The organism is Streptomyces sp. NPDC006385 (assembly GCF_040612485.1).
Classification (GTDB): domain Bacteria; phylum Actinomycetota; class Actinomycetes; order Streptomycetales; family Streptomycetaceae; genus Streptomyces.
In genome coordinates this window covers 1-57,333 of the sequence record NZ_JBEXQG010000043.1, presented here as the reverse complement: position 1 = coordinate 57,333, position 57,333 = coordinate 1, and the positions used below count along the sequence as shown (strand labels likewise).

The following is a 57,333-nucleotide window of genomic DNA, read 5'->3' as shown; positions in this document are numbered from 1 at the left end:
TCCTTCCGGGCCGCCCTGCTCGACCGCCTCGCCTCACCGGCCTACCCGGCCCTGAACGGCCTCACCGTGCGCACCCCGGACGACCCGGCGATCGGCCTGCTCGACGCCACCGCCGTCCTCGGCGACCTGCTCACCTTCCACTCCGAGCGGATCGCCGACGAGGCCTACATCCGCACGGCCAACGAGCACCGCTCCCTGGTCCTGCTGGGCCGCCTCGTCGGTCACCGCCCGCGCCCCGGCGTCGCCGCCGCGACCCACCTGGCGTACACGCTGGAACGCGACCCGCGCGCCGAGGCACTGCCGGTGACCATCCCGCGCGGCGCCCGCAGCCACAGCGTGCCCGCCTCCGCCGACGAGCAGTCCCTCACCTTCGAGACGAGCCGCGACCTGACGGCCCGCTGGGACTGGAACGAGCTGAAGGTACGCCGCCGGCGCCCCTCCCTCGTCACGCCCGAGGACCTGGAGCGCCGCTCGGAGATCTTCGTCGAGGGCACGGCGAACTCGCTGCAGACCGGCGACCAGTTGCTCTTTGTCTTCGGTGAACAGGCGGGCGGGCAACGCAAGTTGCTGCCCGTCGCCAAGGCGCGCGTCGACCGGGACGACGAGATCACGGCGATCTCCCTGCCGAAGTCGGCCCCGCCGACCCTGAAGGAGCTCGTCGACGAGGTACGACGGTGGACCGCCGCCCCCGAGGCCCCGGGGGAGCCCGGCGACGAGCCTCCCACGCCCGAGGTCCCCAACCCGCGGCCGGTCAGCCGACTGATCGAGGACTTCGAGGACCAGGTCCTCGCGCCGCTGCGGGACGACTTGGACGGCATCAAGACGCCCGAGCGGCTCGCGGCCCGCCTCGCGGAACCCGTCGCCCGGCTCGGTGAGGCACAGGTGCTGGCCCTGTCGTACCCGGACGTGGCGGCGTGGTTCGAGCGGCTGGAGGCCGTGCTCGCGGAACTCGCCGAGCGAGCCCTGGAGTCGGCGCCCGCGCAGAACGCCGAGGCCGAGCCGGCCCTGCGGTCCGCCGAGGGCACCGGGAGAGCCGACCCCCGCGCCGCCGCCCTCCAGACCCTGGGCGCCGTCCTGCCCGCCCTGCGCGGAGCGGCCCCCGCCCCGCACGGCGACACCGGTCCCCAGCGCCCGGGCAGCGACACCGCGCGCCTGCTCTCCGCCCTGAACCCCGGCCTCGGCAGCCTCTACCCGGCCTGGCGCACAGCGGCGTCCGCCGCCCCCGGCACCCCCCAGCTCCTGCGCGAACTGCTCGCCATGCGGGTCACGGCCGCCCCCTTCGGCGCCACGGCCCCGCTCAAGCCGGTCCAGGACGACCGCGGCCGGGTCATCCGCACCGCCGACTGGCCGCTCACGGGTGCCGTGCTGGCGAGCATGCGGGTCGTGTACGACACGTCGGGCCGGACGCCGGTCCGGGCCGAGTTCCAGTACGTCGAGGGCAGCAGCTCCGACCAGCGCGCCGAGAACCTGCCGGTCACCCAACCGGTCAGGTTCCCCCTCGGCACGGGCCAGGTCGAGCTGTCGGTGCGCTCCGGCCAGGACCGCGACCTGAGCTGGCTCAACCGCCGCCCCACCGACTCCCAGGAACCCGGCGTCACGGCCCGCCTGCACTCGGGCCTGCCCGAGCGCACCCTGTTCGTGTCCCGCCCGGACGACGAGGGCCTGGTCCACGTCGGCGTCCACAACGGCACCTCCGAGCAGATCGCGCTGCGGCCGAACGCGAGCGAGCAGTTCACGCACGGCGAGTACGAGGTCAGCCTCAAGTACACGGTGGGCACCACCGAGCCCAACGTCGAGGTCGTCATCGCCAGCAAGCCCGAGCCCCTCAACCGCCGCGTCCTCCAACTCGACACGGTCCACACCGGCATCACGGTCGGCAGCTGGGTCGCGATCCAGCGCCCGGCCAAGGGAGCCCAGGACGGCGTCCCCGGCGACGCCGGGCTCGCGTTCGTCACCACCCAGGTCGTCTCGGCGCGTACGGCGGCGTACACCAACTACGGCATCACCGGCCGAGGCACCGAACTCACCCTCGCCGACCCGTGGCTGGACGAGTTCGACGTCCTGCTCTCGCACATCCGCGACACCACCGTGCACGCGGCGGGCGAACCGCTCCGCCTCGCCGACGAACCGCTCGGCGAGGACGTCCACGGCAACGAGATCGAACTCGCCCAGCTGTACGACGGGTTGCGCCCCGGCCGCACCCTCGTCGTCACCGGTGAGCGCAGCGACATCCCGGGAACCGCGGGCGTACCGGCCACCGAGGTCGTCACGATCGCGGCCGCCGAGCCGGCCGTCGACCTCGGGCTGCCCGGCGACCACGTGCACACCCGGCTGACCCTGACCGCCGACCTCGCCCACCGCTACCGCCGCGAGACGGTGAAGATCCTCGGCAACGTCGTCGAGGCCACCCACGGCGAGAGCCGCGAGGAGGCCATCGGCAGCGGTGACTCCGACCGCGTGAACCAGACGTTCGCGCTCTGGCAGTCCCCGCTCACCTGGCTCGCCGACGACAACCCGCTCGGCGCCACCCCGGTGCTGGAGATCCGGGTCGACGGCGTCCTCTGGCACGAGGTCGACAGCCTCGCCGGACGCGGCCCCGGCGAGCGCGTCTACATCACCGGCTCCACCGCCGACGGCCGCACGACGGTGACCTTCGGCGACGGCGTCAACGGCGCCCGGCTGCCGTCCGGCCACGAGAACGTCCGCGCCCGCTACCGCTTCGGCACCGGCAAGGCCGCCAACGTCGCCGCCGACCGCGTCACCCAGCCCCTCACCCGCCCGCTCGGCGTCACCCAGGTCACCAACCCGCGCCCGGCCAGGGGCGGCGCCGACGCGGACGGCCCCGGCCTGACCCGCCGTACGATCCCGCTCGCCGTCTCGGCGCTGGACCGCCTGGTCTCCGCGTCCGACTACGAGGACTTCGCCCGCTCCCGCGCCGGCATCGGCCGGGCCGCCGCACGCGAACTCTTCGACGGCCGGCGGCGCGTGCTGCACGTGACGGTCGCGGGCACCGACGACGTGCCGATCGACGGCGACTCGGACACACTGAAGGCTCTGCATGGCGCGCTGACCGAGTACGGGGACATGAACCTCCCCGTCCGGGTGGACGCGCGCGAGCTGGTCCTGCTGCTCCTGGCCGCCAAGGTGAAGGTCGCCCCCGATCACGCCTGGGAGGTCGTCGAGCCGCGGCTGCGTCAGGCGCTGCTGCGGCGACTCGGCTACGAGGGACGGGAGTTGGGTCGCCCCGCGCGCCTCTCGGACGTCCTGGCCACCGCCCACTCCGTGCCCGGCGTCGACTACATGGACGTCGACATCTTCACCGGCGTCCCCGCGTCCGCCACGCCCGAGGAGCTCACCGGGATCCTCACCGACCCCGGCCCGCCCAGGTCATCGGTGCCGGCACACCCGGCCACCTACGACGAGAAGATCCACACGGTCCGTGCCGCGCAGGGCGAGACCCTGTCGGAGATCTGCGCCGAGTACGGCGTCCCGCTCGCCGAACTCCTGCGCCTCAACCCCGACATCACCGACACCCGGCGCCTGGCGAGGGGCCGTTCGGTGTTCGTCTTCCGCGGTATCCGCCCGGCCCAGCTCGCCCTGCTGTCGCCCAAGGCCGCGGACACCCTGATTCTGACGGAGGTCAACTGATGTCCCCGGACGTGCAGTTCCAGACGGCATCCCCGACGACGACGTCCAGGGAGCCGGACGGGCTCGCCGCCCTGCTGCCCCGCTGGCATCTGCTGCGCGACGCCGAGGAGGGCGAACCGCTGCGCGCGCTGCTCGCGGTGATCGCCGAACAGCTCGACCGGGTCCGCGACGGCGTACAGCAGGGCTACGAGGACCTGTTCGTGGAGACGGCGGCGCCCTGGGTGCTGCCGTACCTCGGCGACCTGGTCGGCTACCGCACCCTGCCCGGCTACGAGCGCGTCCTGACGACCGGTCTGCACGAGGGTGGCCGTGCCGCCCTCGCCGAGGCCGTCGCCCCGCGCGCCGACGTGGCCGCGACGGTCGCGGGCCGCCGCCGCAAGGGCACCCTCCACCTCCTGGAGGAACTCTCCGACCAGGTCACGGGCTGGCCCGCCCGCGCCGTCGAGCTGTCCCGGCAGGTCTCCCACACCCAGCCCGTGAAGCTGTACGGCGACACGGGCGTCCACCGTTCGGAGCGTGGCCGTCTCGTCGACCTGCGCGACAACTCCGCCCTCGACCTCGCGGGCGGCCCCTTCGGCGCGACGGCCCGCACGGTCGACGTGCGCAGCACCAACTCCCGCCACCGGCAGGGTGGTTGGACCCCCGCCGGGGTCGCCCTCTTCGTCTGGCGGCTGAAGGCGCACTCGCTCACCCAGGCCCCGGCGTACTGCATCGACCGCGCCCGCAACCTCTACACCTTCTCGATCCTGGGCAACGACACCCCGCTGGTCACCAAGCCGTTCCCGGAGCCGTCGCCCACGCACATCGCGACCATCGACAACGTCCCGGCGTTCATCACCCGCCGTCAGCTCCACGACCGGCTCGCCGACTACTACGGCCCGGGCAAGAGCCTGGTCATCCGGCGCGACGGCGAGGACCAGCCCGTACCGCCTTCGGACATCGTGGTCGCCGACCTCTCCGACTGGCGCTACCGGCCCAAGCGCGGGCAGGTAGCCGTCGACCCGGAGCTCGGGCGGATCGCGTTCGGGTCGCGGTCGGCACCCCGGCAGGGCGTGTGGGTGGACCACCACTACGCGTTCGGCGCCGACATGGGCGGCGGCGAATACGACCGCCTCGACCGCGAGCCCCGTCGCGACGCCGAGGTCTACCGAGTCGGCCCCGGGCAGCCGTACCGCCAGATCATGGATGCCTACCGGGCCTGGCAGCACGACCGCCGGGCCGACCGGACCGGCCCCGACGGCGTCATCGAGATCACGCACAGCGGCGCCTACCAGGAACAGCTCGACTTCGACCTCGACCCCGGCGACCGCCTCGAAGTGCGGGCCGCCGAGGGCACCCGCCCGGTGATACGGCTGCTCGACTGGTACAGCAACCGCCCCGACGCCCTCAACATCCGCGCGGTCTCGGAGGACTGCGCCCCGCACGAACGTCCGCGCATCGTCCTCGACGGCCTGCTGGTCGCCGGGCGCGGCATCAACGTCACCGGCCCCATGGGCGCGGTCGTCCTGCGCCACTGCACGCTCGTCCCCGGCTGGTCGCTGGAGCCCGAGTGCGCACCGCACTCGCCCGAGGAACCCAGCATCGTCCTGGAACGCACCACCGCGTGCCTCCAGGTCGAGCACAGCATCCTCGGCACCATCGAGGTCATCGGCGACGAGGTGAGCGAGGAACCGCTCGACATCCACCTGCGCGACAGCATCCTCGACGCGACGGGGAGTGACCGCGAGGCCCTGTCCGCACCGGACTGCCGGCACGCGCATGCCGTGCTGCATCTGCACCGCACGACCGTGATCGGCGAGATCCACACACACGCCGTGAAGATCGCCGAGAACTCGATCTTCACCGGCCGGCTGCACGTGGCCCGGCGCGGCATCGGCTGCCTGCGGTACTCGTACGTGCCGGCCGGGTCGCGCACCCCGCGCCGGTACCGCTGCCAGCCGGACCTCGCCGGACCCGAACAGGCCGGCCATGTACGGCCGTTGTTCACCTCCGAGCGCTACGGGACGCCCTGGTACGGCCTCCTCGCCGACCGGTGTGCCGAGGAGATCCGGCGCGGCTCGGACGACGGCGCCGAGATGGGCGCCTTCCACGACCTGTACCGGCCGCAACGCGAGGACGGCCTCCGGGCACGGCTCGCGGAGTACACCCCGGCGGGCACGGACGCCGGGATCTTCTTCGTGACGTGAGCCGCACCCACCGACTTCGCGAACCCGCACTTTCCTGAACCAGGGGGACCCCCTTCATGCACGCTGACCTCTCCCGCCTGACGTTCCGCCCGCAGCGGCGCTACTCGGCGGTCATCGCCCAGCAGGGGCGCGTCCAGCTCGACGCCGACATCAACGAGCAGACCGCGATCCAGCTCCACCAGGCCCGCACCCTCGCCGCCGACCTGATCGGCCGGCACGGCGGGCCGCGGGACGCCGCGGGCTTCCGGATCGAGTACGTGGGCGGCAAGCACGACATCGACACGCTCTTCATCCACGGCGGCCGCTACTACGTCGACGGCATCCTGTGCGACGCGACCCGCCCGGCGCCCGGCGTGCCCGTCCCGGACGACGACGCCGCCGGGCAGGAGCGGGAGCAGGACGCCGCCGCCCCGCCCGCGTACTGGACCTACTGGGACCAGCCCGACGGCTTCCGTGACCCGGAGAAGCCCGGTGACCGGCTGCCGTCGCCCGCCCAGTCGCCGTTCGTGGTGTACCTGAAGGTCTGGGAGCGCGCCGTCTCGGCCGCCGAGGACCCCGCGCTGCGCGAGGTCGCGCTCGGCGCGGCGATGCCGGACACCGCGGCCCGCGTGAAGGTCGTCTGGCAGGTGCTGCCGCTGTCGCTCGCCGCGCTGGAGATCGAGGAGACCGACCCGTCCAAGGAGGTCGTCCGCGCCGCCTTCGACAAGTGGGCGCGCAAGCAGGCCGCGCCCGCCGCCCGCCTCGCCGCCCGCAGCGAGCGGCCCGACCACGCCGACGAGGATCCCTGCCTGGTCAAGCCGGACGCCCGCTACCGCGGCCCGGAGAACCAGCTGTACCGCGTCGAGGTCCACGCGGGCGGCGCCGCGAAGGACGCCACCTTCAAGTGGTCCCGTGAGAACGGCTCGGTGGTCTTCCCGGTCGACGAACTCGACGGCACCTGGGTGCGGTTGGCCTCCCTCGGTCACGACGACAAGCTGGACCTGGACGTCGGCGACCACGTGGAGGTCACCGACACCGCGTACGCCTCCCGCCTCGAACCCCTGCCCCTGCTCCGGGTCGAGGAACTGGACCTGCCGGGCCGCCGGGTGCGGCTGTCCGCCGAGCCCGCCCCGGCCGTCGGACGGCTGCCCCACCTCAACCCCTTCCTGCGTCGCTGGGACCACCACGAGGGACCGAGGCGCAAGGGCCGTACGACCGCTCTGAAGGGCGGCGCGATCCCGGTCGCGGAGGGGGAGTGGCTGCCCCTGGAGGACGGCGTCGAGGTGTACTTCGCCAAGGGCGCCACCTACCGCACCGGCGACCACTGGATCGTCCCCGCCCGCACCGCCACCGGCAGCGTCGAGTGGCCCACGGACGCGGCACGCCGCCCGCTGCTGCAGGGGCCCTCCGGCATCGTCCGCGGCTTCGCGCCGCTGGCCCTGGTCAAGGGCGAGGGCGGCACCGTCGACCTGCGGCTCGCCTTCAACCCGCTGGCCAGCAGCATCCCGGCCGCGGACGAGGCGACGCTCGCGGCGGAGGAACAGGCCCGTCGGGAGGAGCAGCTCGCCGAGGATCCCTCGGGCGGGAGGTCGCAGACCACCGCGGACGCGGAGGCCGCGGCGGAAGGAGACGAGTGATGGCCAAGCCCCTGAGCGCGTCCAAGATGGTGGAGATCCTCCGCGCGGAGGGCCTGACGGTCCACGAGGTCCGTAGCTGGCGCACCCACAACCGCAACAGCAAGGGCCCGTGGGGCCCGGTGAACGGCGTGATGATCCACCACACCGTCACCAAGGGCACCGAGTCCTCGGTCAACATCTGCTACAACGGCTACTCCGGCCTGCCGGGACCGCTGTGCCACGGCGTCATCGACAAGAAGGGCCACGTCCATCTCGTCGGCAACGGCCGCGCCAACCACGCCGGCCTCGGCGACAGCGACGTCCTGCGCGCCGTGATCAACGAGTCGAAGCTCCCGCACGACAACGAGGCCGACACCGACGGCAACGCGCACTTCTACGGCTTCGAGTGCGTCAACCTGGGCGACGGCAAGGACCCCTGGCCCGAGGCGCAGAAGGAGGCCATCGAGAAGGTCTCGGCCGCGATCTGCCGCCACCACGGCTGGAGCGAGCGCTCGGTCATCGGCCACAAGGAGTGGCAGCCGGGCAAGACCGACCCGCGCGGCTTCACCATGGACGGCATGCGCAAGCGCATAGCGCAGCGGCTGAAGGGCGGCGGGGGAGGGAGCCCCGACCCGGATCCGAAGCCCGCGCCCAAGCCGAAGTACGAGCCCTTCCCGGGCGGCGGCTTCTTCCACATCGGTCAGAGGTCCCCGGTCATCACCGCCATGGGCCGCCGCCTGGTCGCCGAGGGCTGCGGCCGCTACGAGGAGGGCCCGAGCCCCGAGTGGAGCGAGGCCGACCGCCGCTCCTACGCCGCCTGGCAGCAGAAGCTCGGCTTCAAGGGCAAGGACGCGGACGGCATCCCCGGCAAGGTCAGCTGGGACCGGCTGAAGGTGCCCAACGTGTGAGGTGAACGGCGCTCGACCGGAAACGGCCCAGGTACCCCCGCGGGGTGTCCTGGGCCGTTTGCGCGCTCTGTTTCACGGGCTCAAAGGGTCTTGCTCCGCCCGCCGAAACAGGCCACACTGGTACCGAACGAATGGTCGGTTGGGGAAGCTGGTATCGATGACGACTTCACACGCCGCCGAGGCGCCCCCCGAGGGGCGACTCCAGGAGCAGTTCGACGCGACGATCTCGCGCGACCAGCGCATCGAGCCGCGCGACTGGATGCCGGACGGCTACCGCAGGACGCTGATCCGGCAGATCGCGCAGCACGCCCACTCGGAGATCATCGGCATGCAGCCCGAGGGCGAGTGGATCACCAAGGCGCCGTCCCTGCGCCGCAAGGCGATCCTGTTCGCCAAGGTGCAGGACGAGGCCGGCCACGGGCTCTACCTGTACTCGGCGGCGGAGACCCTGGGCGCCGACCGCGCGGACCTGACGAACCGCCTCATCGAGGGCCGCCAGAAGTACTCGTCGATCTTCAACTACCCGACCCTGAGCTTCGCCGACGTCGGTGTGATCGGCTGGTTCGTGGACGGCGCGGCGATCTGCAACCAGGTGCCGCTGTGCCGGTCGTCGTACGGGCCGTACGCGCGCGCGATGGTGCGGATCTGTAAGGAGGAGTCGTTCCACCAGCGGCAGGGCTACGAACTGCTGATGACGATGATGCGCGGCACCGAGGCCCAGCGCGAGATGGTGCGGGACGCGGTGAACCGCTGGTGGTGGCCGTCCCTGATGATGTTCGGCCCGCCCGACGACGCCTCGCCCAACTCCGCGCGGTCGATGGCCTGGAAGATCAAGCGGCACAGCAACGACGAGCTGCGTCAGCGCTTCGTCGACATGACCGTGCCGCAGGCCGAGAAGCTCGGCGTCACCCTGCCCGACCCGGAGCTGCGCTGGAACGCCGAGCGCGGCCGCCACGACTTCGGCACCCCCGACTGGGACGAGCTGACGCGGGTCATCAAGGGCGACGGCCCGTGCAACGCCCAGCGGATCCAGCGGCGCAGGAGCGCCCACGAAGAAGGCGCCTGGGTGCGGGAGGCGGCCACCGCCCACGCGGCCAAGCGGGCCGCCCGCGCGGAGAAGGGAGCGGTGGCGTGACCGCAGAGAAGCCGTCCGAGAAGCCGTCCGAGAAGCCGTCCGGGAAGCAGGACTGGCCGCTGTACGAGGTGTTCGTGCGCGGCAAGCGCGGCCTCAACCACGTCCACGTGGGCTCGCTGCACGCCGCCGACGACCGGATGGCGCTCACCCACGCGCGCGACCTGTACACCCGGCGCAACGAGGGCGTCTCGATCTGGGTGGTGCGCTCCGAGCACATCGCCGCCTCGACCCGCGACGAGAAGGACCCGTTCTTCGCGCCCAGCGCCGACAAGGTCTACCGCCACCCCACGTTCTACGACATCCCCGACGACGTCCCGCACATCTGAAGGAGAGGGCATGAGCGACGACCACGTCTACCTGACCCTCGCCGAGGGACACGAGGACGACACACGCTGGGCCTACGGCACCGGCTTCGAGGACCCGCTGCACGGCGTCGACACCACCGTGCCCGAAGGCGTCGACGCCGGTGAACTGGCCGCCCTCTGCGTGGCATTGGCGGACGACGCGCTGGTGAGCGCCCAGCGCCTGGCCGAGTGGGTCACCCGCGCCCCCGAGCTGGAGGAGGAGGTGGCGCTGGCCAACATCGGCCTCGACCTCCTCGGTCAGGCCCGCCTGCTCTACTCCCGGGCCGGCCAGGTCGACGGCACCGGACGCGACGAGGACGCCTACGCCTACTTCCGGGACGCCGGCGACTTCCGCAACGTACGCCTGGCCGAACTGCCGAACGGGGACTTCGCGTTCTCGATCGTGCGGCTGCTGGTGCTGTCGAGCTGGCGGCTCGCGCACTTCGAGCGGCTGGCGTCGCACCGGGACCCCGTGCTGGCGGCGGTCGCCGCGAAGGGCGTCAAGGAACTGAGCTATCACCGGCAGTACGCCGCCGAGTGGACGGTACGCCTCGGCGACGGCACGGACGAGTCGCACCGCCGGACACGCAAGGCCCTGGAGCAGGTCGCCCCGTACGTGGGCGAGTTGTTCACGGCCCACGACGTACGGGACGAGGTCGTCGCGGTGCTGAAGCAGGTCACCGAGGCGGCCGGACTGCCCATGCCCGTCTACCGGCCGCTGCCCGGCGCCGGACGCGCCGGCGAGCACACCGAGCATCTCGCGCCCCTGCTGGCCGAGTTGCAGGGCGTGGCCCGCGCACACCCGGAGGCTGCGTGGTGACCATGCCGACCACCCTGCTCGACGCCCGGCGCGCCCGGCACATCGCCGCACAGGTGCCGGACCCCGAGCTGCCCATGCTCACCCTGGCCGACCTCGGCGTCCTGCGGGACGTCGAGACGACCGAGGACGGCACGGTCGTCGCGAGCCTGACGCCGACCTACTCCGGCTGCCCCGCCATGGCGGAGATGCGCGCGGACGTGGCCGCGCGGCTGCGTGCCGCCGGGTACGCGCGCGTGCAGATCCGCACGGTCCTCGACCCGCCCTGGACCAGCGACTGGATCACCCCGGCCGGCCGCCGCAAGCTCGCCGAGCACGGCATCGCCCCGCCCGGCCCCGCCCCCCGCGGCGGCGGCCCGGTCCCGCTCGTGCTGTCACCCACCCGGCACGCGGTGACCTGCCCGCGCTGCGGCTCGGCGGACACCGAGGAGACCTCCCGCTTCGCCGCCACCTCCTGCAAGGCGCTGTGGCGCTGCCGCGCCTGCCGCGAGCCGTTCGAGTACGTCAAGGAGATCTGAATGGAAGGCCCGAGGGAAGCACAGACGGCCGCCGCGCCGCGCCCGCGCGCCCGCCGCCGTCCGGCCTTCCACACCCTGCGCGTCGCCGCCGTGGAGCCCCTGTGCGCGGACGCGGTCGCCGTCGGCTTCGACATCCCGGCGGAGCTGACCGAGGAGTTCGCGTTCGCGCCCGGTCAGTCGCTGACGCTGCGGCGCGAGGTCGACGGGCGGGACGAGCGCCGGTCGTACTCGATCTGCTCGCCGGCCGGGACGAGCCCGCGCATCGGCGTACGGGTCGTGCCCGGCGGCGTCTTCTCCTCCTGGCTCGTCAACGACGTACGCCCCGGCGACCTGGTCGAGGTGATGGCTCCGACCGGCGCCTTCACCCCCGACCTCAGCACGCCCGGCCATCACGTGCTGATCGCGGCAGGCTCCGGCATCACGCCGATGATGTCCATCGCCGAGTCCGTCCTGGCCGCCGACTCCCGCTCGACGGTCACCCTCTTCTACGGCAACCGCCGCACCGACACGGTGATGTTCGCCGACGAGCTCGCGGACCTGAAGGACCTCTACCCGGCCCGATTCCAGCTCGCCCACGTGCTCTCCCGCGAGCCCCGGGAGGCCGAGGTGCTCTCCGGCCGCATCGACGCCGACCGGCTCTCTACGCTCATCGACGCGCTGGTCGACGTACGGACCGCCGACCACTGGTGGCTGTGCGGACCGCACGGCATGGTCCGGGACGCCCAGCGGGTGCTGGCGGACCTCGGTGTCCCGGCGGAGCGCGTCCACCAGGAACTGTTCTACGCCGACGACGAGCCCGTACGGGAGACGCGCCACGAGGAGAGCGGCCCGCGGGGACCCGTCAGCCAGGTCACCATCACCCTCGACGGCCGCTCCACCACCGCAGCCCTGCCCAGGGAGCGGACCATCCTCGACGGCGCCCAGCGCACCCGCCCCGACCTGCCGTTCGCCTGCAAGGGCGGCGTCTGCGGCACCTGCCGGGCCCTGGTCACCGACGGCAAGGCGGACATGCGGCGCAACTTCGCGCTGGAGCCCGCCGAGGTGGACGCCGGCTACGTACTGACGTGTCAGTCGTACCCGGCGTCCGAGACGCTGACGGTGGACTACGACAGCTGAGCCGACTGGAAGCGTTGAGCGGCGAGGAAAGCCGAGGGACTGATTTCGCGTCGAACTGCCGTGCCGCGACGGCGCCTTCACCGGCTTTCCTCACTGGTCGCGCTCGCCGGATGGGCGGAAATTCGGCGGGTATCGTTCGCGGTTCGGCCGGGCATCGTTAGGTGGCGGGGTTCGAGGGTGGGAGGGGAACCATGCCGTCGTCGATACGGTCGGTCGATGCACAGCCACAGCCACAGCCACAGCCAGTGCTCAGTCCGCCGGCACCTGTAGCCGTCTTCCTGGTGGTCACGATCGAGCCGGGCGGCGAAGACGCCGTGCGCGATCTGCTGTCCGGGCTCGCGGGACTCGTACGAGCCGTCGGATTCCCGAGTCCCGACGGCGGGCTGTGCTGCGTCACCGGGGTGGGATCCGCGGCCTGGGACCGGCTGTTCGGCGATCCCCGCCCCCGAGACCTCCATCCCTTCCGGGAGTTGGAAGGGCGACGGCACCGCGCCGTGTCGACCCCCGGCGACCTCCTCTTCCACATCCGTGCCGCCCGCACGGACCTGTGCTTCGCCCTGGTCACGGAGATCATGAAGCGGCTGCGCGACGCGGTCACCGTCCAGGACGAGGTCCAGGCCTTCGCCTACTTCGACTCGCGCAACCTCCTCGGCTTCGTCGACGGCACCGAGAACCCCGTCGGCCAGGCGGCGGCCGAAGCGGCGATCGTCGGCGCCGAGGACCCGGCGTTCGCCGGCGGCAGCTACGCCGTCGTGCAGAAGTACGTGCACGACGTGGAGGCATGGGAGGCCCTCGCCGTCGAGGCCCAGGAGAAGGTGATCGGCCGTTCCAAGCTGACCAACATCGAACTCGACGTGCCCGGCTCCCACAAGGACGTGAACACGGTCACCGGCCCGGACGGGGAGGAACTGGAGATCCTGCGCGGCGCCATGCCGTTCGGCAGGCCCGGCCACGGCGAGTTCGGCACGTACTTCATCGCCTACGCCCGGACGCCCGCGATACCGGAGACCATGATGCGCAAGATGTTCCTGGGCGGCCCGGAATCCGGTCCCGACCCGATCCTGGACTACTCCCAGGCGGTCACCGGAACCCTCTTCTTCATCCCCTCGGTCACGTTCCTCGACTCGATTCCGGAACGGCCCGTGGCGGACTGAGCCCCTGACTCAGGAGCTCCGGTCCGAGCGCTGCGCGTCCCGCTCCTTCAGGCGGGCCGCCTCCTTGCGGACCTCGGCCTGAGTGGCGCGCTCCTTCCGCAGCCACTCGGGCTCCTCCGCCTTCAGCGCCTCGATCTGCTCGGTGGTGAGCGGTTCCGTGACACCGCCACGGGCCAGACCCGCGATGGACACGCCCAGCTTCTGGGCGACGACCGGCCGGGGGTGCGGGCCGTTGCGCCGCAGCTCCCGCAGCCACTGCGGCGGGTCCGCCTGCAGGGCGCTCAGCTCGGCGCGCGAGACGACACCCTCACGGAACTCGGCGGGGGTGGCCTCGAGGTACACACCCAGCTTCTTCGCCGCGGTGGCGGGCTTCATCGTCTGGGTGCTCTGGTGCGACGTCATGCGGTCCAGGGTAACGACTGGGCGGACCCGCACCGACCACGGCCGGTAACCTGGCCAGGTGACAGGCTCGGAAGTACCCCCGTCGTCCCCGGAAGGACCCCCTTCCGCCCCGGCAGCGCCGCCGTCCTTCCGGCTTGCGTACGTCCCGGGGGTGACTCCCTCGAAGTGGGCGCGGGTCTGGGGCGAGCGCTATCCCGACGTCCCCCTGACCCTGCTCCCGGTGACCGCCGCCGAGGCGCCGGACGTGCTCCGCGGTGGTGACGCCGACGCCGGTTTCGTACGGCTGCCGGTTGACCGTACGGTCTTCAGCGCGATCCCGCTCTACACCGAGACCACGGTCGTCGTCGTCCCCAAGGACCACGTCGTCACGGCGGTCGAGGAGGTGACCGTCGAGGACCTCGCCGACGAGGTCGTCTTCCACCCCCTCGACGACGTCCTCGGCTGGGAGCGCCCCCCCGGGCAGCCCGCCTTCGAGCGTCCCGCGACCACCGCGGACGCCGTCGAGCTCGTCGCGGCGGGCGTCGGCCTGCTCGTCGTGCCCCAGTCGCTGGCGCGGCTGCACCACCGAAAGGACCTCACCTACCGGCCGCTGGTCGACGCCCCCCAGTCGAGCGTCGCGCTGTCCTGGCCCGAGGACGCGACCACCGACCTGGTCGAGGACTTCATCGGCGTCGTCCGCGGCCGCACAGCCAACAGCACCCGGGGCCGCACCACGTCCCAGCCGGCCGCCGCGGAGCAGCCGAAGCGCAAGCGGCCCGAGGGCGGCGGCACCCCGCGGCGGCAGTCCGGAACCGGTCGTGGCCAACGCGGTGGCTCCGGCGGTGCCAAGGGCGCGCAGGGAGCGAAGGGCGCGCAGGGGGCCAAGGGCGCACGGCGAGGCAAGCCCCGCCGCCGGTCGTAGCGGACGGCCCGCCCGCCCCGGGCCCCTGCGCCGTGCGGGGCATCACGGAGCGTACGTGGCCTGCTCCGCCGTCCGTACGACCGTCGTCCCGTCGGCCCGGCTCAGCAGGCCCGCGCTCACCCAGGCGTTCACGGTGGACCGCACGCGGGAGACCAGCGCACCCTTGCCCCGGAACGGCGCCCCGGCCCAGATCTCGTCCAGGAGCGTGGTGCCGTCGGACTTCGCGGGGTTGGCGACGCCGGAGTCCTTGTTGCCGAAGACCACCCGGGGTTCGGAGCGCCGGAAGTAGGCGTGGGTCGGGTCCTCGGTGCCCTCGAAGAAGGGGGCGAACTCCGTTCCGGCGAGGGTGTAGTGGAGCGGTTTGCCGCTCACCGGGCTGAGGGACGGCAGCAGGTCGCCGGAGAGCCCGGCGTTGCGGTACAGGCCCAACTGGAGGTGGCTCGTCGAGGAGTCGCGGCCGACGAGGTTGATCGGACCGTAGAACAGGGTCTGCAGCGAGGGATCGTCGATCGCCTTCTCCACCCGCAGCCGGAACGGCATGGAGATCCGTACGGTGTCCCCGCTGCGCCAGGTCCTCGACACGGTGAAGTAGCTCCCCGGCGTCGGAGTGCCGCTCACCGCACGCCCGTTGACCGTCACCCGGAATCCGGCGGTCGCCCACGACGGCACCCGCAGCTTCAGGGCGAAGGCCGCGCCGCGACCGCCGATGGTGAGCGTGGTGCCCTGCTCCCGGGGGAAGCCGGTCGTCTGAGTGACCGTCACACCCTTTTCCGACCAGGTGAGTCGGGACGGGCTGTACAGGTTGACGTACAGCGTCCTGCCGTCGGCTGCCTTGAAGTACACCGAGTCCTGGTATTTGGTGGCGCTCTCCATGCCGGTGCCCTCGCAGCAGGTTGTGCCCTGCTTGGGCGTGTAGTCCCGCACATGCCCCGGCGTCAGCCCGATGAAGTAGGTGACGAGCGGCTTCTCGGCGTCCGCCTTGTCCTGCTTGGAGCCGAGGACCTGGTTGTAGAGGGCCCGCTCGTAGTAGTCCATGTACATCGGCCGCTGCTCGTGGAAGAACAGGGTCCGGCTGAGCTTCAGCATGTTGTACGCACAGCAGGTCTCGGCGCTGGTGGCGCTGATCGTCCCCGCGATCAGGTCCCGCGCCTTCCAGAACTCGGCGGTGCTGGTGCCGCCGATGCCGAACATGCGGTGGGGCACGACCATGCCCCAGAAGTTCCGGGCGGCGTCGAGGTAGCGGGCCTCGCCGGTCGCGTCGTACAGCCGCAGGTAGCCGGTGAAGATCGGTATGTGCTGGTTGGCGTGCAGCCCGTCCAGGATGTCGGTGTTCGCGGCGCAGTTGTCGATGAGCCGGTCGAGGTCGAACAGCTTGGCGAGCGCGAGGTGTTCGGCCTTGCCGGTGATCGTGTGCAGGTCGCAGATCGCCTCGACGATGCCGCCGAACTCACCGCTGGAGAACAGCCCCCACATGCGCTGGAGCGTGGCCTCGGGCAGCTTGGACAGCCGCGAGTACATCCAGTCGCACATGCCGGACGCGAGGTCGAGGGCCCGGGCGTCGTCCGTGGCGAGGTAGGCGTCCAGCACGCCTCTAAGGATCTTGTGCGCGGTGTAGTAGGGCGCCCACACCTTCGTGTAGTCGCTGGTGGTGCGCGACTCCAGGTCGATGAACTGCGTCTCCGGGTACGCCGCCAGGAAGCCGGGGTGGCTGGGCCCGCCCCAGGTGCGGCGCAGGGTGGCGGTGAGGTTCCGGCCGGAGGCGTCCGCGAAGGAGCCGCCGGAGGTCTCGTCGAAGGCGTACGAGGCCAGGTCGCCGCGGCCGGCGGAGGCGTCGGCGGCGCGGCTGCTCTGCAACTCCGTGATCTCGCCGGCGGTCAGGGCGCGCGACCAGACGTTGAACTCGTCGTAGGCGCCCGCGAAGACGGGGTCGGCGGAGAAGTTGGAGCGGCCCAGCCAGTGGTTGGTGAGGTCGCCCAGCGCGGCCGGCGTGAGGGACATCGCCGTGTTCCGGGCCACGGCGGTGCCGTTGACGTACAGCGTTCCGGTGCCGCCCGCGAGCGTGACCGCGAGGTGGCTCCACTGGTTCAGCGGCAGCGCGGCGGTGCCGTCGAGGCCCTGCTCGCCGCCCGGCCCGCCGGTCGTGAGGGCGAAGCGCGGCACGCCGCCGGCGTTGCGGGCGGCCAGGTACATGTACCGGGTGGTGTCGTTGCCGAAGTCGAAGACGCGCGCCCAGTCGGCGTCGTGCGTGGGCTTCACCCAGGTGGACAGGGTGATGGCCGAGGCGCCACCGAGGACGGCGGCGGGCAGGTCGACGTACTGGTAGGAGCCGCGGACGTTCTCGGCGGCGGTGCCGAACCTGCCGCCGACGCTCAGCACGGCCGGGTTCTTGCGCAGTGCCTCGCGCACCTCGGTCAGGGCCCCGACCATGGTGCGGATCTTGTCGACGAACACCTGCTCGCCGGTGCCGGCGTAGGCCTGCGACAGCATGGTCAGGAAATGCCCGGTGTAGTGCCCGCGCAGATTGCCGTTCGCCTCGCCGTCCAGCCCTTCCCAGCCACCGGGCGCGACCGCGCCGCCGGTGGACAGGCCGGCGTTCGCGCGGAAGACCTGCAGCAGCCGGTTGACGTCGTAGCCGCGGGCGTGGTCGAGCATCAACTGCCGCTTGTCGGCGAAGAGTCCGGGCCTGAGGGCCACGTCGTCGAGGGCGAAGGGCTGGACGGTCCAGGCGCCCGGGGCAGCGGTCACGGCCTGCGCCTCCTGAACGGCCGCCGAGGCACGGCCGGCCGCCGTGAGACTGACCGCGGGGGTCGCCGCGGCGAGCGCGGCGGCCTGGAGAAGGGATCGTCTGGAGAGGGGCGGTGCCATGTGCTCCTCCACGAAGTGGATGTCGTTCGATATTGCGAACAGTGTGCGGGGGGTCGGCCAGACGTTATGCGTGAGGTGAGGAGGCGTCAACGGTGCGGACGGGATTGATGCACGAAGATCGGCGGCTCGGTGAGGCGCAGTCAGGTGCAGGGGGTCGTGAGCACGGGCAGGGCGGTCGGCCGCTCGGTGACGATCAGCAGGACGCCGTCGACCGTACGAGCCAGTCGTACGCGCCCCGCGCCGTGAACTCCCCCTGACCGCCCCGCAGCAGCAGACCGGCCGTCGCGAACTCCGGGGCGTCCGCCTGGGCGGGCAGATAGGGGACCGCGATGCAGCGCATTCCGGCCGCGTGCGCGGCGGCGGCGCCCGGGGCGGCGTCCTCCACGACCACGCAGTCGCCCGGGGTCGCGCCGAGCCGGCGGGCCGCCTCCAGGAACACGTCGGGGGCCGGCTTGCCGCGGTCGACCTCGTCGGCCGAGACGACCGTGCGCAGCTGTGCGTCCAGACCCGTGCCGGCCAGGATGACCGCGATGGCCTCGCGCGACGACCCCGACGCCACGGCCAGCGGGACGCCCTCGGCGGCCAGCAGCTCCACGAACGCGCGCATCTCGGGGTACGCGCGCGTGGCGGCGCGGGCGAGTTCCAGGTAGCGGCGGTTCTTGGCGGCGAGCAGTTCGTCGACCGAGGCCCTCAGGCCGTACTCGCGCTTCCAGATCGTCACCGTCTCCAGCGTGCTGATGCCCACGAACCGCTCGTGGTCCGTCCACGTGAAGTCGGGAACCCCGTGCTCGGCGAGGACCTGGCGGCCCGCTTCGTAGTAGTTGGGCTCGCTGTCCACGAGCGTTCCGTCGAGATCGAAGAGGACCGAGACACCGTTGAGACCGCTCATGGCCCCAGCATGCCAAAGGTCATTTCCGGGCCGCTGCCCGCCCGACCGACTCCACCAGCGGCAGCAGCCGGTGCGGGACGCGCTCGCGCAGCGCCACCTCGGTACGGGTGCGGACCACGCCGGGAAGACTGATCAGCTTCTGGATCACGTCCTCCAGATGGGCGTTGTCGCGGGCGACCACCCGGGTCAGCAGATCCCCGCCGCCCGTGATCGAGAAGGCCTCGACGATCTCCGGTACGGCGGCGAGCGCGTCGCCCACGTCGTCGAGATGGCCCTGCGTGACCTCGATGTGCACGAAGGCCAGCACCGGATGGCCGAGGGCGGCGGGGGAGAGCGTGGGCCCCGTGCCGGTGATCACGCCGTCCCGCTCCAGCCGGTCGAGCCTGGCCTGGAGCGTGCCGCGCGCGACGCCGAGGATGCGGGCGTACTCCCGCACGCTCGTACGGGGCTGCTCCAGCAGCAGCCGCAGGATGCGGGTGTCGAGCTCGTCCACGGCCATGCTGCCGGCTCCTCGTCCGTTGGCTCCCCGGTGACCGCTGAGCAGCGGTCGGCGCTGTACCAATGGACCAGTCTAGAAGGAGCCGCTTGAGCCAGTGGCGGCAGAGGTGCTGATATGGATACGTCGATGGCGCTGCGGACCCCGCGGCGCCTTTTTCATGTCGGTTTCCAGCCAGGGTGCGAAGGGGGCGGTAAGCGGTGCTGACAAGGGTGTTCGTGGCTCCGGATCCGGGGCGGACGCGGCTGCGGTTCGCCACCCGGGCCGTGCTCGGCGTCGGCGCGGCGGTCGTCGTCTGCGGCGTCGCCGGACAGTCCCTCGTGGGCGCCGTCACCGGAGGGCTCGCCGCGCTGCTCGCCCTGTTCACCGTCACCGACGCCACGGTCCGCGGGCAGGCGGTCACCACCGCGCTGCTGCCGCTCGTCGGCCTCCCGGTCCTCGCGGCGGCGGCCGAGCTGCACGACCACCCGGTCGCCCGTGACGTCACCTTCCTCGCCGTCGTCGGCGCCGGCGTGTACGCCCGCCGCTGGGGACCGCGCGGGCACAGCCTCGGCGTGTTCGCGTTCATGACCTTCTTCGTGGCGCAGTTCCTGCACGCGAGCCCCGGGCAGCTCCCCGAGCTGTACGCCGCCGTGCTGCTGTCCCTGCTCACCGCGTCCGCGGTGCGCTTCGGGCTGTGGTGCTACGAGCGCCGGACGCCGCCGGCGCCCGCGCCCGCACCGCCGGGCGGCAGCGGGCTGGCCCGCGTGACGACACGCCAGGCGATCCAGGCCACCGCCGGCGCGGGCTTCGCCCTCGTCGTGGGCCAGCTGGTGTCCGGACAGCGCTGGTACTGGGCCGTCGGCGCCACCTGGTGGATCTTCGTCAACACCACCTCGCGCGGCGAGACCCTGGTCCGCGGCTTCCGACGGGTCCTCGGCACGGTGATCGGCATCGGACTCGGCCTGCTCGTCGCCGTCCCCCTGCACGGGGCGGCGGTCCCGACGGCCGCGCTCCTCGCCGTCTGCGTCTTCGGCATCTTCTACACGGCCGCCGTCTCGTACACCTGGATGATGCTCTGCGTCACGGTGCTCGCCGAGCTCCTCTACGGTCTCCTGGGCGTCCTCGACCCCGCCCTGCTGGCGCTGCGGCTCGCCGAGACCGGCGTCGGGGCCCTCGGCGCCGTGCTGGCCGTGCTGTTCGTGCTGCCCGTCACCACCCACGCCGTCACCGACGCCTGGATCCAGCGGGCCCTGCGCTGCGTCCACGCGGCGACCGCCGAGGCCGCCGCCCGCCTCGCCGGTGACGAGGGCGCCGACCCGGCCTCGCGCGTCGCCGAGCTGGAGCAACTGCTCGGCCGGGTACGGCTCTCCGTCGCCCCGCTCGTGCACCCGCTGAACCCGATGCCGGCCCGCAAGCGGCGCGCCCGCCGCGTGCTGGCCCTGCTGGACGACTGCGCCCGGGAGATCCGCGGCCTCGTCGCCGTCGCCGCCGACCCGGTGGCCTCGCACGACGCCCGCCTGGCCGCCGCGTGCTGGCGCGTCGAGGCCGCCGTCGAGGCGCTCACCGGCGGCGCGGACGTCACCGCCCCCGCGGCACAGCCGACGGCCTCGCACCCCGCCCTCGTCCACCTGCACGGCCTGGAGCGGGCCCTGGCCGAACTGTCCCAGCCCCTGCGCACGCCGACCGGCTCACGGCTGGTCGGCGTGGGGGAGTGAGCGCCGCTCCGGGCACGGCGTCCCGACCGCTCCGTCGCTGGTTCCGCCATTTGGTCTAGACCGATGGCCCCGCACTGCTACCGTCACCGCCGACGGCACCCGACCGGAAGGGGACAACGGTGGCAGATGTCGGCAGACAGGGCAGACAAGGCGCACAGGACAGACTGGCTTACATCGGGTCGTTCACGGCAGCCGGTGGCCAGGGGATCACCACGGCCGCCGTGGCCGCGGGCAGCGGCGCGCTGACCGTGCTCAGCAGCGTGGACGACGTGCCCGATCCCGCGTACCTGGCCCTGTCGCCCGGCGGCGACACGCTCTACGCGGTCAGCGAGACGGCCGAGGGCGCGGTGGCCGCGTACCGCGTGGGCATGGACACGCCCGAGCTCATGGGGCCGCCGGTGCCGGTGGACGGCAGCGGACCCGTGCATCTCAGCCTGTTCGCCGGCCACGTCCTGACCGCCAACTACGGCTCCGGCAGCGTCACCGCCGTCCCCGTCCGCCCCGACGGCAGCCTGGCCGAGGCCCCCTCGGCCGTTCTCCAGCACACCGGCTCCGGCCCGCACACGCCACGCCAGCAGAGCCCGCACGCCCACCAGGTGCTCCCCGCCCCCGGCGGCCGCTGGGCCGTCGGCGTCGACCTCGGCACCGACTCGGTGCGGGTCTACGCGCCGGTCGACGGCACGTTCGAAGTCCACCGTGAGATCGCCCTGCGCCCCGGCTCGGGCCCCCGCCACCTGGCCTTCCATCCGAACGCCACCTACGCGTACGTCGTCAACGAACTCACCCCCACCGTCACCGTCTGCCACTGGGACCCCGACGACGGCACGCTGAAGCCACTGACCGAGACACCGGTCCTGCCGGGCGCCCCGGCCGGCGACGCCTATCCCTCGGGAGTCGTCGCCTCGCCCGACGGCCGCTTCGTGTGGGCCGCGACCCGCGGCGAGGACGTGCTGTCGACGTTCGCCGTCGAGGGTGAGGAACTGCGGCTCACGGGAACCGTGCCCTGCGCCGGGCACTGGCCCCGCGCGATCGCCGAGGCGGAAGGCTTCCTGTACGTCGCGAACGAGCGCTCCGGTGACGTGTCCTGGTTCGCCGTGGACCCGGACACGGGGCGCCCGCGCTACGAGGGCTCGATCGAGGTCCCTGCGGCGTCCTGCGTGGTCATCGGCCCGGAGCCGAACAGAACGTGACCGACGCCGAAGGGCCCGCCACGGTACGGGCGGGCCCCTTCGGCGTTACGGCTGTGACGTGCGCGTCAGCGGACCGGCGTGCCCTGCGGCTGCTGCGGGGCGATGCCCAGAGCGGTCGTGTACTTGGACAGGGCGAGCTTGCCGATCGCCGGGTAGGGGCCGAGCGCCTCGGCGGCGGAGCAGCCGGCCTCCTGGGCGGCCTGCGCGATCAGGCTCGGGTCGATCTCCGGCCCTATCAGGTACGGCGCCAGCGCCAGCTGCTGCGAGCCCGAGGACCGCAGCTGCTCGGCGACGGCCGTGATCGAACCGTCCTGGTCCAGAGCCGCCGCCATCACCGGCACGGCCAGGCGCGCGGCGAGCAGCATGCCGGTGATCCCGGCCGCCTGCACGGCCTCCTCACCGCCGACGGAGGCCAGGACGATGCCGTCCGCGGCGGTCGCCACGGTGAACAGCCGGGCGCGGTCGGCGCGGGCCAGACCGGCCTCCGACAGACGCACGTGCAGCGCCTCGGCGAGCAGCGGGTGCGGGCCCAGCACATCGGTCAGCTCGGCCGCGACGCGGCTGTCCATCACGGCCTGGCGGATGACCCTCAGCAGCGCGCTGTCCGGGCCGGCGAGCAGCGGCACCACGACGGCGACGGGGCCCTCCGGCTCCTTGACCTCCACCCCTGCGGCGAGCGCCTGCTCAAAACGGGCGATGCGCTCCTCGGCGGCGTGCACCAGCACGGACTGGAGCGTGGGGAACTCAGCGTCGTCGCCGTCGACGTACCCGATCCGGGCGTCAAGGCCGGGAAGCTCGGAGCGGGCGATGCTCACGACCTCCTCGGCGAGGCCGCGAGTGGCGGCGCTCGGCGTGCCCGGCACCGCGAGAACGAGCGCGGGCGCGCCCTCGGGAGCAGCCAGCGGCTCGGGTCGGCGGTGCCGCCCGGGCTGGCGGGGGCGCGGCATTCGTACTGGCAGGCCGGACGCGGGCCCAGTGGGGGAGCTCATGGCGCCGCATGTTACTGGTTTCTTGGGCTCCCCTGTTCGGGGAGGGTGCAGGTGAGCGGTATCCGTCCGGTTTTGTCTGATGAGTTACGCGTGGTTCAGAACTGATCAACGTATGAGGATCAGTCCGTTTTATCTGTCACTCGTACGTGTCACCCCGTACGGGTCAACACGGAGAGCATCGCCTCGTCACTCGGCAGTGTCAGCCCGCCCGTCGCCAGATCGGTCGCGATACGCACCGACCCCAGCAACGGATCCCCGTCGGCGGGCACCCGCCGCGCCCGCGGCAGCCGTTTCGACAACTCCTCTTCCAGCGGTACGAGAAGAGGGTCGCCCATCTTGGACAGGCCACCGGTGAGCGCGACCTGGGGTTCGCCCGCGGTGGGACACACGGCGGCCGCGGTCTCGGCCATGTGCCGGGCGGCGGCCCGCAGAATGTCCGCGGCGACCGGGTCGCCGTCGGCGCAGGCGGCCACCCGCGGCGCGAAGGAGGCGAGGACGGCGGGCCGGTCCGGGCGCGGGTAGAGCTTGCCGGGCAGCCCTTGCATCGGGCCGAACAGTTCCTCCGCGCGCGCCAGCAACCCGGCGGAACCGCCGGGCCGCCCGTCGTAGGCACGCAGCGCCGCCTCCAGCCCGGCCCGCCCGATCCAGGCGCCGCTGCCGCAGTCACCGAGCAGATGCCCCCAGCCGTCCGCACGACGCCAGCGCGTCAGGTCGGTGCCGAGCGCGATCAACCCCGTGCCGGCGGCGAGCACGACACCGGGCCGGGAGCCGAGGGCACCGACATAGGCGGTGACGGCGTCGGCGGCGAGAGCGAGGCGCCTGATGTCGAACGCACGCGCGAGAACGCCCGGCAGTTCGGCGCGCAGGGCATCCCCCAGCGTGGCCAGCCCGGCGGCGCCCACCGCCGCCGCAGCCGGCTGGGCGACACCGGCCTCGACGGTCGATGCCCGCACCATGGGCACCAGTTGCTCGATCAGATGCGCGGCATCGATGCCCCGGTCCCCGGTGCGCACCGGCTCGCGGGACTCCCGCCGGGCCAACACACCACGACCGACGGTGCCGACGGCGACCCGCAGGCCGGATCCACCGGAGTCGACGGCGAGGAAACCCCGGTCGGCCCTGTCCCTCACCACCTCGGCTCCGTCCGTCGCCCCGGTCATGGCAGGCGCCAGTCCACCGGCTGTCCTCCCTGCTGGATCAGCAGGTCGTTGGCCCGGCTGAACGGGCGGGAGCCGAAGAAACCGCGGTCGGCCGACATGGGGGAGGGGTGGGCGGACTCCACCGACGGGAGGTTGCCGAGCAGCGGGCGGAGGTTGCGGGCGTCGCGGCCCCACAGGATGGACACCAGCGGCTTGCCGCGTCCGGCCAGCGCCCGGATGGCCTGCTCGGTGACCTCCTCCCAACCCTTGCCGCGATGGGCGCCGGGCTTGCGCGGGGCCGTGGTGAGCGCCCTGTTGAGCAGCAGCACGCCCTGCCGGGTCCACGGCGTCAGATCGCCGTTGGACGGCTGCGGCAACCCGAGGTCGGTGTGCAGCTCCCGGAAGATGTTGATGAGGCTGCCGGGCAGCGGACGCACGTCGGGCGCGACCGAGAACGACAACCCCACGGCGTGGCCCGGCGTCGGGTACGGGTCCTGTCCGACGATCAGGACCCGTACTTCGTCGAAGGGCTGTTGGAAGGCGCGCAGGACATTCGCTCCGGCCGGCAGATAGGTGCGTCCCGCGGCGATCTCCGCGCGCAGGAAGTCGCCCATCCCGGCGATCCGTTCGGCAACGGGTTCCAGGGCTTTCGCCCAGCCCGGTTCGACGATTTCATGCAAGGGTCGTGGTGCCACGGGCGTCACCCTACTGCCGAGCCGGCAGCGGCGATCAACCAGTGGCCAGGACCGGCCCGTAAGCCCCGACGCCTCACCCGACCACCGCGGCCCGTACGCACAGCACGTCCGGCAGGTGCGACGCCAACTGCCGCCAGCTGTCGCCGTCGTCGGCCGACGCGAACACCTCGCCGTTGCGGTTGCCGAAGTACACGCCCGCCGGGTCGGCGTCGTCCGTGCACATCGCGTCGCGCAGCACCGTGCCGTAGTGGTCGCCCTGCGGCAGTCCCGCCGACAGCGGCTCCCAGCTCTTGCCCGCGTCCGCCGTACGGAAGACGCGGCATCGCCGGTCGGCCGGGACGCGGTCCGAGTCCGCGTTGATGGGGAAGACGTACGCCGTGTCGCCGCGGTGCGGGTGGGTGGCCGCGGCGAAGCCGAAGGTGGAGGGCAGGCCCTCGCCGATGTCCGTCCAGTGCGCGCCCGCGTCGTCGCTGCGGTACACACCCCAGTGGTTCTGCAGATACAGGCGGTCACCTGTCACCGCGTCCTGCGCGATCTTGTGCACGCACTGGCCGAACTCCGGGTTCGGATCCGGCAGGAACACCGCGGAGACACCGGAGTTGGAGGGCGCCCAGCTCGCCCCGCCGTCGGTCGTCCTGAACACGCCGGCCGTCGAGACGGCGACCGTCACGGCCTGTGGGTCGCGTTTGTCGGTGAGCACGGTGTGCAAGCCCTCACCGCCGCCGCCCGGCACCCACTTGGACCGCGTGGGGTGCTCCCACAGCGGGCGGACCAGCTCGAATGACTCGCCGCGGTCCTCCGAGCGGTACAGCGCCGCCGGTTCCGTGCCCGCGTACACCACGTCCGGCTCCGCGGCGGCCGGGTGCAGCTGCCACACCCGTTCCAGGGAAGCCTCCGTGTCCTGGGGGAACTTGACGGCGGGCCGGGCCGGTTCGGTCCAGGTGCGGCCCAGGTCGTCGGAGTGGAACACGGACGGGCCCCAGTGCGCGCTGTCGCCGCCGGCCAGCAGCCGCGGTCGCTCGCGGCGGGTGTCGATGGCGACCGAGTACACGGCCTGGGCGTTGAAGTAGGGACTCTCGTCGAACTCCCAGGTGCCACCTCGCCTCCGCCCGATGAACAGGCCCTTGCGCGTGCCCACGGCCAGCAGTACCTCGGTCATGCCGATCACCTCCGCGACGTCTTTGTCCCAGACACCGGCCAGTCTGCACCCCACCACTGACAGTCACCTCTGTTCGAGCTTACGCCGCAGGTCAGCGCGGCGATGACAGCTCACTGCCGCGGGCCGCGCGACGCTCTCACGGAAGAACGCGACGCTTTCCGGAAGAAGAGGTCCGCGGTGGCCGGAGGGTCCGAGGGTCCGTGCCACGGTCGACTCCGGGTGGACGCCGTGAGCAGCCGGCGGCCGTCCGCCGTATGGGAGGGCGGTGGGTCCGGCATGTTCGTGCGCTCATGAGGAGGAAGCCTTCGATGGCGTTCCGTGGTCCGAGGGTGTGGCTGTGGCGGTGGCGGCGCAATCCGCTCAAGCGCCGGGCCGATGTGGTCGAGGCATGGGTCCTGCTCGCCGCGTGGACGATCACCGTTCTCGCCGGAGTCCTCGCCGGCCTGGCGACGGCCGGCACGGTGGAACGGGGGACGGCCCGGGAGCGCGTCGAGTGGCGGCCCGTCGTCGCCCTGCTCAGCGAGCGGGCGCCGGGCACCGCGGACTCGCGCTCCGGCACGCCGAGCACCGCGAGCGTCTGGGCGAAGGTCCGCTGGAGCGCGCCGGACGGTACCGCGCACACCGGCCAGGCCCGCGTCCGGCCCGGCAGTGGCGTCGGCACGCCGGTCACCGTCTGGACGGACCCGCAGGGACGCCTCGTGACCAAGCCCGCCACCGCGTCCGAGGCCCGCTCACGGGCGGCCCTGACCGGCGCCCTCGCGGGCGTGTGCGCCGCGTCCGTCCCCTTCGTCGCCGGCCGGGCCCTGCGCAGGCGCCTGGAGAGCCGGCGTATCGATCAGTGGGGCTATGAGTGGGCGCGGTTCGGGCCGTTGTGGGGTGGGCGGACGACCGGGTGAGGGCGATGGGTTCTGGCCGTGGTCGATGACTGGCGGGCGGATCGGGAGTGCTCCGCGAGGTGAGTGGATCAACTCGCGGAAGCGGTCGAGCGTGCGTCCCGTCGCACGGACATGGCTTTCCGGCGGGTCGATCTGGAGATCCTCGGCAACACCGACGGATTCCTGCACGCGCACGCGTGGCCACGGTTCGAGTGGGAGCCGGCCGACTCGGTGCGCATGCCGGTTTGGCTCCATCTCCGTGACAGGTGGGCGGACGAGCGGTACGCGCTCGGCCCGCAGCACGACCCGCTACGCAAGGCGATCGGGGACGAGTTGGACCGGCTGCGCGCGGCGAGCTGACGGCAGGCGATCAGCGGCCGCCACCCGGCAACGCCCGCCCCAGAATCGCGTCCACGTCGGCGCCGTCCGGCAGCGTCCCGAACGCGTGCCCCCAGTCACCCCCGAGCCGGGTGGCGCAGAACGCGTCGGCCACTGCCGCGGGGGCGTGCCGGACCAGCAGGGCGGCCTGCAGGGTCAGGGCCATCAGCTCGACCAGGCGCCGGGCACCGGCTTCCGACCCGTCGGCCAGCAGGCCCTTCAGCCGGGTGACGGCCGCGTCCAGCCGGGTGTCCGACCCCTGCGCCAGTGCCAGTTCGGCGAAGAGTGCCTCCGCGGTGCCCGGCTCCCGGCTCAACGCCCGCAGCACATCGAGGGCGTTGACGTTCCCCGAGCCCTCCCAGATCGACAGCAGCGGAGCCTCCCGATAGTGGCGGGGCATGCCCGACTCCTCGACGTAGCCGTTGCCGCCCAGGCACTCCAGGGCCTCCGCGGTGAAGGCGGGACCCCGCTTGGTGACCCAGTACTTGCCGACGGCGGTCGCGATCCGGCGGAACGCCGCCTCGGTGCCCTGCGCGTCGTGGCCGCGCACCACCCGGTCGGCCGCGCCGGCCAGCCGCAGGGTGAGCGTCGTCGCGGCCTCCGACTCCAGCGCCAGGTCGGCGAGGACGTTGCGCATCAGCGGCTGGTCGAACAGCCGTGCCCCGAACGCGCTGCGGTGCCGCACATGGTGACCCGCCTCCACGAGCGTCTTGCGCATCAGCGTCGCCGAGGCCATCACGCAGTCCAGCCGCGTGCAGTTCACCATTTCGATGATCGTCTTGACGCCCCGCCCCTCGGGCCCCACCCGCCAGGCGACGGTCCCGTCGAACTCGGGCTCGGAGGAGGCGTTGGAGCGGTTGCCCAGCTTGTCCTTCAGGCGCTGGATGCGGAAGGTGTTGCGGCTGCCGTCGGGCAGGACGCGCGGCACGAGAAAGCAGGACAGGCCGCCCGGAGCCTGGGCCAGCACCAGGAAGACGTCGCACATGGGCGCCGAGGTGAACCACTTGTGCCCGCGCAGCGTGTACACACCGGGCTCGGAGGTCGGCGTCGCCGCCGTGGTGTTGGTACGGACGTCGGAGCCGCCCTGCTTCTCGGTCATCCCCATGCCCGCGAGCAGGCCCCGCTTCTCGGTCGGGACGCGCAGAGCGGGCTCGTACTCCCGGCTCGTCAGCAGGGGTTCGTAGACCTGCGCGAGTTCGGGCTGCCGGCGCAGCACAGGGACGGCGGCGTACGTCATCGACGTCGGACAGCCGTGGCCGGCGTCCGTGTGCCCCCACACCAGGGCGCCGGCGGTCCGGGCGACATGCGCGCCGGGCCGCTCGTCCGCCCAGGGCGCCGCCGCCAGTCCCTCGGCGACCGCGACGCGCATCAGGTGGTGCCAGCTCGGATGGAACTCGACCTCGTCGACGCGGTGGCCGTACCGGTCGTGCGTACGCAACTCGGGCTCGTGCCGGTTGGCCTGCTCGCCCCACTCCTGCGCCTCGACGCTCCCGGCCCGCCGGCCGAGCCGCCGGATGTCCTCCGCGGCCCACACGGCGCCCTCCCGACGCAGCCCTTCCAGCAGGGCCGCGTCCTCGGACGCGTCGTACGGCGGCAGGGGAGGGGGCTGGTTGGTGACCTCGTGGGTGGCGTACTGCCGGGACTGCTCGGGCGTGCCTTGGGGCTGCTCCTGCTCGAGTATCGAGACCATGCGGCCAGTGTTGCACTTGCACTGCGATTGCAGCAATCCTGTAACAAGCCACCCTGCCCGTACAGTCGTGAGCATGCCGAACAACACGTCACCGCAGGCCGACGAGGTGGACCTGCGCCCGCTGTCCGCCCGCTCTGTCGTCCTGAGCCTGCTGCTGGGGCTGCATCCGCCCGAGCTGCCGGTGAAGGACCTCGTGCGCAGCGTGGCGCCGTTCGGCATCGCGGGATCCACTGTGCGGGCCGCGCTCAGCCGGATGGTGGCCGCCGGCGACCTGCGGCGCGCGGACACGGTGTACCGACTCAGCGACCGGCTCCTGGAACGCCAGCGGCGCCAGGACGATGCCGTCCACCCCGAGATCCGGCCCTGGGGCGGCGACTGGGAGGTGGTCGTGGTCACGGCCACGGGCCGCGGGCCCGCCGAACGGGCGGAACTGCGCGGCGAGTTGACCCGGCTGCGGCTCGCCGAGCTGCGCGAGGGGGTCTGGCTGCGTCCTGCCAACCTGCTCCGTCCACTGCCGGACGGCCTGGACCGGGTGGCCCAGCGCTACACGGCCCGTCCCGAGCACCCCGCGCGTGAACTTGCCGCGAGCTTGTGGCCGCTGGACGCGTGGAGCGGCACCGGACGCGCCCTGCTCGCCCATGTCACCGGCGCCCGGCACCCGTCCGAGCGCTTCACCGCCTTCGCGGCCGTCGTACGGCATCTGCTGGCCGACCCGGTGCTGCCGCCCGAACTGCTCCCACCCGACTGGCCGGGCGAGCGGCTGCGCGCCGCCTACGCGGACTACCGGCGGGAGATGTCCGACGCGGCACGCGCGCGTGCCGGCGGCGAGACGGCAGCGAACGCACGCGCGCGTGAAGGCCGGTAGCAGACGGGATGTACGCGCGCGTGGCCACCGGAAATGACGCGGCGGCCGTCCGAAGCGCCGTGTGGGGAGACGCTTCGGACGGCCGGTTTCACCGCGGGACGATCACCTGTAGGTGATGTCGGACGGCGAGTACTTGCAGTACGTGCCGTCGGGACCGGTGCCGTTCTCCTTCGGCTCGTCGCCCGAGCTGTTGCCGATCCACTTCTGGCAGGGGATGATCTTCCGGCCGCTGTCCCCGACGATCGTGATGTTCCTCAGGGTCGCGACATCCTTGTAGTTGGTGTTGATGCCGACGATCCGGCTGCCCTTCCAGTTCACCTCGATGTTGCTGAGGTTGATCGTCCGCTTGTACTGCTTGCTGCAGTTGCCGCAGGTGCGGGCGAAGGTGCCGAAGTTCTTCACCGAGAAGTTCGACACGTTCAGGGTTCCGTTGCCGTTGAACTGGAACACCTTGTCGCTGGCGTCCCTCGCGCCACCGCCGGTGACGGTGTAGACGTTGGACGCCGACTCGCCGCGGAACGTCGCCGCGTCCTCGCCGACGTCCTCCCACCAGACGTTCTGCAGCGTGCAGCTGCCCTTGCAGTGGATGCCGTCGGCGGCGGGCTTGCCGAGGATGACGTTCTTCAGGACGGCGCCGGGAGCCAGTTCCAGGATCGGCCCCTGGTCCTCGCCCTGGCCGTCCCCGCCCAGGGACCCGGAGCCGTAGAGGCGCTTCATCCCGTAGTCCTTGGTACCCGAGATCTTGATGGTCTTGGAGACCGGCTCGCTGCCGTTCGGTGTCGGCCAGGTGGCGGCGTTCGCCGTCGGGGCATTGGTTGTCATGATCATGCCAACTGACAGGCCGAGGGCGGCCAGCGCGCCGCCCAGTGCGCGCGTGCGGGCGCGCGGTCGGGTCGCAGAAGTCATGTCCCGTTCCTTCTGTCGTGATGTGAGGGGTTGGGGGCCACAGGGCACCCGCGTCGGACGCCACCTGAGGTGGCGACGGACGAGGCGGGCTCCGCCGAGTGGCCCGGGGTGGATCGGTGCGGGGGTCGACCTGCGGGATCCCGGTCGCGGCTCCACCGGGATCGTTGTGTCGCAGGCCGGGGTGTCCACCGATCGAGCGGGCCCTTGGGGGCGTCCAGTGCGGCCGTCGTCGGAGTGGCTCCTGGCGGCCGTGCGCGTGGGGGGTACGTGCGCATGTGGGGTGCGTCCCTTCGGGAGGACCGCGCGATCAGATACTTGAACGTTGTATGTCATGAGGAACACCGATCCGGACAGAGTGACCATGTGGGGGTCGATCGCTGTGTAGTCGGTCACACTGTTGAACGGGAAACCTAGAGGGCAAGCGCTTTCTAGTCAACGGCTTGCGCAGAAGAAATCAGTCCTGGCTGGTGGGGGCAAAGGCTCTCTGGGTGACCAGGTGGGAGCGCTTCCAAGTTCGGCGTGTCCATGTCGCCATCTCGATGTCGACTCCACGTATGCCTACGTAGAGCGGCGGGCTGGTGCTCACTCACGCGGTCTTGCCGTCCGACGTCCACGCTCCGTGACCCGAGGGGACAGGGGAAAACCGCTGCGCGCGCTGCTCGTCGCTCGCTGCGCCGCCCTCGTGTCGCTGCTCGTGGTGGCCCTGCTCGTCACCGCCCCCGCGGCCTCCGCCCGCACCGCGGCCGCCGAGCCCGCCGCGACGCTCACCGAGGTCACCGACTTCGGCACCGACCCGGGCTCCGGCCCGGACATGTACCACGGCACCGAGTGCGACGCGCTCGCCGACCGGTACGGCTTCCTCGCCTGCGGCGAGGACACCGCGCGACGGCGGCGGCGACCCGGTGGGGATCAAGTCCACGGTCGACCGGCAGCCCGCACGCGTCGGGCGAACTGGTGCGGAGCGCCTACCCCGGGTACACCGGACCCCGGCCGCGCATGGCTCTCTGGCACGGCACCGAGGACGACGTCCCGCGCCCCCGAACCTCGGGGAAATGATCAAGCAGTGGGCGAAGGTCCAGGGCGTCGGCCACAATCTGTACGGCCACGGCAGGGCGGCCCGCGTCCTCACCTTCTTCGGCCTGGACAGCGGCGGCCCCGAACCCCAACCCAACCCCAACCCCAGCCCGGCGCCTGCAAGGTGACCGCCGGCACCGACGCCTGGAGCACCGGCCCGACCGCCTCCCTGACGATCACCAACACGAGCACCACGCCGATCAACGGCCGGCAACTCGGCTTCACCCTGCCCGCCGGTCAGACGATCACGAACGGCTGGGGAGCCACGCACCCCCCTGCCTCCGGCGCGGTGACGGCGACCGACGCCTCGTACGACGCGGCGCTCGCGCCAGGGGCGAGCGTCAGCATCGGCCACCGGGCGAACCACACCGGCGACAGCGCGCCGCCGGCCGCCTTCTCCCTCAACGGGGCGGCCTGCACGGTCGGTTGGCGTGCCCGGGCGCGGGCCGCGGTCGGGGGCGTGCCGCCCGCCACCGCGCCGCCCGTCGCCCGACGCACCCCCGACGTGATCAGCCTCGGCCCCTAGCTGTCCCGGCAAGCCGTGCCGGGGCAGCTTTGGGCGGATGACATGCCGTTTTGCGGGAACCCGGGTCCGCGCGGAAGGCGATGTCGACCGAGGTGGAGAGAGAGCGAGCGATGGTTCTGGGGCTGCTCACACGTCCGACGGCCGCCGCGGCCGGTCTGGTCGCGGCCGGGCCGCGGCTGCTGGTCAGAGGAGCCGCACCCGCGGTGGGAATCGCCGCGGGCGCCCTGGCCGGAACGGCCCGCGCCGGTGTACGGAGCGCCGACACCGCGGCGCGCGTCATGCGGGTCGCCCGCAACACCCTGCCGCTGCGCCCGCACCCCTGGCGGTCCGGCACCCGGATCCACCTCGCGCTGCGGCCCGAGGCACCGGACCGCGTACGGCGGGAGGGCGGGACGGAGCGCGTGGCGCGCCGGGTCGCCGCGGCGCTGCTGGAGCGGCCCGACGTGGCCCTCGCGTACTGGGACGGCGGACTCGGTCGGCTCGTGGTGACCGCCGTCGAGGAGTCGGTCAGCGACCGGGTGGTGGAGAAGGCGTCGGAGATCGCGGCCCGGCACGGTCTGGCCCAGACGGACGAGGCCGTGGAGGAGATCCCCCATCCGGCGGACCCCGCGGGAGTGCGGGCGGCCGCCACGACGCTCGCCGCCGACGGGGTCGGCATCGCGGCCGCGTTCATCGGATACGGGCTGCGTCTGCCGACCACACCCCGGGCCGTGACCGCGGTGGTGACGCTGCTGCGGGAGAACCCGCGCTTCCGTGGCTGGCTGCGCGCGCGGCTCGGCCGCACCCGTATGGACGTGCTGCTGGCCGTCGTGAACGCGGCCGTCCACGGCGCCGGCCGGACCCCGACCGCTCTCGTGCTGGACGGTTCACTGCGCTCGCTCCAACTGGCGGAGACGGTGGCTCGCGCAGCCGCGTTCGACATGGTCCACGACGAGGTCTGCGTGCCCCAGCGGTACAGCGTGGCCGGAGGGAACTGCCCGCGCCCGCCGCTGCGCACCTCCCCGGCCCAGGAGTACGCCGCGCACGCCGAGACCGGCAGCCTCGTGGGCGCCCTGGCCACGCTGCTGGTCAAACACGACGGCACCGAGGCGGCCGAGGCGGTCCTCGCGGGCTCTCCCAAGGCCGCGCGCTACGGGCCCGCCGCCTTCCACGCCGTACTGAGCTGCGCGCTGTCCCGCACGGGCGTCCTGGTGCGGGACACCGAGAGGCTCCGCCAGCTGGAGATGGCCGACACCGTGGTGCTGCACCCGAGCGCGCTGCGGATCCCCGGAGCGGGGGCGGACGCCTGGGCGGAGACCGTGCTGGACGCGGCTCGGCGGGCGGGCCTGCGGGTGGTGATGGTGGACGACCCCGCCCTGGCCGATTTCACGAACCTCGCGGACCAGGTGGTGAGCGACGAGCGGTCGCTGAGCGACGTGGTGAACGCGTTGCGCGCCGACGACGGCGTGGTCGTCACCATCGCCCGGCCGGGGGCGGGGGACGAGGACATCTTCGACGGGCTGCTCGCCGGCGATGTGGCCGTCGCTCTCACCGACCGCGACGGAGCCCTCGTCTGGGGCGCGGACGTGCTGGCCCCGCACGGTCTGGCCGACGTGTGGCGACTGCTGCGGGCGGTCCCGGCCGCGCGCGGCGTCGGCCGCAGGGCGCAGGTCCTGGCGAGGTCCGGGGCCGCCCTGTCCGGACTCCTGGTGGCCATCGGCAAGTCCGGGCGTGGCCGCCGTACGCCGTGGCCCGGGGTCCGGCACACGCCGGTCGACGTGAGCGCGGCATGGGCCCTGCTGACCGGCGTGCGGGCGGCCCTGGGCGTGTCGGCGGCCCGGGCCCCGCACCCCCGTCCGCGCGTGGCCTGGCACGAGCTGGAGCCCACCGAGGTCCGCGACCGGCTGGAGCACGAACACGAGGCGGACCCGGAGCCGACCCTGCCCGAGCAGGTCGCCGACCGGGCGCGCAAGGCGATCCGCACGATGGGCGAGAAGCGCGTGCTCGCGCCGCTGAGCGGGACGCTGCGGCTGGCCCGGGCCGTGCGCGGGGAACTCGACGACCCCCTCACCCCGGTACTGGCCGTCGGCTCGGCCGCCGAGGCGATCCTCGGCTCCGTCGTGGACGCCCTGCTGGTCGTCGGCGCGCTCGACCTGAACGCGCTGGTCGGCGGCGTCCAGCGGATGCGGGCCGAGCGGGCGCTGTCGGGGCTGCTGGCCAAGCAGAAGCAGAAGGCGCGCGTCACGACCGAGGAACCGCGGGCCAAGGCGCGCGTCGTGGACGCCACCAAGCTCCGTCCCGGCGACGTGATCGAGCTGCGGGCGGACGACGTGGTGCCCGCCGACGCCCGTCTGCTGTGGGAGGACGGCCTGGAGGTGGACGAGTCCGCGCTGACCGGCGAGTCCCTGCCGGCGGGCAAGGCGACCGACCCCACGCCGCACGCCGCCGTGCCCGACCGCCGCTGCATGGTGTTCGAGGGCACGACCGTGGTGGCCGGAGAGGCCCGGGCCGTCGTCGTGGACACCGGCGACCGGACGGAGGCGTCCCGTGCCGTGGCGCTCGCCGCCCGCACGCCCCCGTCCGCCGGAGTCCAGGCCAGGCTGCGCGAACTCACCGACAAGGCCCTGCCGTTGACCCTCGCGGGCGGCGCCGGCGTGACGGCTCTGTCGCTGCTGCGCGGCACCCCGGTCCGCCAGGCGGTGAGCGGCGGCGTGGCGGTGGCCGTGGCCGCGGTCCCGGAGGGGCTGCCGCTGGTGGCGACCGTGGCGCAGCTCGCGGCCGCCCGCCGGCTGAGCCGCCGCGGCGTCCTCGTCCGGGCCCCGCGCACCCTGGAGGCGCTCGGCCGGATGGACACCGTCTGCTTCGACAAGACCGGCACGCTCACCGAGAACCGGCTGCGTCTGGTGCGGGTCACCGACGCCGACGGCACGATCCGCAAGCTCGACGAGACCGAGGGCCACGCCACCCTGCGGATCGCGGCACGTGCCTGCCCGCAGCTCAACGGCGGCTCGGAGCGGCCCGTGCACGCCACCGACGAGGCCGTCCTGGACGCGGCCGCGCCCGACCCCGAGTGGTCCCAGACCGAGGCACTGCCCTTCGAGGCCGGCCGTGGCTACGCCGCCGCCGTCGGCCGGGCGGAGGACGGCGCCGCCGTGCTCGTGGTCAAGGGCGCCCCCGAGACGGTGCTGCCCGCCTGCGTCGACCTGCCCGAGTCGGCGACGGAGGCGGCGCACACGCTCGCCGCCGACGGACTGCGCGTCCTCGCGGTGGCCCGGCGCCCGCTTCAGGCGACGGACGAGGCCGCGGACGCCCTCGAACAGCCCTTGGAGAAACTGGAGTTCACCGGGCTGCTCGCCCTCGCCGACGTGGCGCGCGACACTTCCACGGCCCTCGTCCAGGGTCTGCGGAACGCGGGTGTACGGCCCGTCATGCTGACCGGCGACCATCCGCAGACCGCGCGGGCGATCGCCGCGGAACTCGGCTGGCCCGAGGACACCGGCGTGGTCACCGGCGACGAACTGGCGTCCGCGGACCGGGAGGCACGCGCCCGGATGCTGAGCGACATGGGCGTGGTCGCCCGGGTCGCACCCGAGCAGAAACTCCAGGTCGTCGAGGCGCTGCGGGACGCCGGCCGGGTGGTCGGCATGGTCGGCGACGGAGCCAACGACGCCGCCGCCATCCGCGCCGCCGACATCGGCGTCGGCATCAGCGCCCGCGGCTCCGCGGCCGCCCGCAACGCGGCCGACCTGGTGCTCACCGACGGCGACCTCACGGTCCTGGTCGAGGCGGTGGCCGAGGGCCGGGCGCTGTGGCACAGCGTCGCCGACGCCATCGCCATCCTGATCGGCGGCAACGCGGGCGAGGTGGGCTTCGGCCTCCTCGGCACCCTCCTGTCGGGCTCGGCGCCGCTGTCCACCCGCCAGATGCTGCTGGTGAACCTGTTCACGGACCTGTTCCCGGCGATGGCGGTGGCGGTGACACCGAAGGAGGCGGAGCAGGCGGGCACGGGATCGGCGGCAGGGGCCGGGGACCCGGCGGGAGCCGAGTCGTCCGACGGCACCGAACCCCTGGGCACCTCACTCCTCGGAGCCCCCCTGATCCGCAAGATCCGGCATCGCGCCCTGACCACCACGCTGGGCGCGACGGCCGCCTGGCTGTTCGGCCGCTTCACTCCGGGCACCGCCCGCCGCTCCACCACGATGGCCCTGTGCGCGGTGGTCGGCACCCAGCTCGCCCAGACCCTGGCCGACCGCCGGAACAGCCCGCTGGTCCAGGCGACCGCCCTCGGCTCCGGGGCCGCCCTCGTCGTCCTGGTGGAGACGCCCGGCCTCAGCCACGTCTTCGGCTGCACGCCGCTCGGCCCGGTCGCCTGGGCGGGCGTCGCCGCGTCGATCGCGCTCGCGGTGGCCGGACAGCGTGCCCTGCCGCACCTGGAGCGGGTGGTGGCCCGGCACCTTCCGGCCCACCTCCGCTGAGGGCCGTACCGGCTGGACGACGCCTCCGTCCAGCCGGCCGCGGTGATCACACGGAGCGGTGGTACTGGTCGGGCACGCGCACCTCGCCGCCGAGTTCCCGCGCCGCCTGGCGTGCCCACGACGGGCTGCGCAGCAGCTCACGGCCGAGCAGGACGGCGTCCGCCTCGCCGTTCGCGATGATCTTCTCGGCCTGCTCGGGGTCGGTGATCAGCCCCACCGCGGCGACCGGCAGCGAGGTCTCGGCCTTCACCCGCGCGGCGAACGGCACCTGGTAGCCCGGCCCGACGGGGATCCGGGCCCCGGAGGCGTTGCCGCCGGTGGAGACGTCGAGCAGGTCGACGCCGTGGGCGTGGAGGTCGGCCGCGAGACGGACCGTGTCGTCGGCGGTCCAGCCGCCCTCCTCCAGCCAGTCCGTCGCCGATATCCGGAAGAACAGCGGCTTGTCCTGCGGCCACACCTCCCGTACGGCGTCCACGACCTGGAGCGCGAAACGCGTGCGGTTCTCGTACGAGCCGCCGTATGCGTCGGTGCGGTGGTTGGAGTACGGGGAGAGGAACTCGTTGATCAGATAGCCGTGGGCGCCGTGGATCTCGGCGACCTCGAAGCCGGCGGCGAGAGCGCGGCGGGCGGCGTCCGCGAACTGCCCGACGATCTCCTCGATCCCGGCCACCGTCAGCTCGCTCGGCACCGGGTGCCCGTCGGCGAACGCGAGCGCGCGGGGTCGACCGGGCTGTTGGATCTACGTCGGCGGGTACCCCCCCGGGGTACCGGGCATGTAACTGTACAAGTATCCCTCGGCGCGACCGGCTGCCATCCGTGGGCATCCGGTCCCACCGGCGCACCGCCCTTCCAGGGCCGGTCCGTCGACGCCTTGCGGCCGGCGTGGGCCAGCTGGATCGCCGGCACCGTGCCCTGCGCCACCAGGAACCTGGTGATCCGGCGGAACGCCTCGACCTGGGTGTCGTTCCAGATGCCGAGGTCGTACGGGGTGATCCGGCCCTCGGGGCCGACGCCCGTGGCCTCGACGATGATCAGCCCTGTCCCGCCGGCCGCGCGGGCCGCGTAGTGCGCGAAGTGCCAGTCGTCGGGGACACCCGTGCCGGGGCCCTGCGGTGCGGCCGAGTACTGGCACATCGGGGGCATCCACACCCGGTTCGGGATCGTCACATCGCGCAGGGTGAAGGGCTCGAAAAGCGCACTCACGTCGGACTCCAATCGGCACGGGGACCAGTCGTCGGCTCGTACGATAGGCATCGTAGTACGGTAGATGTCAAACTACGATGGACCTCGTACAATGAAAGGGACCCGAGTGAAGTGGAGCCACCGTGACCAGCCCTGCTGTCGGCAGCCGAGATCTCCCGCACCCGGCGCGCGAGGAGATCCGTCTGGAAGGCGTGCTGCACGCGCTGTCCGATCCGATGCGGCTGCGGATCGTACGAGAGCTCGCCGCCGTCGGCGACGAGCTCTCCTGTTCGCAGTTCGAGCTCCCCGTGACCAAGTCCACCACCACGCACCACTTCCGGGTGCTGCGCGAGAGCGGCGTGATCCAGCAGATCTACCGGGGCACGGCCAAGATGAACGGCCTGCGCAAGGACGACCTGGACGACCTCTTCCCGGGGCTTCTCGACGCCCTCCTGGACGCCGCCGCCGGGCAGGCCGCCCGTCTCGGCGACGCCTGAACCGGGCTCGTCACAGCACGTCGTCGTGCGCGGCGATCAGCAGGGACTCCCAGTCGGGAAGCTTGACCACGCCGCGCCCCAGCGACGCCCCCAGTGCCGCCTCGGCACGCTCGATCGCCTGCCAGCCGGACCACTCGACGGGCTCGACGCCCTCGGAACGCAGTGCCGTGAGCGGCTCCTGCGGCACCTCCTTGCGGACGAGCACGGAGGCGTCCTCCAGCAGCGACGTCACCGTCTCCTTGGCGTCCGAACGGTTGGTGCCGATGACGCCGGTGGGGCCCCGCTTGATCCAGCCGGCCACGTACTCGCCCGGTGCCACGAGGCCCTCGCGCAGCACACGTCCGCCGAGCTGCGGGACGGTGCCGGTGGCCGTGTCGAACGGCAGCCCCTCCAGAGGTACTCCGCGATAGCCGACCGAACGCAGCACCAGCTGGGCCTCGATGTCCTCGTACTGGCCGGTGCCCGTCACGCTGCCCCGCCCGTCGAGGGCCGTCCGTTCGAAGCGCACCGCGCCCACGCGCCCCGCCTCCGCGAGGAGTTCGACCGGGCGCAGGAAGAAGCGCAGACGGATGCGGTGACGGGCGTCCCCTGCCGGGCTCTCGGCCCAGCCGCGCAGTACCTCCACGTTGCGGCGCTGCGGGGCGGGCAGTCCGGCCGGGTCGACGTACGCCGGATCCAGTGCCAGTTCCCGCGGCTCCACGGTCACTTCCGTGTCCGGCAGGGTGCCCAGCTCCCGCAGCTCCTTGGTGGTGAAACGGGCCTGCGAGGGGCCGCGCCGCCCCACCATGCTGACGTCGGTGACCCGGCTCGCGCCGAGGGCGGTGAGGGCCGCCTGCGGCATGTCGGTGGGGGTCAGCTCGGCGATGCCGCGCGCCAGCATCCGCGTGACGTCCACCGCGACGTTCCCGACGCCGATCACCACCGCCGACCGGGCGTCCCGCACGAACCCGTCGTCGACGGAGTCCGGATGGGCGCTGTACCAGGACACGAACTCGGTCGCCGACCAGCTGCCCGGCAGGTCCTCACCGGGAATCCCGAGGTGCCGGTCGGTGGCGGCGCCCACGCAGTACACGACCGCGTGGTACAGCTCCCGCAGCCGGGCGGTAGGCACGCCGCCCGGTCCGATCTGGACGCCCCCGAGGAACCGCACCCGTTCGTGCTCCAGAACCGTCCGGAGGTTGTTCTGGAGGGACTTGATCTTCTCGTGGTCCGGCGCCACGCCGTACCGCACCAGCCCGTACGGGCAGGGCAGCCGGTCGAGGACGTCCACGAGCACCTCGGGATCCTGCTGTACAAGGCTCTGGGCGGTGTAGCACCCGCTCGGCCCGGAACCGACGACGGCGACACGAAGCACGGCGGAACTCCTTGTCCGAGGCGTCTTCGGGGATCTTCAGGAGTCGCTCTCGAGTCCAGCATCGCACCGCGGCCGCTCCGCTGACAGGGTGCTGTGCGCCGTACGGGACGCGTGTTCATTCGTATGGAATGTGATCATGCGGTTACGTTGCGTGTGTGCTGGAAGCATCCTTTCTTAATCTTTCCGATCGGTCTCCGGCGGAGGGTGCCGTCTCCGTGTGGCCCGCGTGGGAAGTGCGGGACGACGCCGGCGCCACGACGTGGTTCGGGGTCCGGCTGGAGTTCGGCGACGGCGCCCGGGTCGACGCGCACGCCGTGGTGTCCGCGGGGTGCGTCTCCATCGAGGACGTACGGGCCGAGCCGGCGCTGTCCCTCGACGACCTCGCGGCGCTCGCCGACTGGATCGAGGATCCGCTCTGCGACGCCTGCGGGATCGGGACCGCGGCGGACGGTGCCGAAGCGGATGCCGGTGAGCCCGGCGCCGGGGACGCCGGGCCCGGTCCGGCCCTGCCGGCCTGGCCGCGGGGCGTGGAGGGGCGGTGGCTCGTCGCCCAGAAGTACCGGGCGGCCCAGGAGGCAGGGGCGGACCCCGTCCTCGCGGTGATGAGCGCGACCGGGCAGAGCCGCCGGAAGTCGCTCAGGCTCATCGGGCAGGCGCGGGACGCCGGCTTTCTGACGCGGCGCCGGGCCGGTCGCTGAGCGCGGCCCCGGTCCCGGTCCCGGCCCCGGCGGCGCGGCGTACCGTTCCGGCCGGAGCCGTCAGAGCATGTCCCGCATCCGCGTGATCTCGCTCGTCTGCTGGGCCACCACCTCGTCGGCCATCTCCTCGATCTGGATGTTGTTGCCCTGGCCCTTCACGTCGGTGGCCATGGTGATCGCCCCGTCGTGATGGGTGATCATCAGCGTGAGGAAGAGTCGGTCGAACGCCTCCCCCCGCGCGGCGCGCAGTTTCCGCAGCTGTGCCTCGGTCGCCATGCCGGGCATCGAGGCGTGCTCGTGGCCGTCGCCGTGCTCGGCCTTCCCGGCCTTTCCGTGGGTCTTGAGCCAGCCCTTCATGGCGGAGATCTCCGGGCCCTGCGTGGCGGCGATCCGCTCGGCGAGCTTGCTGACCTGCGTCGACTTCGCCCGGTCCGGGGCGAGTTCGGTCATCTCCAGGGCCTGGGTGTGGTGCTCGATCATCATCCGCGCGTAGGCGACGTCCGCCGAGTTGGGGGAGTCGTCCTCGGCGCGCTGGCGCGCGGCCTCCTCGGCGGACAGCTTCCGGTTCGCCTCGCCCGGCTTGCCCGGCACGATCACCGAAGGCCCGCCTTCCGCGGCCGACTCGGGGTCGGGGTCGGAGTCGCAGCCGCCGAGCACGAGCACGGCCAAGGCGGCCACTGAGGCCGTGACGAAGCGCGTCCGGCGCGGGGGCGCCTTCGCCACATGTTCATGGGGCGCTCTTGAAATGTGCATGGTAAAGACCATACTCGGGCGTGCGTGAACCGTTCCAGCGTGAACGGCACAAGGGAGGAAACAGTGATCCTGTTCAGCAATCCCAGAACCCGGCGGAGACGCCTGGCAGTTGCCGCTGCCGCCGCCGGGCTTCTGGCCACGCTGCTCACCGCGCAGCCGGCTGCCGCGACCCCCGACCCCGGGGACGGTCCCGTCGCGGAGCAGGAGGTCTCCGAGAGCACCCGGGCCGAGGTGCGGAAGGCTCTCGCGGACGGCGAGATACCCGGTCAGCACGAGATCGTCCACTCCGACAACATCCAGCACCTGGCCCACGTCCCCAAGGACGTGCTGCGGGGCACCAATTCGGACCTCGCCTTCCAGGGCAGGTACGCCTTCGCCGGGAACTACGACGGCTTCCGCGTCTTCGACATCAGCAACCCGAGGTCGCCGAAAACGGTCGCGCAAGTTCTGTGCCCCGGTTCGCAGAACGACATCTCCGTCTCCGGCGACCTGCTGTTCCTGTCCACCGACTCCTCGCGCAGCGACAGCAGTTGCAACAGCACCACACAGCCCGCGACCGAGAAGTCCTCGTGGGAGGGCATGAAGGTCTTCGACATCAGCGACAAGACGAACCCCAGGTACGTCGCCGCCGTCGAGACCGCGTGCGGCTCGCACACCCACACCCTGGTGCCCGAGCGCAGGAACGTCTACGTCTACGTCTCCTCGTACGCCCCGGACGCCACCTACCCCGACTGCCAGCCCCCGCACGACGGCATCTCCGTCATCAAGGTGCCGCGCAAGGCCCCCGAGAAGGCGGCGGTCGTGAGCTTCCCGGTGATCTTCCCCGGTGAGGGGCCGGACGGCGGCGGCAACCCGGGCCCGCCCGGAGGTGTCCGCAAGACCACCGGCTGCCACGACATCACGGTGCTGCCGTCGGAGGACCTGGCCGCCGGCGCCTGCATGGGCGACGGCATCCTGCTGTCCATCGAGGACCCGGAGCACCCGAAGGTCATCGACCAGGTGCGGGACGACGAGAAATTCGCGTTCTGGCACTCGGCCACCTTCAACCAGAAGGCGAACAAGGTCGTCTTCACCGACGAGCTGGGCGGCGGCAGCGCGGCCACCTGCAACGCGGAGATCGGCCCCGACCGCGGCGCCGACGGCATCTACGACATCGTCGGCAAGGGCGACAAGCGCAAGCTGGTCTTCCGCAGCTACTTCAAGATCCCCCGCCACCAGGCGGACACCGAGAACTGCGTCGCCCACAACGGCTCGCTGATCCCGGTCGAGGGCCGGGACCTCATGGTCCAGGCCTGGTACCAGGGCGGCGTCTCCGTCTGGGAGTTCACCGACTCGGGCAACCCGAAGGAGATCGCCTACTTCGACCGGGGTCCGCTGACCACCGACACCATCAAGTCGGGCGGTTCGTGGTCGGCGTACTACTACAACGGCTACATCTACTCGAACGAGTACGCCAGGGGCTTCGACGTCCTGAAGATCGACGACCGGCGCACGGATCCGGCCCGCCGGGTCAAGATGCGTGAGCTGAACGTCCAGACCCAGCCGGACTACTTCGACTGACCCTCCGGGCGGCCGGGCGCGGGCCCGGTCGAGAAGAACCGCGACAGATCCGTGTCGCGCGTCCCGCCGGGCACGGTCTCCGAGCCCGGCGGGACTCCCCACTCCCACTCCAGGCCGTAGCGCGCGAACAGTTCGGCCCGCAACACCGGCACGGGCATCGGCACTCCGGGCACCAGCGCCGCGTACACCGCGCCCATCAGCAGTGCGCGCAGCATCGGGTAGTCGGCGTCGACGTCCCGTGAGCCGTGCCGCACACAGGTGTCCCGCAGCAACTCGGCCAGGCGCCGCTGCTCCGGGCACTGGACGAAGCCCTCGGCCTGGAGGATCCCCGCCATGTGCTGGCGCATCAGCACGGGCCGGTCCCGGGCCAGGCCCAGGATCGCGTCGATGGCCCTGGCCATCCGCTCCCGGCCGTCCTCGGTGCGCGGCTCGCGCTCCAGTGCCTCCTCCAGCGTGCGGTGCATCAGCCGGTGTACGGCGGACTGCACGAGCTGGCGCTTGCCGGGGAAGTAGTACGACACCAGGCCGCGCGCCGAGCCCGCCCTGTCCGCGATGTCGCCCAGTGTCGTGGCCTCGTAGCCCCGCTCGCCGACCAGCTCCACCGCGGCTTGGAGTAGCCGCTCCCGGGAACGCCGCCGCAACTCTTCATTGACCGAGGCGCTGCGCGGGGACATGCTGTAACTCCTGCGTTGACTGGCTGCCAGCCAACTATACTCAGGGAGTCCGGCCCGGCCTCTGCACGGCCTGGTCGGGGCTGCCGCCTGCCTCGGGCGACGCGGGGGATCGTCCGAGGCCGGTGAGCTCCCAGGAACGGTGGCTTGAGGTTACTTGTCCCTGTGTGGGGCGGAACCGTTCTGCCGCGGGGCGGCGCCCACGAGATCCAGCACCGGCCGCAGGCCGTCGGGCCGTTGCGCCGCCGGCAGGTGGTCCACGAAGTGCACCGCGCACCCCAGAGCCGCCGCACCGCCGTCCGCCCGCCGGTCGTCGCCGACCATGACGACGTCCTTCGGGTCGGCGTCGAGCGCTGTGCAGGCCACGGTGAAGAGTCGCGGGTCGGGCTTCTGGACGCCGTGCTCGTACGACAGCACGTAGGTGTCCACGTACGGATCGAGGCCGTGCTCCCGGAACACCGGACGGATGTCCCAGCCGACGTTGCTGACCACTGCGACGCCGATGCCGCGCTCACGCAGCGTCCGCAGCACCTCGGCGGTGTCGGGGTACGGCGCCCACGCGGCCGGGGCCATGTGGCGGTCGTACAGCAGGTCGTGCAAGCGGTCGTCGGGGAGCGGCACATGCCGGGAGAGCCCGGTGTAGGCGGCCCGGTGCAGCTCCGAGCTCTTGTCGCGTACGCCCCAGACGCTCGCGACGTCCTCGGGCAGCCAGGACGGGTTGGCCCCGCCCGGCAGCGCTCCCATCGACTCCAGCGCCCGCGCCGCCTCGACCAACTCGGCCTCGCCGAGCTCGACCTGAGCCTCGGTGAGTGTTCCGCGCAGCCAGGACTCGGTGGACTCGATACGGAAGAGTGTTCCGGAGAAATCGAAGAGGACGGCGGTCATGAGCGGATCCTACGGGGCCGCGTCCCTCCCGCGCGGGAAGATCGCCGCCACCGCGCATACGGACGGTTCAGCTCTGCCGTCGGGCGTGCACCCTCACCGCCAGCACCGCGACCAACGCGCCCAGCAGCCAGCCGCCGACGACGTCCGTGGGCCAGTGGACGCCCAGCCACACCCTGGTCAGGCCGACGCCCAGCACGGAGATCACGGCCACGGCGACGGCCGTGCGCCACAGGGCGGGGGCGGCGCCGTGGCGGCGCAGGAGCCACAGCAGGACGCCGCACACCACGGTGGCCGTCATGGCGTGGCCGGACGGGAAGGCGGCGTAGTGGGCGGAGTCGACGGGGTCGGGCCAGACGGGGCGGGGGCGGTCGATCACGGCCTTGAGGGTCTGCTGGATCACCGAGGCGAGCACACACGTCACCATCAGCCACACGGCAGTCCAGCGCGCCGCTCTGCGCCACACCAGCCAGATCGCGACCACCGCGGACAGGATGCGCATCGTCCACGGGTCCCAGACCCAGTCCGTCAGGATGCGGAACGCCTGCGTGACACCGGACTCCGCGACCGCCCAGCGGTGCGTGGTCTCGGCGATGTCGCTGTCCAGGGACATCAGCGGGTACCAGCGGACCGCCACCAGGGCGAGCAGCAGCGCTGAGCACAGGGCCAGGGCACCGGCCCAAGGGGCGGTTCGGCGCTCGACCGGCGGGCGGGGCGGGGACTCGACGGACTGGGTGTGCATATTGCGATCCTCGCCGATCAGTGGGTGGGGAGGCCAATGCCGGGGCCCGTTTGCGACGCCCGCCACAGGCGTGGGCCGGTCGGACACTACGGCCGACCTTGCGGTGAAGGCTCCGGCCGCCATGGGATGGGGGCTGTTGGTTGGCGTTGTGGTGTGGATTGCGGGGGGTTGTGGGATGGATGCCCGGGGTCGTGGTGGTGATGTGGGTTTGCGGTGGTTGTTGGGCGGGTCCTGTGTCACCGATCCGGCGTGGGTTCCGGGTGGCCGGGGAACGGGCACGGCGGCCGACCAGCCGCGAAGGATCGACCGGCCCTGCGACTGGCATTCCGGCTGACCCCAGGACGATTGCTCGGCGGCTCGGCGGCTCGGCGGCTCGGCGGCTCGGCGGCTCGGCGGCTCGGCGGCAAGCGCGCGGCGCGTCCGTGAGAGGCACCGTGGCGACCTCTCACTCTCGCGAGGCAGCCTCGGCCGGCTGCGCGACGAACATCGGCGGGCTCCGCGACAGGCACGGTGACTGAGCCCCGGATGAGCACGGGGCCGGCCCTGCGTCGGGTCCTGCGGCGGGCCTGGCGGCGAGACTTCCGGCCGACCTCGCGGCGAAGACTCCGGCCGGCCCTGCGGCAACGCCCGGATCGCCTCGTACAGGCAGCGTGGCCGCCCCTGGGACGTGCACTCAGCCGGCCTTGCGACGACAAAACGCTCGTCGGCTCGACTCGGACTCAGACTCGGTCGCCCCTGCGACCGACGCTCGGCCGGCCCGTGCCAGTGGTTTCGGTCCGGTGCCCGACGGAGAGCCGGCCGACCCTGCGGGAACATGCGGCTTGCCTGTGGCAGGGGCTCGGTTTCCGTGAGCGGCGAAGACCCGGCCATCCCTGCGACCAACGGTCGGCTCGCCCACGGCGAACCCTCGGTCGATCCCGCGCCGAACACCCGGCTCGCCCAGGACCAACGTTCGGCCGGCTCCCGGCCACCAGTCGGTTCGTCCACGGCGACTTCCTTCGGTCGACTCCCGGCCGGCCCTCGGCCAACCTCGGTGGACCCTCGGCCACCACCCGGCCGATCCCCGGCCAACACCCGGCTCGCCCACGACCAATTTTCGGCCGACTCCCGGCCACCAGTCGGCTCGTCCACGGCGATCCCTCTGCCGACCCCCGGCCAACCTCGGCGGACCCTCGGCCACCACTCCGCCGATCCCCGGCCAACCCTCGGTCAACATCCGGCTCGCCCACGACCAATTTTCGGCCGACCTCCGGCCACCGCTCGGCTCGTCCACGGCGATCCCTCGGCCGATTCCCGGCCAGCCCTCAGTCGACTCGGGCCACCGCTCGGCTCGTCCACGATCAACGCTCGGTCGACTCGGGCCACCACTCGGCTCGTTCCACGGCGATCCCCCGGCCAACCCTCGGCGACCACTCCGCCGATCCCTGGCCAACCGCCGGCCAACCCTCGGCTGCCCACGGCGACCCCTCGGCTCGCCCACGGCGAACCCCTTGGCCGAATCCCGGCCACCACTCAGTCGCCCCCCGATCAAGACGCCGCCGCCCCCGGCGAGACGACCCGCCCGAGCCCGCCGTTCCCCTGGCGGCCCCGCTACCCCAGCGCCCGCAACCCGGGGCCGAACGCCACCAGTAGCGGTATCACCGGAACCAGCGCGGCCGCCGCCGTCAGGCGCAGGCGGCGGCCCGCAGGGAGGCGGTTCGGGGGAGTCAACAGGCGGCTCACCCGCTGGGGCACCTGGGCGTGCGAGGTCGGGCAGGGGCCGAACACGCCCCGGTCCTCGTTGAGTTCGACCAGGGCCAGGGCGGTGGTCAGTCGGCCGAAGCGCCGGGAGGCCATGTCGTCGGCGGCGAGTTCGACCAGGCGGTGCATCTCGTCGCGGAACGCGGCGAACACCGGCACCTGCGGAAACCCACCGGCCAGCGCGGCCGAGCAGTGCAGCAGCCAGTCGTGCCGGGCCTGCGCGTGCCCCTGCTCATGGGCGAGTACGGCGTCCAACTGCCGCCCCTTCAGGCGGCGCAGCGCGGCGGTGGTGATGACGAGCCGGGGCGCCGCACCGGGCAGCCACCAGGCGTCCGGCCGCTCGCCCTCAAGGATCACCAGCCGGTCGCTCCCGGGCTCCTCGCCGGGCAACAGCGGTGCGCGGACGAGGAGTTCGGCCCGCCGCTGCCTGCGCCGGGCACGCGCGCGTACGACCTCACGCACCAGCATCGCCACGGTCCACAACCCACCGCACGCGAGCGCCACCGCGGTCGTCGCCGCCCAGGGACGGCCCACACCGTGCGCGTACGCCTCCACGACGGCACTCGGCGCCGGGGCGAACACATGGCCGCGCACCACGTGCCAGGCGGCCGCCGCGCTGAGCGTCATGGACAGCGCGCAGCACAGGAGAACGGCCGCCACCACGCACTGCCACACCCACAGGGCGACCACCGGTTCACGGTCCGGCCAGTCGACCCGGGCGAGCAGCCGAGGGGCGACCACGGCGGTCAGGGCGCCGAGCAGCAACAGTGCCGCGGGGACCATCATGGACAGCACCCTATGAGCGCCGTACCGCTCAGGGGTACGGCCGGCAGCGCCAAGTGACGCAGACCACGGCCCCGTACGGCCCCGCGGCGCTGCTTCACAGGGTCAGCAGCATCGCCACCATGGCGATCCCCATCGACAGCCGGCAGGCCCGCGCCAACTCCGGCCGGTCGCCCCACGCGACGGCTCCGGCGGCGGCCGGAACCGGCACCAGCCGGACCCCGGAGAGCAGCACGTACCCCGTGAAGTACAGCAGCAGCGGCCCCGTCACCAGCGGGATCCCGGATCCGCCGTGCCCGCTCCCGTGTCCGGGCGAGGCGGCCATCGCGACCGCCATGTAGACCATGGCCAGGGCTCCCACCAGGTGGTGCAGATGGTGGGAACCCGCCCGCGCCGACCACAGGGCGTGCAGCGCGGCCGCGCCGAAGACGGCCGCGTACACGGGCCAGGCCCACGACGGCGGCGTGAACACCGCGGCGGGCACCGCCATCGCCGCCATCCCGAAGCCCATGAGCGCCTCGCCGCCCGCGGCCCGGCGCTGCTCCTCGACGTGGCTGCGCATCCGCAGCAGACAGTAGGCCCCGGTCGCCGTACACAGCGCGACCAGCAGCCAGCCCTGCGAAGCCGGTCCGTGCACGCGCATCCTCCCCGCTCGACGGTCTCGGACAGTGCGTCGATGCCCCGGCCGTGCGGCGCGCACGCGAGCGCAAGGGTGTACACGGGGAGCATCCGGGGGAGCGCGGCACAGGACCGGACATCTCGCGCCGGCCGCCGCGGCCGGGGCCTGGGCCTGGCTCGTCGGCATGGCACCCGGCCTGCTGCGACCGCACGGTCCGGAGCGCCGGGCCACCGCGGCCGCCCTGAACGCGGCCGCCGGGTACGTGGAGACGCGGGGCATCGTCGGCACCAGCGGTACCGGCGGCACGGGCGAGGACCGCGCCCGACCCCACGCCGCCGCTGTCACCGCCCCGGCCGAAGCCGGCCCGGGGCTGCTGCGCGGCCGGGTGCGGCAGGTGCGCGGCAACCGTGCCGTGCCGGAGGTCGACGACCTCGTCGGCATCACCGCCGAACTCGCCCCGCCCGGCGGCGGGTTGCCCAGCCGCCTCGCGTCCCTGGCGCCGCTCGGCCTACGCGCCGCCCTCGGCTGCGCCCTCGCCGGCTGCGCCTCCCTCGCCCTGGGGATCACCCCGCCCGTACTGGGCCCTGGTCACCGCGGCGTCCCTGTACCAGGCCGACCTCGCCCCGACCTGGGGCCGCGGCGTCCAGCGCGTCGTCGGCGACCTGCTCGGCGTTCTCCTCTTCGCCGCCGTGGTTCCGCTGGCCCACACCGGCGGGCTCGTCCTCGTCCTGTGCTGCCTGGCCTTCAGCTTCGGTGCCGAGGCGCTGATCAGCCGCAACCACTGGCTCGGCAGCGTCCGCGTGACCCCCTATGGCACCGCTCGTCACCGAGTTCGCCGGATTCCAGGTCCGGGGCGGCTGATCACCGAGCGGATCGTGGACATCTTGGTCGGCGTGCTGCTCGGACTCGCCGCCGCCCTGGCCGTCCCCGACCGGCCGCGGCAGCGGGTCGTGCGCACGGAGCCGCCCGGACCCCGTACGCTCGCGGCCACGGGGCGGAGCCAGGGCCCGCACCCGGACCAGCGCACAGGCGACACGACGGAGGGCGTACGGCCATGACGGCGACGAACGGCGGGCCGACCGGGGGGAAGCGGGACACGGTTGCCGCGGTGGTCCGGCAGTGGCAGGCCGTCCACCCGGACCTCGACACCGCCCCCATGGAGATCATCGGCCGCATCAACCGCTGCGCCGCCCTCCTCCAGCAGGCCGAGGACGCCCCCCTGCGCCGCGCCGGCCTCAGCCGCCCCGAGTTCGACCTGCTCGGCGCGCTGCGCCGCACCGGCCATGAGCTGACCCCCAGTGAGCTCGCCCGTGAGACGTTCTCCTCGGGCGCCGCCGTCACCAAACGCCTCAAGCAGCTGACCGAACGCGGACTGGTGGAGCGCCGCGGCGACAGCCGGGACCGCCGCGTCGCCCACGTCCGCCTCACCGACGCGGGCCGGGAACTCGTCGACGGCACCCTGCCCGAGCAACTCGCGTACGAGACGGACGTACTGTCCGGCCTGGAACGGCACGGGCAGCACGAACTGGCCTCCCTGCTCGGCGAGTTGCTCGGCCAGCTCGAAGGGCGGCTGGGAGCGCTGCGCGTCTGACCCGGGCGGGCCGCGTCACCTCTCGTCGGCCGCGCGGTACACGCCGAACATCGCCCCCTGCGGGTCCCGCAGCACGGCGATGCGCGGCCCGTCGGGGACGGAGGTGGGCTCCATGAGGACGGTGCCGCCCGCCTGCGTGGCGTCCGCCGCGGTGATGTCCACGTCCGTCACGGCGAAGTACGGCAGCCAGTGCGCGGGCACCTCGTGCGGGAACTTGTCGTCCATCGTCACCATGCCGCCGAAGTCGGCGCCGTCGACGCCCCACTGCGTGTAGTGCTCCGAGGCGTTGACGCTCCAGCCGAACACCGTCGTGTAGAAGTCCACGGCCCGCTCGGGCGCCCGGGTCATGAGCTCCACCCAGCCCAGCGAGCCGGGCGCGTCGAGCAGCCCCGCGCCCGGGAAGGTCCGCGCCTGCCAGAGCTGGAAGACCGCGCCCGTCGGGTCCACGGCCACCGCGAAGCGGCCCATGTCGAAGACGTCCATCGGGCCGACCAGGACCGCACCGCCTGCCGCGGTCACCCGCGCGGCGGTGGCGTCCGCGTCCGGCACCGCGAAGGAGACGTTCCACGCCACCGGCTGCCCCTCCTGGTACAGCGGTGTCAGCGCGGCCACCGCCGCGTCCCCGAGGTGCGCGATCGAGTAGCCGCCGGCCTCCTGACGCGGGTCGGTCTCGGCACGCCAGCCGAACAACGCCTCGTAGAACCGCTTGGCCCCCGCCAGGTCGGTGGTCCCGAGCTCGGTCCAGCAGGGCCCACCGGTCACCGGCTTGTCGAGCTTCATGACGTTCCTTCCGCAGGGAGAGCCCTCTCCAGCACGCTAAGCCCCGCCCCGGGCCCCGGCCATCCGGCGAAAACCACTGGAGCCCGCCGCCACCGCCGCCGTACCCTCGACCCCGTACCGCACCGCATGGCGGCCTTCCGACACCGTTCTCCGACCGGAGGTCCCGCATGCCCGCGCTCGAGGTGCGCCCCTTCCACCGCGCCGACCGCGACCAGCTCACCGAACTGATCAACCTGCATGTCGCGGCCGTCGTCCCCGGCGTCTGCGTCTCCGTGAACACCGTGCTCAGCGCTTTGGAACGGCAGCCGGACGAGTTCATCACCGACCCCTGGGTGAGCGAGCGGGTGACCCTCGTCGCCGAGCAGCGCGACCACGTCGTGGCCGCCGCCCATCTGCTGCGCTACCGGGCGGACGACGAGGTCGGCCCCGGCCACCGGGACATCGGTGAGATCGACTGGTTCGTCTGCCGTCCGCCGGCCTCCTTCTGGCCGGACTCCGAGGAGGCCGCGGACCTGCTGATGAGCGCCTGCCTGGCCCGGCTGGCCCGCTGGGACGTGCGCGCCCGGTACGCGAGCGGCGAGCTCCCCGCCCCCGCCGTCTACGGCCTGCCGCGCACCTGGCCGCACATCCGTGCCCGGTACGAGCGCGCGGGTTTCCGGCACACCGGGGACACCGAGGTGATCCTGATCGCCTCCGTCGCCGATCTGCCGCCCCGCGAGCCCCGGCCCGGCGTCACCGTCGAACGCACGCTGGGCGAGTGCGGCACGCGCCTGACGGCGTACGCCGACGGTCGCGCCCTAGGCTTCGTCGAGGTCGACACGGCCCTGTCCCGCCCCGAACGCCACACCCGCGGCACGGGCCTCGCCGACATCGGCAACCTGCACATCGACCCGTCGGTGTACGGCGAGGGCCTGGAGCACTGGCTGCTGGGGCAGGCCGCCGACTGGCTGCGCCTGTGCGGCGCGGACCGCCTCCTCGCCTACGAGCCGGCCGGCGACCGCACGATGACCGACCACCTGACCGCGGCCGGCTTCCGCGAGCTCACCCGCACCGACCGCCGCTGGGAACACCGCCCGGGGTGACTCAGATCCCCGGCCGGTACCGCAGGGGATGATCAGCAGGCACCTCCACCAGCACGATCCGCGTCCCGTCCGGATCCCCGATCCACATCTCGACGAGCCCCCACGGTTCCTTCACCGGCGGCCGCACGATCTCGACTCCCCTGCCCCGCAGCTCGTCGTGCGCCGCCGCCACGTCCTCGACCTGGAGCCACAGCCGGACGGCGGGGGACGGCGGTGTCTCGGAACGGCCGGAGACCTCCAGGAACCCACCGCCGAGGAAGTAGACGGTGCCGCGCTCCGGCCCCGTTCCGAACTCGCGGTAGACGGCGAGGCCCAGCTGCTCGCCGTAGAAGACACGGGAGCGCTCGGGGTCGGTGGGCTGGATCAGGGTCCGTCCGCTCAGTACGTGCACCATGCGGCCGGAGCCTAGTGGCGCGTTACGCTCTGCGGTGCCCGAGCCGCGCCCGAGAAGTGGAGAAGCGCACCATGGAAACCGCCGCGAGCCCCGCCGCCTGCGGACTCACCTTCCGTGAAGCCACCGACGCCGACGTGGACATGCTGGTCGCGCTCATCGAGTCCGCCTACCGCGGGGACTCCAGCCGGGCCGGGTGGACGACGGAGGCGGACATCCTGGAGGGCCGGCGGACGGATCCGGAGGGTGTGCTGGAGGTCATCACGTCGCCGGACAGCCGGCTGCTGACGGTCGAGCGGGACGGGCGGATCGTCGCCTGCTGTCAGCTCGAACACCGAGGCGACCACGCCTACTTCGGGATGTTCGCGGTCAGCCCCGCCCTCCAGGGCGCCGGCCTCGGCAAGGTGATCATCGCGGAGGCGGAGCGGCAGGCCCGGGTGAGCTGGGGCGTGCGCGAGATGCACATGACCGTGATCTCCGTACGCGACGACCTGATCGCCTGGTACGAGCGGCGCGGCTACCGCCGTACGGGACGGATGACCCCGTTCCCGTACGGCGACGAGCGCTTCGGCATTCCGCAGCGGGCGGACCTGCAGTTCGAGCTCCTGGTCAAGGAACTGGCCTGACGCTCACGCGGCCGGTCACGCCGTGAAGCGGCCGGTGCGCTTGATCTCCGGGTAGTCGGTGGTCGCGCCGTCCAGTTGCAGGGCCCGTACGAGGCGCAGGTGGTCCTGCGTGTTGACCACCCAGCCGATGATCCTCAGGTCCGCCTTGCGCGCGTGCTCCACGACCTCCAGGGTGAGCCGGCGGATGTTCAGGCAGACGGTCGCCGCGCCGGCCTCGACGGCGCGGTCCACGATGTCGGTGCCGTAGCGGCTGGCGATCAGCGCGGTCCGTACCCCCGGCACCAGCCGGGCGATCTCGGCGACGGCGTCGTCGTGGAACGAGGACACCTCGACCCGGGAGACGAGGTCCTTCTGGGCCATGACCTCCGCGAGGGCCCGTGCCGCCGCGACGTCCTTGATCTCGGCCTGGAGCGGCGACCGCACCGCCTCCAGGACCTCTTCGAAGACCGGGACGCGCTCGCCGCGCCCCGCGTCCAGCGCGCGCAGCTCGGCGAGGGTCTTGTCGGCGATCGGGCCGGTGCCGTCGGTCGTGCGGTCCACGTCGGTGTCGTGCATGACGACGAGGGCGCCGTCCTTGCTCAGGTGGAGATCGAGTTCGATGACGTCGAGGCCGGCCTGCTGGGCGGCGACGAAGGAACGGAGGGTGTTCTCGGGTTCGACACCCATCACTCCGCGATGACCGATGGTAAGGAAGTTCAAGGTTCAACTCGCTTCCGTCGACGGCGGCGGGGGGGAGCGCACGCGAACCGGAGCGGAACGTTCGCGCGGCAGTGCCGCAGCCTAGTGGCCGGGGCGCGTGATGAGCCCCACGTGTACGCGGGGTTTGCGGCGGTGGACATGCCGTACCTGGCCGGCGGGCCCTCGGGTGGTCACCCGGGCGTGGGCGAGTCCCTGGAGGATTGACCGGTTCGGCGCGGTCTCCCGTCAGCCCCCGCGTATGCCCACTCGGCGTCGGAGTAATCGCCGAGGCCGTGATCGGCAGGAAAAAGTGCGGTGAAGGTGGTGGCGGGCAGGATATTTTCCCGAGTCTCCTCTTGCTGGGAGAAACGTCGTATGTATACGGTCTCCATACGCGAGGTTCTCCCGTGGAGGATGGGACATGACGGAAATTCTTGTGCAGGCGGCTTCGGGGGAGCAGGTTCCTCCCGCGACCAGGGTGGTGGAGCACCCGGCGTGGCCGGTGCTCAAGGATGCCGTGGAGCGGATCCGGCCATGGCAGTCCAAGGACGGGTCGATCGACTTCGACGCCGAGGGCGCGCCCGAGCACGCGGACGCCGAGGCCGCCGTACGGCGTGTCGTGAAGGCCGTCGAGGAGCTCTCCCCGCTGCTGTCGCACGACGCCGCTTACCACCACGCCCTGGTGAAGGACCTGACCCGCTGGGCCGAGGGCGGCTTCGAGGTGCCGGACTTCCTCGACTCGCTGCTGGCCTTCCAGCCCGCCGCGAACCGCGCGGACGGCCTGCAGCACCTGGTCGTCTTCCCGATGTACACGCAGAACGGCAATCCCGACCGCAACCTCGAAGCGGTCGTGCTGCGCATGGTCTGGCCGGACTGGCTGGCCGAGCTGGAGCGCACCCGCTTCGACAACCCGCTGTTCTGCGGCATCAAGTTCGAGGACTTCACGGCGGGCTACGACACCAACTCCGCGGTTCTCTTCCCGGAGACCATCGCCGTGCGCGAGGCGCCGGAGCGCTTCTCCTGGGGCGGTATCTTCTGCGACCGCGAGGCCGCCCGCTTCCGCCGCGTCACCGACGCCGCCGTCGACATCCTGGGCCTCGACCTGCCCGAGGACGTCGCCGCCATGGTCCACGACCAGAAGCGCTGTGAGGAGGCCTTCGTGCTGTGGGACATGGTCCACGACCGCACCCACAGCCACGGCGACCTGCCGTTCGACCCGTTCATGATCAAGCAGCGCCAGCCGTTCTGGATGTACGGCCTGGAGGAGCTGCGCTGCGACCTCACCGCCTTCAAGGAGGCCGTGAAGCTGGAGGCCGACGGCGTTCCGCAGGCGCGTGACGTGCAGTACGCGGTGCTGTTCGACCGCATGTTCCGCTTCCCGGTCACCGGTGAGCGCGTGCGCAACTACGACGGCCTGGGCGGCCAGCTCCTCTTCGCCTACCTGCACAAGCACGACGTCGTCCGCTGGACCGACAACAAGCTGTTCATCGACTGGCAGCGCGCCCCGCAGGTCACCAACCAGCTCTGCGCCGAGATCGAGAAGCTGTACCGCGACGGCATCGACCGCCCCAAGCTCGTCCACTGGTTCGCGGGCTACGAGCTCGTCTCCGCCTACCTCGCCCCGCACCCGGGCTCCAAGTGGGCCAAGGGCCCGGACGCCCTGGACCTGACCCAGCCGCCGCGCAAGCTCGTCGATGACGTGCTTCCGGACGAGTTTCCGCTGAGCATGTTCTATGAGGCCCTGTCCAAGAAGCTCAAGAACGTGATCGCCTCCACCAGGGGCATCACCGCGGACAGCACCGAGCGGATCGCCGCGTGAGCGACCGCAGCACCGAGAACACAGCGCAGCAGGAGGCGAAGAAAATGGCGGGGAACGGAGCTCTCAGCGGTGCGGTGATCGCGGTGGCCGGCGCGGGCGGGCCCGCCGGCCGGGCCACGCTGCGGCGACTGGCCGAGGCGGGCGCGACCGTCGTCGGCGCGGACAACGACCCCGAGCGCCTGGCGGAGGCCGTGGACGCCGCGCGCTACGCCTCCGGCGGCGCGACCGTCACCGGCGAGACGGTCGACCTGCTCGACCTGGAGTCCACCCGAAACTGGGCGGCACGCACCGAGAAGGAGTTCGGTCGCGTCGACGGACTGGTCCACCTCGTCGGCGGCTGGCGCGGCAGCGAGACCTTCATCAAGACCAGCCTCGACGACTGGGACTTCCTGGAGCTGCTGCTCATCCGCACCGTGCAGCACACGTCGCTGGCCTTCTTCGAGGCCCTGCAGCGCAGCGAGCGCGGCCGCTATCTGCTGATCAGCGCCGCCGGTGCCACGAAGCCGACCGCGGGCAACGCCTCGTACGCCGCCGCCAAGGCCGCCGCCGAGGCCTGGACGCTCGCGCTGGCCGACGCCTTCCGTAAGGCGGGGGGTGCCGAGGGGCCGACGTCCGCTGCTGCCATCCTGGTGGTGAAGGCTCTGGTGCACGACGCGATGCGCGCCGAGCGACCCAACGCGAAGTTCGCGGGTTTCACGGACGTCAAGGACCTGGCCGAGGCCATCGTCGGCGTCTGGGACAAGCCCGCCGCCGAAGTGAACGGAAACCGCCTGTGGCTGACCGAGAAGCCGTGAACCCTCCGAAGACCGACGCGCGTCGTCATCACGACCCGGAGGTCCGCGGTTTCGCCAGTGACAACTACGCCGGGGCGCACCCCGAGGTGCTCGCCGCCCTGGCCCTGGCCAACGGCGGCCACCAGGTCGCGTACGGCGAGGACGACTACACCGAGAACCTCCAGCGGATCATCCGCAGCCACTTCGGCGCCACCGCCGAGGCGTTCCCGGTCTTCAACGGCACCGGCGCCAACGTCGTCGCGCTCCAGGCGGTCACCGACCGCTGGGGCGCGGTGATCTGCGCCGAGAGCGCGCACATCAACGTCGACGAGTGCGGGGCACCGGAGCGGGTCGGCGGGCTCAAGCTGCTCACCGTGCCCACGCCCGACGGCAAGCTCACCCCCGAGCTGATCGACCGGCAGGCGTACGGCTGGGACGACGAGCACCGGGCGATGCCGCAGGTCGTCTCGATCACCCAGAGCACCGAACTCGGCACCCTCTACACGCCGGACGAGATCCGCGCGATCTGCGAGCACGCCCACGCGCACGGCATGAAGGTGCACCTGGACGGCTCGCGGATAGCCAACGCGGCCGCCTCCCTGAACGTGCCCATGCGGACGTTCACCGACGCGGTCGGCGTCGACATCCTCTCCCTCGGCGGCACCAAGAACGGCGCGCTGTTCGGCGAGGCGGTCGTCGTCCTCGACCAGGACGCCGTCAGCCACCTGAAGCACCTGCGCAAGCTGTCCATGCAGCTTGCCTCCAAGATGCGCTTCGTGTCGGTGCAGTTGGAGGCCCTGCTCGCGAAGGACCTGTGGCTGCGCAACGCCCGCCACGCCAACGAGATGGCCCAGCGCCTCGCCGAGGGCGTGCGCGCCGTCCACGGGGTGGAGATCGTCTACCCGGTGCAGTCCAACGCCGTCTTCGCCAAGCTCCCGCACGACGTGAGCGAGCGCTTGCAGAAGCGGTTCCGGTTCTACTTCTGGGACGAGGCGGCGGGCGTCGTGCGCTGGATGTGCGCCTTCGACACGACCGAGGAGGACGTGGACGCGTTCGTGGCGGCGCTCAAGGAGGAGATGGCGCGCTAGTCACCCTTCTTCACCGCGTGCATAGATATTCGGCGATCGGAAAAACTAATTGACCCGGCCTCGGGCTGCCCCTACGCTCTGCTTGGCGGCGGATGAAGCAATCGACCACCATCATCCGGTCGTTCGTGAGACGGCTTCCAGGCTCGCCGACGGGGTGGCGGACTCGTTTCGAGCTCCTGCGACGGGCCGAGTATGGCCAGCCCCACATCGTGAGTGTTCAGCTCGGCGCTTCCGGTGGCCCGCACCGCCTCCTCGACCCGCTGGCCGAGCTGAGCGAGAGCGTCCTCGGTGACAGGTCGCCCCTGGCATGCCTTGCGGACGGTTCGGTGACTCCGGACCGCTTGATCACCATCAGCGAGCACGTCTCCACGGTCGTGAAACGACGGGAGCAGTCAGGACACTGGCGGCGCCTG

The 57,333-nt window shown here is 72.6% G+C and carries 45 protein-coding genes and 6 pseudogenes (1 of these 51 only partly in view); 29 read left to right on the top strand and 22 right to left on the bottom strand.

Features of this window, described 5'->3' with window-relative positions; all coding sequences use genetic code 11:
- The 10 genes from ABZ078_RS28255 to ABZ078_RS28210 all read left to right on the top strand — a co-directional run.
- On the top strand, positions 1–3,648 hold the 3' portion of the coding sequence (locus ABZ078_RS28255; protein WP_356579769.1) for a putative baseplate assembly protein. It extends 138 nt beyond the left edge of the window; 3,648 of the gene's 3,786 nt are visible here — the last part of the coding sequence; its start codon lies off the left edge, out of view; its stop codon occupies positions 3,646–3,648.
- Positions 3,648–5,834, top strand: coding sequence for a hypothetical protein (locus ABZ078_RS28250; protein ID WP_356579741.1), 2,187 nt, complete (start codon positions 3,648–3,650; stop codon positions 5,832–5,834). The genes ABZ078_RS28255 and ABZ078_RS28250 overlap by 1 nt, the downstream gene beginning before the upstream one ends.
- Positions 5,835–5,890: 56 nt before the next feature.
- Entirely contained in the window at positions 5,891–7,450 is a 1,560-nt protein-coding gene (locus ABZ078_RS28245) for a DUF6519 domain-containing protein (RefSeq protein WP_356579739.1), read from the top strand.
- The gene (locus ABZ078_RS28240; RefSeq protein ID WP_356579737.1) at positions 7,450–8,337 is read left to right on the top strand and encodes a peptidoglycan-binding protein; all 888 of its coding nucleotides are present in this window, start codon (positions 7,450–7,452) and stop codon (positions 8,335–8,337) included. The genes ABZ078_RS28245 and ABZ078_RS28240 overlap by 1 nt, the downstream gene beginning before the upstream one ends.
- 157 nt (positions 8,338–8,494) lie before the next feature.
- Positions 8,495–9,472: a 1,2-phenylacetyl-CoA epoxidase subunit PaaA gene (gene paaA / locus ABZ078_RS28235; RefSeq protein WP_356579735.1), complete on the top strand. Its 978-nt coding sequence runs from the start codon at positions 8,495–8,497 to the stop codon at positions 9,470–9,472.
- The gene (gene paaB, locus ABZ078_RS28230; RefSeq protein ID WP_356579733.1) at positions 9,469–9,798 is read left to right on the top strand and encodes a 1,2-phenylacetyl-CoA epoxidase subunit PaaB; all 330 of its coding nucleotides are present in this window, start codon (positions 9,469–9,471) and stop codon (positions 9,796–9,798) included. Before paaA ends, paaB begins: the two co-directional genes overlap by 4 nt.
- Positions 9,799–9,808: 10 nt before the next feature.
- A complete protein-coding gene (gene paaC / locus ABZ078_RS28225; RefSeq protein ID WP_356579731.1) occupies positions 9,809–10,636 on the top strand; it encodes a 1,2-phenylacetyl-CoA epoxidase subunit PaaC in 828 nt (275 codons plus the stop codon).
- A gap of 2 nt (positions 10,637–10,638) precedes the next feature.
- Positions 10,639–11,151: a 1,2-phenylacetyl-CoA epoxidase subunit PaaD gene (gene paaD / locus ABZ078_RS28220; protein WP_356579768.1), complete on the top strand. Its 513-nt coding sequence runs from the start codon at positions 10,639–10,641 to the stop codon at positions 11,149–11,151.
- Positions 11,152–12,267 (top strand): 1,2-phenylacetyl-CoA epoxidase subunit PaaE, encoded by a 1,116-nt coding sequence (paaE, locus tag ABZ078_RS28215; protein ID WP_356579729.1) that lies wholly within the window; start codon positions 11,152–11,154, stop codon positions 12,265–12,267. It abuts the gene before it with no gap.
- A gap of 191 nt (positions 12,268–12,458) precedes the next feature.
- The gene (locus ABZ078_RS28210; protein ID WP_356579727.1) at positions 12,459–13,421 is read left to right on the top strand and encodes a Dyp-type peroxidase; all 963 of its coding nucleotides are present in this window, start codon (positions 12,459–12,461) and stop codon (positions 13,419–13,421) included.
- Positions 13,422–13,430: 9 nt separating this feature from the next.
- Here the strand turns inward: ABZ078_RS28210 and ABZ078_RS28205 are convergent, their stop codons facing one another.
- Complete coding sequence (locus ABZ078_RS28205) at positions 13,431–13,823, bottom strand: DUF5997 family protein (protein WP_356579725.1); 393 nt, start codon at positions 13,821–13,823, stop codon at positions 13,431–13,433.
- 151 nt (positions 13,824–13,974) lie between these two features.
- On the opposite strand from ABZ078_RS28205, the gene ABZ078_RS28200 reads away from it, so the two are divergent.
- The gene (locus tag ABZ078_RS28200; RefSeq protein WP_356579723.1) at positions 13,975–14,724 is read left to right on the top strand and encodes a LysR substrate-binding domain-containing protein; all 750 of its coding nucleotides are present in this window, start codon (positions 13,975–13,977) and stop codon (positions 14,722–14,724) included.
- A gap of 42 nt (positions 14,725–14,766) precedes the next feature.
- On the opposite strand, the gene ABZ078_RS28195 is transcribed toward ABZ078_RS28200, so the two are convergent.
- The 3 genes from ABZ078_RS28195 to ABZ078_RS28185 form a co-directional block, all read right to left on the bottom strand.
- Positions 14,767–17,589 (bottom strand): beta-L-arabinofuranosidase domain-containing protein, encoded by a 2,823-nt coding sequence (locus ABZ078_RS28195; RefSeq protein WP_356579721.1) that lies wholly within the window; start codon positions 17,587–17,589, stop codon positions 14,767–14,769.
- A 193-nt stretch (positions 17,590–17,782) separates the two neighbouring features.
- On the bottom strand, positions 17,783–18,478 hold the full coding sequence (locus ABZ078_RS28190) for an HAD family phosphatase (protein WP_356579719.1): 696 nt from the start codon (positions 18,476–18,478) through the stop codon (positions 17,783–17,785).
- A gap of 19 nt (positions 18,479–18,497) precedes the next feature.
- Positions 18,498–18,977, bottom strand: a complete 480-nt coding sequence (locus ABZ078_RS28185) for an Lrp/AsnC family transcriptional regulator (RefSeq protein ID WP_356579717.1) — start codon at positions 18,975–18,977, stop codon at positions 18,498–18,500.
- Between the two features lie 197 nt (positions 18,978–19,174).
- Between ABZ078_RS28185 and ABZ078_RS28180 the strand changes: the two genes are divergently transcribed.
- A complete protein-coding gene (locus ABZ078_RS28180) occupies positions 19,175–20,671 on the top strand; it encodes an FUSC family protein (protein WP_356579716.1) in 1,497 nt (498 codons plus the stop codon).
- Between the two features lie 119 nt (positions 20,672–20,790).
- Complete coding sequence (locus tag ABZ078_RS28175) at positions 20,791–21,861, top strand: lactonase family protein (protein WP_356579714.1); 1,071 nt, start codon at positions 20,791–20,793, stop codon at positions 21,859–21,861.
- A 65-nt stretch (positions 21,862–21,926) separates the two neighbouring features.
- On the opposite strand, the gene ABZ078_RS28170 is transcribed toward ABZ078_RS28175, so the two are convergent.
- The 4 genes from ABZ078_RS28170 to ABZ078_RS28155 form a co-directional block, all read right to left on the bottom strand.
- Positions 21,927–22,850 (bottom strand): hypothetical protein, encoded by a 924-nt coding sequence (locus ABZ078_RS28170; RefSeq protein ID WP_356579712.1) that lies wholly within the window; start codon positions 22,848–22,850, stop codon positions 21,927–21,929.
- Positions 22,851–22,999: 149 nt separating this feature from the next.
- Entirely contained in the window at positions 23,000–24,010 is a 1,011-nt protein-coding gene (locus tag ABZ078_RS28165; protein WP_356579710.1) for a BadF/BadG/BcrA/BcrD ATPase family protein, read from the bottom strand.
- Entirely contained in the window at positions 24,007–24,684 is a 678-nt protein-coding gene (locus ABZ078_RS28160; protein WP_356579708.1) for a uracil-DNA glycosylase, read from the bottom strand. The genes ABZ078_RS28165 and ABZ078_RS28160 overlap by 4 nt, the downstream gene beginning before the upstream one ends.
- Before the next feature lie 73 nt (positions 24,685–24,757).
- A complete protein-coding gene (locus ABZ078_RS28155; protein WP_356579706.1) occupies positions 24,758–25,843 on the bottom strand; it encodes an exo-alpha-sialidase in 1,086 nt (361 codons plus the stop codon).
- Between the two features lie 308 nt (positions 25,844–26,151).
- On the opposite strand from ABZ078_RS28155, the gene ABZ078_RS28150 reads away from it, so the two are divergent.
- Both ABZ078_RS28150 and ABZ078_RS28145 read left to right on the top strand, forming a co-directional pair.
- On the top strand, positions 26,152–26,739 hold the full coding sequence (locus tag ABZ078_RS28150; protein ID WP_356579704.1) for a hypothetical protein: 588 nt from the start codon (positions 26,152–26,154) through the stop codon (positions 26,737–26,739).
- Between the two features lie 63 nt (positions 26,740–26,802).
- Positions 26,803–27,078 (top strand): annotated as a pseudogene (locus tag ABZ078_RS28145) (diadenosine tetraphosphate hydrolase); the annotation flags it as partial.
- Positions 27,079–27,088: 10 nt separating this feature from the next.
- Here the strand turns inward: ABZ078_RS28145 and ABZ078_RS28140 are convergent.
- Entirely contained in the window at positions 27,089–28,786 is a 1,698-nt protein-coding gene (locus ABZ078_RS28140) for a DNA alkylation response protein (protein ID WP_356579702.1), read from the bottom strand.
- Positions 28,787–28,859: 73 nt separating this feature from the next.
- On the opposite strand from ABZ078_RS28140, the gene ABZ078_RS28135 reads away from it, so the two are divergent.
- Positions 28,860–29,651, top strand: a complete 792-nt coding sequence (locus tag ABZ078_RS28135; RefSeq protein ID WP_356579700.1) for a PaaX family transcriptional regulator C-terminal domain-containing protein — start codon at positions 28,860–28,862, stop codon at positions 29,649–29,651.
- Between the two features lie 102 nt (positions 29,652–29,753).
- Here the strand turns inward: ABZ078_RS28135 and ABZ078_RS28130 are convergent, their stop codons facing one another.
- Complete coding sequence (locus tag ABZ078_RS28130; protein WP_356579698.1) at positions 29,754–30,557, bottom strand: pectate lyase; 804 nt, start codon at positions 30,555–30,557, stop codon at positions 29,754–29,756.
- A 694-nt stretch (positions 30,558–31,251) separates the two neighbouring features.
- Here ABZ078_RS28130 and ABZ078_RS28125 point away from each other — a divergent pair.
- A pseudogene (locus ABZ078_RS28125) lies at positions 31,252–32,058 on the top strand (cellulose-binding domain-containing protein); the annotation flags it as partial.
- Between the two features lie 209 nt (positions 32,059–32,267).
- Positions 32,268–36,611 (top strand): cation-translocating P-type ATPase, encoded by a 4,344-nt coding sequence (locus ABZ078_RS28120; protein WP_356579696.1) that lies wholly within the window; start codon positions 32,268–32,270, stop codon positions 36,609–36,611.
- Between the two features lie 46 nt (positions 36,612–36,657).
- Here ABZ078_RS28120 and ABZ078_RS28115 read toward each other — a convergent pair.
- Positions 36,658–37,814 (bottom strand): annotated as a pseudogene (locus ABZ078_RS28115) (NADH:flavin oxidoreductase/NADH oxidase).
- A 122-nt stretch (positions 37,815–37,936) separates the two neighbouring features.
- On the opposite strand from ABZ078_RS28115, the gene ABZ078_RS28110 reads away from it, so the two are divergent.
- Complete coding sequence (locus ABZ078_RS28110) at positions 37,937–38,290, top strand: helix-turn-helix domain-containing protein (RefSeq protein ID WP_356579694.1); 354 nt, start codon at positions 37,937–37,939, stop codon at positions 38,288–38,290.
- Between the two features lie 10 nt (positions 38,291–38,300).
- Here ABZ078_RS28110 and ABZ078_RS28105 read toward each other — a convergent pair whose 3' ends face one another.
- Complete coding sequence (locus ABZ078_RS28105; protein WP_356579692.1) at positions 38,301–39,644, bottom strand: FAD-dependent oxidoreductase; 1,344 nt, start codon at positions 39,642–39,644, stop codon at positions 38,301–38,303.
- 215 nt (positions 39,645–39,859) lie between these two features.
- On the opposite strand from ABZ078_RS28105, the gene ABZ078_RS28100 reads away from it, so the two are divergent.
- On the top strand, positions 39,860–40,342 hold the full coding sequence (locus ABZ078_RS28100; RefSeq protein ID WP_356579690.1) for a DUF6214 family protein: 483 nt from the start codon (positions 39,860–39,862) through the stop codon (positions 40,340–40,342).
- Positions 40,343–40,402: 60 nt separating this feature from the next.
- Here the strand turns inward: ABZ078_RS28100 and ABZ078_RS28095 are convergent, their stop codons facing one another.
- Positions 40,403–41,095: a DUF305 domain-containing protein gene (locus tag ABZ078_RS28095; protein ID WP_356579688.1), complete on the bottom strand. Its 693-nt coding sequence runs from the start codon at positions 41,093–41,095 to the stop codon at positions 40,403–40,405.
- Between the two features lie 63 nt (positions 41,096–41,158).
- Between ABZ078_RS28095 and ABZ078_RS28090 the strand changes: the two genes are divergently transcribed.
- Positions 41,159–42,655 carry a hypothetical protein gene (locus ABZ078_RS28090; protein WP_356579766.1) on the top strand — a complete coding sequence of 499 codons (1,497 nt, stop codon included), beginning with the start codon at positions 41,159–41,161 and terminating at the stop codon, positions 42,653–42,655.
- Here ABZ078_RS28090 and ABZ078_RS28085 read toward each other — a convergent pair.
- The 5 genes from ABZ078_RS28085 to ABZ078_RS28065 form a co-directional block, all read right to left on the bottom strand.
- Entirely contained in the window at positions 42,643–43,329 is a 687-nt protein-coding gene (locus tag ABZ078_RS28085; protein ID WP_356579686.1) for a helix-turn-helix domain-containing protein, read from the bottom strand. The genes ABZ078_RS28090 and ABZ078_RS28085 overlap by 13 nt on opposite strands.
- Positions 43,330–43,479: 150 nt before the next feature.
- Positions 43,480–44,211 carry an HAD-IA family hydrolase gene (locus ABZ078_RS28080; protein ID WP_356579684.1) on the bottom strand — a complete coding sequence of 244 codons (732 nt, stop codon included), beginning with the start codon at positions 44,209–44,211 and terminating at the stop codon, positions 43,480–43,482.
- Positions 44,212–44,278: 67 nt separating this feature from the next.
- On the bottom strand, positions 44,279–44,950 hold the full coding sequence (locus ABZ078_RS28075) for a phosphatase PAP2 family protein (protein WP_356579682.1): 672 nt from the start codon (positions 44,948–44,950) through the stop codon (positions 44,279–44,281).
- Between the two features lie 1,590 nt (positions 44,951–46,540).
- Positions 46,541–47,476, bottom strand: a complete 936-nt coding sequence (locus ABZ078_RS28070; protein WP_356579680.1) for a M56 family metallopeptidase — start codon at positions 47,474–47,476, stop codon at positions 46,541–46,543.
- A gap of 94 nt (positions 47,477–47,570) precedes the next feature.
- A complete protein-coding gene (locus ABZ078_RS28065) occupies positions 47,571–48,110 on the bottom strand; it encodes a DUF5134 domain-containing protein (RefSeq protein WP_356579678.1) in 540 nt (179 codons plus the stop codon).
- 115 nt (positions 48,111–48,225) lie between these two features.
- Between ABZ078_RS28065 and ABZ078_RS28060 the strand changes: the two are divergent.
- Positions 48,226–49,150, top strand: a pseudogene (locus tag ABZ078_RS28060) (FUSC family protein); the annotation flags it as partial.
- On the top strand, positions 49,147–49,683 hold the full coding sequence (locus ABZ078_RS28055) for a MarR family transcriptional regulator (RefSeq protein WP_356579676.1): 537 nt from the start codon (positions 49,147–49,149) through the stop codon (positions 49,681–49,683). The pseudogene ABZ078_RS28060 and the gene ABZ078_RS28055, both read left to right, overlap by 4 nt.
- Positions 49,684–49,698: 15 nt before the next feature.
- Here the strand turns inward: ABZ078_RS28055 and ABZ078_RS28050 are convergent, their stop codons facing one another.
- On the bottom strand, positions 49,699–50,463 hold the full coding sequence (locus tag ABZ078_RS28050; protein WP_356579674.1) for a VOC family protein: 765 nt from the start codon (positions 50,461–50,463) through the stop codon (positions 49,699–49,701).
- A 167-nt stretch (positions 50,464–50,630) separates the two neighbouring features.
- On the opposite strand from ABZ078_RS28050, the gene ABZ078_RS28045 reads away from it, so the two are divergent.
- On the top strand, positions 50,631–51,545 hold the full coding sequence (locus tag ABZ078_RS28045) for an N-acetyltransferase (protein WP_356579672.1): 915 nt from the start codon (positions 50,631–50,633) through the stop codon (positions 51,543–51,545).
- A gap of 1 nt (position 51,546) precedes the next feature.
- Here ABZ078_RS28045 and ABZ078_RS28040 read toward each other — a convergent pair whose 3' ends face one another.
- Complete coding sequence (locus tag ABZ078_RS28040; RefSeq protein ID WP_356579670.1) at positions 51,547–51,939, bottom strand: VOC family protein; 393 nt, start codon at positions 51,937–51,939, stop codon at positions 51,547–51,549.
- A 71-nt stretch (positions 51,940–52,010) separates the two neighbouring features.
- On the opposite strand from ABZ078_RS28040, the gene ABZ078_RS28035 reads away from it, so the two are divergent.
- Positions 52,011–52,562, top strand: coding sequence for a GNAT family N-acetyltransferase (locus tag ABZ078_RS28035; RefSeq protein ID WP_356579668.1), 552 nt, complete (start codon positions 52,011–52,013; stop codon positions 52,560–52,562).
- A gap of 15 nt (positions 52,563–52,577) precedes the next feature.
- Here ABZ078_RS28035 and ABZ078_RS28030 read toward each other — a convergent pair whose 3' ends face one another.
- The gene (locus ABZ078_RS28030; protein WP_356579666.1) at positions 52,578–53,261 is read right to left on the bottom strand and encodes a glycerophosphodiester phosphodiesterase family protein; all 684 of its coding nucleotides are present in this window, start codon (positions 53,259–53,261) and stop codon (positions 52,578–52,580) included.
- A gap of 400 nt (positions 53,262–53,661) precedes the next feature.
- On the opposite strand from ABZ078_RS28030, the gene ABZ078_RS28025 reads away from it, so the two are divergent.
- The 4 genes and pseudogenes from ABZ078_RS28025 to ABZ078_RS28010 all read left to right on the top strand — a co-directional run.
- Positions 53,662–55,059 (top strand): DUF6421 family protein, encoded by a 1,398-nt coding sequence (locus ABZ078_RS28025; RefSeq protein ID WP_356579664.1) that lies wholly within the window; start codon positions 53,662–53,664, stop codon positions 55,057–55,059.
- Positions 55,060–55,103: 44 nt separating this feature from the next.
- Positions 55,104–55,853, top strand: coding sequence for an SDR family oxidoreductase (locus ABZ078_RS28020; RefSeq protein ID WP_356579765.1), 750 nt, complete (start codon positions 55,104–55,106; stop codon positions 55,851–55,853).
- The gene (locus ABZ078_RS28015; protein WP_356579662.1) at positions 55,850–56,920 is read left to right on the top strand and encodes a low specificity L-threonine aldolase; all 1,071 of its coding nucleotides are present in this window, start codon (positions 55,850–55,852) and stop codon (positions 56,918–56,920) included. The genes ABZ078_RS28020 and ABZ078_RS28015 overlap by 4 nt, the downstream gene beginning before the upstream one ends.
- 49 nt (positions 56,921–56,969) lie before the next feature.
- Positions 56,970–57,089: pseudogene (locus ABZ078_RS28010) on the top strand (transglutaminase); the annotation flags it as partial.
- Here the strand turns inward: ABZ078_RS28010 and ABZ078_RS28005 are convergent.
- Positions 57,088–57,333: pseudogene (locus tag ABZ078_RS28005) on the bottom strand (transcriptional regulator NrdR); the annotation flags it as partial. The pseudogenes ABZ078_RS28010 and ABZ078_RS28005 overlap by 2 nt on opposite strands.

Excerpts from the sequence above, each read along its gene's own strand:
- ABZ078_RS28250 (WP_356579741.1), top strand. The coding sequence starts at position 3,648 with ATGTCCCCGGACGTGCAGTTCCAGACGGCATCCCCGACGACGACGTCC.
- ABZ078_RS28245 (WP_356579739.1), top strand. The coding sequence starts at position 5,891 with ATGCACGCTGACCTCTCCCGCCTGACGTTCCGCCCGCAGCGGCGCTAC.
- ABZ078_RS28240 (WP_356579737.1), top strand. The coding sequence starts at position 7,450 with ATGGCCAAGCCCCTGAGCGCGTCCAAGATGGTGGAGATCCTCCGCGCG.
- paaA (WP_356579735.1), top strand. The coding sequence starts at position 8,495 with ATGACGACTTCACACGCCGCCGAGGCGCCCCCCGAGGGGCGACTCCAG.
- paaC (WP_356579731.1), top strand. The coding sequence starts at position 9,809 with ATGAGCGACGACCACGTCTACCTGACCCTCGCCGAGGGACACGAGGAC.
- paaD (WP_356579768.1), top strand. The coding sequence starts at position 10,639 with ATGCCGACCACCCTGCTCGACGCCCGGCGCGCCCGGCACATCGCCGCA.
- paaE (WP_356579729.1), top strand. The coding sequence starts at position 11,152 with ATGGAAGGCCCGAGGGAAGCACAGACGGCCGCCGCGCCGCGCCCGCGC.
- ABZ078_RS28210 (WP_356579727.1), top strand. The coding sequence starts at position 12,459 with ATGCCGTCGTCGATACGGTCGGTCGATGCACAGCCACAGCCACAGCCA.
- ABZ078_RS28205 (WP_356579725.1), bottom strand. The coding sequence starts at position 13,823 with ATGACGTCGCACCAGAGCACCCAGACGATGAAGCCCGCCACCGCGGCG.
- ABZ078_RS28195 (WP_356579721.1), bottom strand. The coding sequence starts at position 17,589 with ATGGCACCGCCCCTCTCCAGACGATCCCTTCTCCAGGCCGCCGCGCTC.
- ABZ078_RS28190 (WP_356579719.1), bottom strand. The coding sequence starts at position 18,478 with ATGAGCGGTCTCAACGGTGTCTCGGTCCTCTTCGATCTCGACGGAACG.
- ABZ078_RS28185 (WP_356579717.1), bottom strand. The coding sequence starts at position 18,977 with ATGGCCGTGGACGAGCTCGACACCCGCATCCTGCGGCTGCTGCTGGAG.
- ABZ078_RS28170 (WP_356579712.1), bottom strand. The coding sequence starts at position 22,850 with ATGAGCTCCCCCACTGGGCCCGCGTCCGGCCTGCCAGTACGAATGCCG.
- ABZ078_RS28165 (WP_356579710.1), bottom strand. The coding sequence starts at position 24,010 with ATGACCGGGGCGACGGACGGAGCCGAGGTGGTGAGGGACAGGGCCGAC.
- ABZ078_RS28155 (WP_356579706.1), bottom strand. The coding sequence starts at position 25,843 with ATGACCGAGGTACTGCTGGCCGTGGGCACGCGCAAGGGCCTGTTCATC.
- ABZ078_RS28150 (WP_356579704.1), top strand. The coding sequence starts at position 26,152 with ATGGCGTTCCGTGGTCCGAGGGTGTGGCTGTGGCGGTGGCGGCGCAAT.
- ABZ078_RS28140 (WP_356579702.1), bottom strand. The coding sequence starts at position 28,786 with ATGGTCTCGATACTCGAGCAGGAGCAGCCCCAAGGCACGCCCGAGCAG.
- ABZ078_RS28135 (WP_356579700.1), top strand. The coding sequence starts at position 28,860 with ATGCCGAACAACACGTCACCGCAGGCCGACGAGGTGGACCTGCGCCCG.
- ABZ078_RS28130 (WP_356579698.1), bottom strand. The coding sequence starts at position 30,557 with ATGACTTCTGCGACCCGACCGCGCGCCCGCACGCGCGCACTGGGCGGC.
- ABZ078_RS28120 (WP_356579696.1), top strand. The coding sequence starts at position 32,268 with ATGGTTCTGGGGCTGCTCACACGTCCGACGGCCGCCGCGGCCGGTCTG.
- ABZ078_RS28095 (WP_356579688.1), bottom strand. The coding sequence starts at position 41,095 with ATGCACATTTCAAGAGCGCCCCATGAACATGTGGCGAAGGCGCCCCCG.
- ABZ078_RS28085 (WP_356579686.1), bottom strand. The coding sequence starts at position 43,329 with ATGTCCCCGCGCAGCGCCTCGGTCAATGAAGAGTTGCGGCGGCGTTCC.
- ABZ078_RS28080 (WP_356579684.1), bottom strand. The coding sequence starts at position 44,211 with ATGACCGCCGTCCTCTTCGATTTCTCCGGAACACTCTTCCGTATCGAG.
- ABZ078_RS28075 (WP_356579682.1), bottom strand. The coding sequence starts at position 44,950 with ATGCACACCCAGTCCGTCGAGTCCCCGCCCCGCCCGCCGGTCGAGCGC.
- ABZ078_RS28070 (WP_356579680.1), bottom strand. The coding sequence starts at position 47,476 with ATGATGGTCCCCGCGGCACTGTTGCTGCTCGGCGCCCTGACCGCCGTG.
- ABZ078_RS28055 (WP_356579676.1), top strand. The coding sequence starts at position 49,147 with ATGACGGCGACGAACGGCGGGCCGACCGGGGGGAAGCGGGACACGGTT.
- ABZ078_RS28050 (WP_356579674.1), bottom strand. The coding sequence starts at position 50,463 with ATGAAGCTCGACAAGCCGGTGACCGGTGGGCCCTGCTGGACCGAGCTC.
- ABZ078_RS28045 (WP_356579672.1), top strand. The coding sequence starts at position 50,631 with ATGCCCGCGCTCGAGGTGCGCCCCTTCCACCGCGCCGACCGCGACCAG.
- ABZ078_RS28040 (WP_356579670.1), bottom strand. The coding sequence starts at position 51,939 with ATGGTGCACGTACTGAGCGGACGGACCCTGATCCAGCCCACCGACCCC.
- ABZ078_RS28035 (WP_356579668.1), top strand. The coding sequence starts at position 52,011 with ATGGAAACCGCCGCGAGCCCCGCCGCCTGCGGACTCACCTTCCGTGAA.
- ABZ078_RS28025 (WP_356579664.1), top strand. The coding sequence starts at position 53,662 with ATGACGGAAATTCTTGTGCAGGCGGCTTCGGGGGAGCAGGTTCCTCCC.
- ABZ078_RS28020 (WP_356579765.1), top strand. The coding sequence starts at position 55,104 with ATGGCGGGGAACGGAGCTCTCAGCGGTGCGGTGATCGCGGTGGCCGGC.